At 72.8% G+C, this 46,370-nt stretch carries 41 protein-coding genes and 1 pseudogene; 17 read left to right on the plus strand and 25 right to left on the minus strand.

Going from position 1 to position 46,370, the window contains the following annotated elements:
• Positions 1-106: 106 nt before the first annotated feature.
• Positions 107-1,045 carry a tRNA (adenosine(37)-N6)-dimethylallyltransferase MiaA gene (gene miaA / locus IE118_RS13580; protein WP_189558075.1) on the minus strand — a complete coding sequence of 313 codons (939 nt, stop codon included), beginning with the start codon at positions 1,043-1,045 and terminating at the stop codon, positions 107-109.
• Between the two features lie 323 nt (positions 1,046-1,368).
• Here miaA and IE118_RS34610 point away from each other — a divergent pair, with 323 nt between their 5' ends.
• Together IE118_RS34610 and IE118_RS13590 are read left to right on the plus strand one after the other, a co-directional pair.
• Entirely contained in the window at positions 1,369-1,500 is a 132-nt protein-coding gene (locus tag IE118_RS34610; RefSeq protein WP_308431836.1) for a hypothetical protein, read from the plus strand.
• Between the two features lie 22 nt (positions 1,501-1,522).
• Complete coding sequence (locus tag IE118_RS13590; RefSeq protein WP_189558079.1) at positions 1,523-1,795, plus strand: antitoxin; 273 nt, start codon at positions 1,523-1,525, stop codon at positions 1,793-1,795.
• Between the two features lie 105 nt (positions 1,796-1,900).
• Here IE118_RS13590 and IE118_RS13595 read toward each other — a convergent pair whose 3' ends face one another.
• The 4 genes from IE118_RS13595 to IE118_RS13610 all read right to left on the minus strand — a co-directional run bounded on the left by IE118_RS13595 (position 1,901) and on the right by IE118_RS13610 (position 5,528).
• Complete coding sequence (locus tag IE118_RS13595) at positions 1,901-2,614, minus strand: class III extradiol dioxygenase subunit B-like domain-containing protein (RefSeq protein ID WP_189558081.1); 714 nt, start codon at positions 2,612-2,614, stop codon at positions 1,901-1,903.
• Between the two features lie 57 nt (positions 2,615-2,671).
• A complete protein-coding gene (gene miaB / locus IE118_RS13600; protein WP_189558083.1) occupies positions 2,672-4,198 on the minus strand; it encodes a tRNA (N6-isopentenyl adenosine(37)-C2)-methylthiotransferase MiaB in 1,527 nt (508 codons plus the stop codon).
• A gap of 85 nt (positions 4,199-4,283) precedes the next feature.
• Positions 4,284-5,171, minus strand: a complete 888-nt coding sequence (locus tag IE118_RS13605) for a hypothetical protein (RefSeq protein ID WP_189558085.1) — start codon at positions 5,169-5,171, stop codon at positions 4,284-4,286.
• A gap of 3 nt (positions 5,172-5,174) precedes the next feature.
• Entirely contained in the window at positions 5,175-5,528 is a 354-nt protein-coding gene (locus tag IE118_RS13610) for a hypothetical protein (RefSeq protein WP_189558087.1), read from the minus strand.
• 39 nt (positions 5,529-5,567) lie between these two features.
• On the opposite strand from IE118_RS13610, the gene IE118_RS13615 reads away from it, so the two are divergent.
• The 3 genes from IE118_RS13615 to IE118_RS13625 are packed head-to-tail and all read left to right on the plus strand — an operon-like array spanning position 5,568 to position 9,570.
• Positions 5,568-6,104 carry a hypothetical protein gene (locus tag IE118_RS13615; RefSeq protein WP_189558088.1) on the plus strand — a complete coding sequence of 179 codons (537 nt, stop codon included), beginning with the start codon at positions 5,568-5,570 and terminating at the stop codon, positions 6,102-6,104.
• The gene (locus IE118_RS13620) at positions 6,101-6,460 is read left to right on the plus strand and encodes a hypothetical protein (RefSeq protein ID WP_189558090.1); all 360 of its coding nucleotides are present in this window, start codon (positions 6,101-6,103) and stop codon (positions 6,458-6,460) included. The genes IE118_RS13615 and IE118_RS13620 overlap by 4 nt, the downstream gene beginning before the upstream one ends.
• Positions 6,457-9,570 carry a CHAT domain-containing protein gene (locus IE118_RS13625; protein ID WP_189558092.1) on the plus strand — a complete coding sequence of 1,038 codons (3,114 nt, stop codon included), beginning with the start codon at positions 6,457-6,459 and terminating at the stop codon, positions 9,568-9,570. Before IE118_RS13620 ends, IE118_RS13625 begins: the two co-directional genes overlap by 4 nt.
• A gap of 252 nt (positions 9,571-9,822) precedes the next feature.
• On the opposite strand, the gene IE118_RS13630 is transcribed toward IE118_RS13625, so the two are convergent.
• The gene (locus IE118_RS13630) at positions 9,823-10,230 is read right to left on the minus strand and encodes a pyrophosphohydrolase domain-containing protein (RefSeq protein WP_189558094.1); all 408 of its coding nucleotides are present in this window, start codon (positions 10,228-10,230) and stop codon (positions 9,823-9,825) included.
• 84 nt (positions 10,231-10,314) lie between these two features.
• Here IE118_RS13630 and IE118_RS13635 point away from each other — a divergent pair, with 84 nt between their 5' ends.
• On the plus strand, positions 10,315-11,307 hold the full coding sequence (locus IE118_RS13635; protein WP_189558095.1) for a TAXI family TRAP transporter solute-binding subunit: 993 nt from the start codon (positions 10,315-10,317) through the stop codon (positions 11,305-11,307).
• Here IE118_RS13635 and IE118_RS13640 read toward each other — a convergent pair.
• Complete coding sequence (locus IE118_RS13640) at positions 11,286-12,719, minus strand: sensor histidine kinase (RefSeq protein WP_189558097.1); 1,434 nt, start codon at positions 12,717-12,719, stop codon at positions 11,286-11,288. The two genes, IE118_RS13635 and IE118_RS13640, sit on opposite strands and share 22 nt — an antisense overlap.
• Before the next feature lie 9 nt (positions 12,720-12,728).
• Entirely contained in the window at positions 12,729-13,415 is a 687-nt protein-coding gene (locus tag IE118_RS13645) for a response regulator transcription factor (RefSeq protein WP_189558099.1), read from the minus strand.
• A 285-nt stretch (positions 13,416-13,700) separates the two neighbouring features.
• Between IE118_RS13645 and IE118_RS13650 the strand changes: the two genes are divergently transcribed.
• The 8 genes from IE118_RS13650 (at position 13,701) to IE118_RS13680 (ending at position 20,213) form a co-directional block, all read left to right on the plus strand.
• The gene (locus tag IE118_RS13650; protein WP_189558102.1) at positions 13,701-14,477 is read left to right on the plus strand and encodes an amino acid ABC transporter ATP-binding protein; all 777 of its coding nucleotides are present in this window, start codon (positions 13,701-13,703) and stop codon (positions 14,475-14,477) included.
• Positions 14,478-14,558: 81 nt separating this feature from the next.
• On the plus strand, positions 14,559-15,404 hold the full coding sequence (locus IE118_RS13655) for a glutamate ABC transporter substrate-binding protein (protein WP_189558104.1): 846 nt from the start codon (positions 14,559-14,561) through the stop codon (positions 15,402-15,404).
• A gap of 132 nt (positions 15,405-15,536) precedes the next feature.
• On the plus strand, positions 15,537-16,214 hold the full coding sequence (locus IE118_RS13660; protein ID WP_189558106.1) for an amino acid ABC transporter permease: 678 nt from the start codon (positions 15,537-15,539) through the stop codon (positions 16,212-16,214).
• On the plus strand, positions 16,211-17,119 hold the full coding sequence (locus IE118_RS13665; protein WP_189558108.1) for an amino acid ABC transporter permease: 909 nt from the start codon (positions 16,211-16,213) through the stop codon (positions 17,117-17,119). The genes IE118_RS13660 and IE118_RS13665 overlap by 4 nt, the downstream gene beginning before the upstream one ends.
• Before the next feature lie 292 nt (positions 17,120-17,411).
• A complete protein-coding gene (locus IE118_RS13670; protein ID WP_189558109.1) occupies positions 17,412-19,040 on the plus strand; it encodes an FAD-dependent monooxygenase in 1,629 nt (542 codons plus the stop codon).
• A 94-nt stretch (positions 19,041-19,134) separates the two neighbouring features.
• Complete coding sequence (locus IE118_RS34735; RefSeq protein ID WP_311710492.1) at positions 19,135-19,206, plus strand: putative leader peptide; 72 nt, start codon at positions 19,135-19,137, stop codon at positions 19,204-19,206.
• A 66-nt stretch (positions 19,207-19,272) separates the two neighbouring features.
• Positions 19,273-19,800 (plus strand): cupin domain-containing protein, encoded by a 528-nt coding sequence (locus IE118_RS13675; RefSeq protein ID WP_189558112.1) that lies wholly within the window; start codon positions 19,273-19,275, stop codon positions 19,798-19,800.
• Positions 19,797-20,213, plus strand: a complete 417-nt coding sequence (locus IE118_RS13680; RefSeq protein ID WP_189558114.1) for a rhodanese-like domain-containing protein — start codon at positions 19,797-19,799, stop codon at positions 20,211-20,213. The genes IE118_RS13675 and IE118_RS13680 overlap by 4 nt, the downstream gene beginning before the upstream one ends.
• A 141-nt stretch (positions 20,214-20,354) precedes the next feature.
• Here IE118_RS13680 and recX read toward each other — a convergent pair whose 3' ends face one another.
• The 4 genes from recX to IE118_RS13700 all read right to left on the minus strand — a co-directional run bounded on the left by recX (position 20,355) and on the right by IE118_RS13700 (position 24,012).
• Positions 20,355-21,146 carry a recombination regulator RecX gene (recX, locus tag IE118_RS13685; protein WP_189558115.1) on the minus strand — a complete coding sequence of 264 codons (792 nt, stop codon included), beginning with the start codon at positions 21,144-21,146 and terminating at the stop codon, positions 20,355-20,357.
• A 3-nt stretch (positions 21,147-21,149) separates the two neighbouring features.
• Complete coding sequence (gene recA, locus IE118_RS13690; protein WP_189558117.1) at positions 21,150-22,268, minus strand: recombinase RecA; 1,119 nt, start codon at positions 22,266-22,268, stop codon at positions 21,150-21,152.
• Between the two features lie 227 nt (positions 22,269-22,495).
• Positions 22,496-23,758, minus strand: coding sequence for an AI-2E family transporter (locus tag IE118_RS13695; protein WP_189558118.1), 1,263 nt, complete (start codon positions 23,756-23,758; stop codon positions 22,496-22,498).
• Positions 23,759-23,817: 59 nt separating this feature from the next.
• The gene (locus IE118_RS13700) at positions 23,818-24,012 is read right to left on the minus strand and encodes a DUF3046 domain-containing protein (protein ID WP_189558120.1); all 195 of its coding nucleotides are present in this window, start codon (positions 24,010-24,012) and stop codon (positions 23,818-23,820) included.
• A gap of 78 nt (positions 24,013-24,090) precedes the next feature.
• Here IE118_RS13700 and IE118_RS13705 point away from each other — a divergent pair, with 78 nt between their 5' ends.
• A complete protein-coding gene (locus IE118_RS13705; protein ID WP_189558122.1) occupies positions 24,091-25,071 on the plus strand; it encodes a hypothetical protein in 981 nt (326 codons plus the stop codon).
• A gap of 37 nt (positions 25,072-25,108) precedes the next feature.
• On the opposite strand, the gene IE118_RS13710 is transcribed toward IE118_RS13705, so the two are convergent.
• From IE118_RS13710 to IE118_RS13720, 3 genes and pseudogenes are all read right to left on the minus strand, one after another.
• The gene (locus tag IE118_RS13710) at positions 25,109-25,417 is read right to left on the minus strand and encodes an AzlD domain-containing protein (RefSeq protein WP_189558124.1); all 309 of its coding nucleotides are present in this window, start codon (positions 25,415-25,417) and stop codon (positions 25,109-25,111) included.
• Positions 25,414-26,187 (minus strand): AzlC family ABC transporter permease, encoded by a 774-nt coding sequence (locus IE118_RS13715; RefSeq protein ID WP_373303185.1) that lies wholly within the window; start codon positions 26,185-26,187, stop codon positions 25,414-25,416. The genes IE118_RS13710 and IE118_RS13715 overlap by 4 nt, the downstream gene beginning before the upstream one ends.
• 113 nt (positions 26,188-26,300) lie before the next feature.
• Positions 26,301-27,251 (minus strand): annotated as a pseudogene (locus IE118_RS13720) (AraC family transcriptional regulator); the annotation flags it as partial.
• On the opposite strand from IE118_RS13720, the gene IE118_RS13725 reads away from it, so the two are divergent.
• Positions 27,139-31,980, plus strand: a complete 4,842-nt coding sequence (locus IE118_RS13725; RefSeq protein WP_189558126.1) for an ATP-dependent helicase — start codon at positions 27,139-27,141, stop codon at positions 31,978-31,980. The pseudogene IE118_RS13720 and the gene IE118_RS13725 overlap by 113 nt on opposite strands.
• 164 nt (positions 31,981-32,144) lie before the next feature.
• Complete coding sequence (locus tag IE118_RS13730; RefSeq protein ID WP_189558127.1) at positions 32,145-32,969, plus strand: Fpg/Nei family DNA glycosylase; 825 nt, start codon at positions 32,145-32,147, stop codon at positions 32,967-32,969.
• A 38-nt stretch (positions 32,970-33,007) separates the two neighbouring features.
• On the opposite strand, the gene IE118_RS13735 is transcribed toward IE118_RS13730, so the two are convergent.
• The 10 genes from IE118_RS13735 to IE118_RS13780 all read right to left on the minus strand — a co-directional run.
• Positions 33,008-33,250: a hypothetical protein gene (locus IE118_RS13735; RefSeq protein WP_189558128.1), complete on the minus strand. Its 243-nt coding sequence runs from the start codon at positions 33,248-33,250 to the stop codon at positions 33,008-33,010.
• Between the two features lie 52 nt (positions 33,251-33,302).
• Positions 33,303-33,773, minus strand: coding sequence for a Dps family protein (locus IE118_RS13740; RefSeq protein WP_189558129.1), 471 nt, complete (start codon positions 33,771-33,773; stop codon positions 33,303-33,305).
• 197 nt (positions 33,774-33,970) lie between these two features.
• Positions 33,971-34,351 (minus strand): helix-turn-helix domain-containing protein, encoded by a 381-nt coding sequence (locus IE118_RS13745; protein WP_003993396.1) that lies wholly within the window; start codon positions 34,349-34,351, stop codon positions 33,971-33,973.
• Positions 34,352-34,460: 109 nt separating this feature from the next.
• Positions 34,461-35,006 carry a CinA family protein gene (locus tag IE118_RS13750; protein WP_189558130.1) on the minus strand — a complete coding sequence of 182 codons (546 nt, stop codon included), beginning with the start codon at positions 35,004-35,006 and terminating at the stop codon, positions 34,461-34,463.
• The gene (gene pgsA / locus IE118_RS13755; RefSeq protein ID WP_189558131.1) at positions 35,003-35,881 is read right to left on the minus strand and encodes a CDP-diacylglycerol--glycerol-3-phosphate 3-phosphatidyltransferase; all 879 of its coding nucleotides are present in this window, start codon (positions 35,879-35,881) and stop codon (positions 35,003-35,005) included. The genes IE118_RS13750 and pgsA overlap by 4 nt, the downstream gene beginning before the upstream one ends.
• On the minus strand, positions 35,878-37,353 hold the full coding sequence (gene rimO, locus IE118_RS13760; protein WP_189558132.1) for a 30S ribosomal protein S12 methylthiotransferase RimO: 1,476 nt from the start codon (positions 37,351-37,353) through the stop codon (positions 35,878-35,880). Before rimO ends, pgsA begins: the two co-directional genes overlap by 4 nt.
• A 93-nt stretch (positions 37,354-37,446) precedes the next feature.
• On the minus strand, positions 37,447-38,286 hold the full coding sequence (locus IE118_RS13765; protein WP_189558133.1) for a helix-turn-helix domain-containing protein: 840 nt from the start codon (positions 38,284-38,286) through the stop codon (positions 37,447-37,449).
• 252 nt (positions 38,287-38,538) lie between these two features.
• On the minus strand, positions 38,539-41,277 hold the full coding sequence (locus IE118_RS13770; protein ID WP_189558134.1) for a DNA translocase FtsK: 2,739 nt from the start codon (positions 41,275-41,277) through the stop codon (positions 38,539-38,541).
• Positions 41,278-41,451: 174 nt separating this feature from the next.
• The gene (locus tag IE118_RS13775) at positions 41,452-42,129 is read right to left on the minus strand and encodes a response regulator (RefSeq protein WP_189558135.1); all 678 of its coding nucleotides are present in this window, start codon (positions 42,127-42,129) and stop codon (positions 41,452-41,454) included.
• Between the two features lie 306 nt (positions 42,130-42,435).
• Positions 42,436-46,370, minus strand: a 3,935-nt coding sequence (locus tag IE118_RS13780; protein WP_189558136.1) for a HAMP domain-containing protein, incomplete at its 5' end; no start/stop codon positions are given.

Raw genomic sequence — 46,370 nt, forward strand, 5'->3', positions numbered from 1 at the left:
CCACGCGCCCTCCCAACTAGGACTCCACTTGGTCGATCGAAGCTCGATGATGGCACGGCGTCACAGGCCCCGATGACGGCCTGGGCGTCCCGATGCCATGACGTGATCAGGCTGTAACCGGTCGTTCGACCAATGACAACGCGAGCCGGGGAAGTTCCGCGAGGTCCGCCGCGGCCCCACTCAACCAGTGCACCCGCGGGTCGCGCCTGAACCACGAATCCTGACGGCGCGCGAAGCGCTTGGTGGCACGGACGGTCTCGGAGCGCGCCTCGTCGAGGGTGCACTCCCCGGCGAGTGCCGCGAGCACCTGCTGGTAGCCGAGCGCCCGCGACGCCGTACGCCCCTCGCGCAACCCTTGCGCCTGGAGTGCGCGCACTTCTTCCACGAGGCCCGTCTCCCACATGCGGTCGACGCGGCGGGCGATGCGCTCGTCGAGCTCGGGCCGGGCCACGTCGACGCCGATCTGGAGCGTGTCGTAGACCGAGTCGTGGCCCGGGAGGTTGGCGGTGAAGGGCCGTCCGGTGATCTCGATGACCTCGAGGGCGCGGACGATGCGGCGGCCGTTGCTCGGCAGGATCACCCGCGCGGCCTCCGGGTCCGCGGCGGCGAGGCGCGCGTGCAGCGCGCCCGGGCCGCGCAGCGTGAGCTCCTCCTCCAGGCGGGCCCTGACCTCCGGGTCGGTGCCGGGGAACTCCAGGTTGTCGACGGCCCCGCGGACGTAGAGGCCGGAGCCGCCGACCAGGACGGGCCAGCGCCCGTCGGCGAGCAGCGCGTCGATCCGCTCCCGGGCCAGCCGCTGGTACTCGGCGACCGAGGCGGTGACGGTGACGTCCCAGACGTCCAGCAGGTGGTGCGGGACCCCGCCGCGTTCCTCGGGCGTCAGCTTGGCGGTGCCGATGTCCATCCCCCGGTAGAGCTGCATCGAGTCGGCGTTGACGACCTCACCTCCGAGATGCCGGGCCAGGAAGACGCCCAGATCGGACTTTCCGGCCGCGGTGGGACCGACGACGGCGATGACGCGGGGGGCGGGGGGTGCGCTGCTCACCGATCCAGTCTCCCAAACCTCGCACCCCGCTCTCGAACGGGTTACGTGACGCGGATCCGGCCGGGTCGTTGCCCGTTGCGAGGTTCCTGCCGCCGGATCACGGCGGCGATGCCCCGGGTCACACGAACGGACACACCGGGCCACGCGGGATGTCGCCCGCACGAGTAACGTATGGAGTGGATATGGGCGTTTTTGCACGACTTTTTCAGAGGTCGTCGAAGGCCGGCGGAGAGACACGGGCCGCCGAGGCCCGGGCCGACGCGCCGGCGTCCGGGCCGGCCGCGCAGGACACGGCCGGGACCGCCGAGCCGAAGGGGTCCGACGTGACACCGGAGACCGCCGTGCCGTCGGTGACGGAGGACGGCGGGGCTTCCGGCGCCGAGACCGTCGACATCCCGAAGCAGCAGTCGACCGAGGCCGCCGGCAGCGACGCCGGCGAGGGCGCCCGCACGTAGATCGCCGCGAGGAAGGTACATCATGGGTCTGCTGGACAATCTGAAGGCCAGGATCGGCCCGGCCAAGGACAAGGTCTCCGGGTTCGCGCAGCAGCACGAGGACAGGATCCAGCACGGCCTGGACAAGGCCGCGGAGACCGTCGACAAGCGGACCAAGGGCAAGTACAGCGACCGCATCCAGTCGGGTACGGGCAAGGCCAAGGGCGCCGTGGACCGCTTCACGCACAAGGACGACGCAGGTCCGGGCGGGGAGGGCGGCACGCCGCCGGCCGGATCGCCGCCGCCCGTCTCCTGAGGCCGGGCGGCACACCGGCGGACGGCCGAGGCGCACAGCGGGTGCCCCGGCCGGCCGCCGCCGTCCCGGCGGTTCACGGCCGTGAGCCGGCCTCCGTGGGTCGCCCTAGGACCAGGTGGCCACGATGTAGCCGACTCCGTACGGGGCGTCCTCGTGGAGCAGCGAGCCCTCCAGTGCCGGGTTCCCGGACGCCGCCCCGGCGAGCACCTGCCAGGGGGCCCGGCCGGACACCTTCAGCTCGCGGGCCAGGCCTGTGTCCAGCGCCCGCAGGGCTCCGGTGTCGGCGCGGCCCAGGGCGCGGGCGGCCTCCGCGTCGAAGGGGGCCGCGCGTTCGTCGAGGTAGCCCGGCGCCTTGAGCGTGCGGCAGGCACTGGCGTCGCCCATCACCAGCATCGCCACCCGCTCCGCCCGGCCGGCGACTGCCTCCCCCTCGGCGGCACACCGTTCGGCCGTGAGGGACTCCCCCACGCCGCATCCCTCGACGGGAGCGTCCGCCCAGCCGGTCCTCTCCAGCAGCCAGGCACCGACGGCGAGTCCGGGCGGGAGCTGCCGCCCGGACGGATCCCCGCCCCGCCCCAGCCGTACGTCCAGGCCGACGCCGAAACCGCGGAAGGAACCGGGGGTGCCCTGCGGGTAGCTCTCGGGTCCGGTTCCGGCCGACGGGCCGACCACCACCAGCAGGTCGGGCCGGGCCGCGGCGAGTACCCCGACCGCGTCCGTGCACGCGGTACGCACGGCGTCCAGCTCGGGGGCGGCGCCCGCGGCGACCTCGGGCACGAGCAGCGGCGGGCAGGGGCAGACTGCGGCGGCGACAAGCATGATCAGCAGCCTACTCACCGTGCCCGCGCCGGGCGTGGCGGTTCCGCGGGCGGTGGCTCAGTCGACGGCGCAGCCCCCGGTGACCGCCGGCAGCGGCTCGGGCACGCCCACCTTGGGCAGGCCCAGCAGCACCCCCGCGGGCGGTGCCGCCCGCTGCGTGTTCCGCTTCTCCCAGGCGTCACCCGCGCGGGTGCGGCGCACGTCCAGCACGGCGCCCTCGGCGAGGAGGTGGTGCGGGGCGGCGTAGGTGATCTCGACGGTGACCAGGTCGCCGGGGCGCACCTCCTGCTCCGGCTTGGTGAAGTGGACCAGCCGGTTGTCGGGGGCGCGGCCGGAGAGACGGCGGGTGGCGTCGTCCTTGCGGCCCTCGCCCTCGGCGACCATCAGCTCCAGGGTGCGGCCGACCTGCTTCTTGTTCTCCTCCCAGGAGATCTCCTCCTGGAGGGCGACGAGCCGCTCGTAGCGCTCCTGGACGACCTTCTTGGGGATCTGCCCGTCCATCTCGGCGGCCGGGGTGCCCGGGCGCTTGGAGTACTGGAAGGTGAACGCCTGCGCGAAGCGGGCCTCGCGCACCACGTGCAGGGTCTGCTGGAAGTCCTCCTCGGTCTCGCCGGGGAAGCCCACGATGATGTCGGTGCTGATCGCCGCGTGCGGGATCGCGGCGCGGACCTTGTCGATGATCCCGAGGAAGCGCTCCTGCCGGTAGGAGCGGCGCATCGCCTTCAGGACCGGGTCGGAGCCGGACTGCAGGGGCATGTGGAGCTGCGGCATCACGTTGGGCGTCTCGGCCATGGCGGCGATGACGTCGTCGGTGAAGTCGCGCGGGTGCGGGGAGGTGAAGCGGACGCGTTCCAGGCCGTCGATCGTCCCGCAGGCCCGCAGCAGCTTGCTGAACGCCTCGCGGTCGCCGATGTCGGAGCCGTAGGCGTTGACGTTCTGGCCGAGCAGGGTGATCTCGGAGACGCCCTCGGCGACCAGGGCCTCGATCTCGGCGAGGATGTCGCCGGGCCGGCGGTCCTTCTCCTTGCCGCGCAGCGCGGGGACGATGCAGAAGGTGCAGGTGTTGTTGCAGCCGACGGAGATGGACACCCACGCCGCGTAGGCGCTCTCGCGCCGGGTGGGCAGCGTGGAGGGGAACGCCTCCAGCGACTCGGCGATCTCGACCTGCGCCTCCTCCTGGACGCGGGCGCGCTCCAGCAGGACGGGCAGCTTGCCGATGTTGTGCGTGCCGAAGACGACGTCGACCCAGGGGGCCCGCTTCACGATGGTGTCGCGGTCCTTCTGCGCCAGGCAGCCGCCGACCGCGATCTGCATCCCGGGGCGGCTCGCCTTCTTCGGGGCGAGGTGGCCGAGGTTGCCGTACAGCTTGTTGTCGGCGTTCTCGCGGACGGCGCAGGTGTTGAAGACGACGACGTCGGCCTCGCCGTCGGAACCCTCGGCGGCGCGGACGTAGCCCGCGTCCTCCAGCAGCCCGGACAACCGCTCGGAGTCGTGGACGTTCATCTGGCACCCGTAGGTGCGGATCTCGTAGGTCTTGGAGGGGAGAACGTCCACGGCCGGGCTCCGGTCACTGCTGCTGGTCATGGGTCAAGGGTAGGCGGTCGTGCACGCGGCCCGGGCACGGCCGCCCGCCGCGGGGCAGGTGGTGATCACCGGCCGCGGGCGGGGCTCACGCCCCCTTGCGGAGCCGGGCGGTGATCCGCCGTCCCAGCTCCCGCGTCAGCGGTGCGTCCGCCGTGCCCAGGCCGAGCGCCGCGCCCAGCGCCGCCCCGTGCAGGTCGACCGTGGACTCGGCGAGCTCGGCCAGTTCGCCGGCCCCGGAGCGGCCCCGGCGCCAGGCGGCGGTCAGGGTGCCGGCGCCGGCCACCGCGGCCGGCCACCACAGCAGGCCCAGCAGGACGTAGAGGACTCCCCAGGCCGCGGTGGTGGTCGCACTGTCCAGCGCGGAACGGGCGGCGCGCAGTTCGGCGCGCACCTCCTCCGGCACGGTGAGCCACAGCCGGGGCCAGGCGGAGGTGAGATCGAGGCCGTACTCGAGGTGGACGCGCCGGTCGGTTGCCGCGATGCGGTCACCGATCCAGGTGGGCCGGCACGGCGGCGCCGGCGCGATCCGGTTGCGCCGGGCGGCGAGGGCGTCGATCACCGCCCGGTCCGGTCGGGGGCGTTCGACCTCCTCCGCGTACCGCGCCTGGAGTCGTTGCCAGCGGTCGGCTCTGCGCCGCACCAGCGCGCTGCTCAGCGGGCCGAGCGGGCTCGGCCACCGCCCCAGCCAGACGACGCGGACCGGCACGGCGACGGCCTGGGCGAGCAGGCCGGCCCCGGCGGCGGCCAGCAGTGCTCCCGACACCGCGAGCAGCACCGCCGTACTGCCCGTGCCCCGGACGTCCCGGTTGTACGAGGCGGCCCGGGACAGCAGGAAGTCCACGTCCAGCGCGTGGGTGTGGCGGAGCGTCGCCGCGAGGAGGACCGCGCCGGTGAAGAGCAGGCCGGGCAGGACGAGCGCGGTCAGCCACTTCTCCGCGAGCCGCCTGCCGAGCTCGCTGAGGAACGCCGACATCCGTCAGTCCTCCTCGACGCGGGACAGCCGTACCGCGTCCAGGTCGCACCGGGGGATGTCGACGCCGGGCGCCCGCACCCAGCGCCGGGCGCAGCGGCCGGCCGGGCAGGCGTACACCTCGGCGCCGGTGTGGCCGCCGCCGTCCCAGGGCCACGGCTCGCGGGTGGCGTCGCCGAGGAACAGCAGGCCCAGATCCCTGAGGAGTTCGCTCAGTTCGGGCTCCGGGGTGTCACCGCGGCGGGCCCGTTCGACGAGCCGGTCCACTTCGGCTCCTCGCTCCTCGTCCGCCGCCGCCGTGCGCAGGACGCCGAGCCTGCCGCACAGTCGGGCGATGTCGGCCTGAACGGACGGGGTCATGGCCTGCCTTCCACGATCGGCACCGGATACAGTCGGATTATGCCGCTGCCGCTGGCCCGAACTCCCCAGGAGTCCCTGCTTTACATCGAGTTGCACGCCTGCGAGTGCGGTGAGGCCGCCGTCCGGCACGACAGCCACGGCACCGGACAGGGCGACGGCTACTGGACCAGCCACTACGAGCTGACCTGTCAGGGGTGCGGCGCCGGACGGGAGTTCGTCTTCCGCACGCCGGACTGGCCGCTGAACACCGGCGGGTACGGCGGCCCCGAGCCGTCCGAGATCATCGACGCCGGGCAGTGGCTGATCATCGCCGACCTGGTCGCGCGCTCCGTGCCGGTCACCCCGTCCTCCGTCGCCGAGGAACGGGCGGAGCAGCGGCGGACCCTGCAGGTAGCGGTCGACGCGATGGCGGAGATCCTGAAGTTCGTCCCCGGGCAGGAGCGGGTCGTGCCGGACAGCGCGTTCTGGACCCCGGAGGGCCGGGCGCAACGGGACCGGGAACCGGGCCGGTTCCGCCGCGAGCGGCTGCAGGTCGTGCTGGACACCTACCGGAGCGCCCTGGAGCGGCTGGCATGAGCTTCCCCATCGGTGGCAACTCCGGGATGCGCGACCGGCTGCTGGCCGATCTGCGGGAGCGGCTGCGCCGCTACCGCGAGACCGGCGACGCCCAGGTCGTGCTGAGCCACGAGGCCCGCTGGGAGGCGATCGCCCTCACCGGTCCGCACACCGGGGTGGACGTGGAGGCGTACCTGGCGGCCGCCGAGGTGCGCTGGCTCGCCTACCGGCTCGCCGACAAGGACCGCGACCCGCGCACCCGTGACGCGGACCTGCGCACCGCACTGACGCTGTACGGCGCGGTGCTGCGGGCCCCCGACGGCGACCCGGACCTGGTGCCCGCGCCGGTCCGGCTGCTGCTGGAGCAGGCGGGATGAGCGATGCGGGCACCCGGCCGGACGACGACGACCGTGCGCTGACCCAGGAGGACGTCCATCGCGCGGTCGCGCGCCTGGGCGGGCTCTTCGGGGAACCGCAGTACGCCGACGCGGAGGAGGAGTACGCGGCGATCGTCCGGCACTTCGACGACGCGTGCGAGCAACTGCGCGGGCGCGGCCGGGAGCTGGTCGTCGGCTACGGCGAACTGAGCGACGCCTTCCTGCACCACCCCGCAGCCGAGCTCCTCAGCCGGGCGTTGGGCGAGACGCCGTACCTGCGGCGCCTCGACGCCCGCAGGACGCTCCTCCACCTCGGACGGCAGTGGGTGCGCGACGCCGGCTCCGAGGAGGTCGTGGTCGGCCTGGCCGTCCTGCGTCGCATGCTGCTCGACCAGCCGGACGCCGCGGTGCACGCGGCGGAGATCTTCTCCGGGCTCGTCGTCGACCTGCTGGAGCGGGGGCGCTCGGAGCACGACGTGGAGGTCCTCGGCGAAGGACTGCGGCTGGCCCGGGAGGCGGCCGCCCTCGCACTGGCCACATCGCCGCTGCTCGCCGTGACGCAGCGCCAACGCGGCGAGTGCGCCCACGCGTTGTACCGGCTGACCTGGGACACCGGCCACTTGACGGAGGCCCTCCTCGCACTGCGGACGGCCGTGGAGGCGAGCGCGCGGCGGGCGGCCGGCCCCACACCCGACGAGACGCCGGGGTTCCGGTTCGGGGCGGGGGCGGAGGACCCCCGGTACACGACCGGCCGGCTGCGCGCGGAGCCCCTGGCGCTGCTGGCCCGCTGCACGCTCGACTCGTACGCGCTGACCGGCGGCGAGGACGACCGGCGCGAGGCGGTCGCGCTGCTGCGCGAGGCGGTGGACCTCACCCCGCCCGGCGACCCCGGCCTGCCGCACCGGCACGTCCTGCTGGCACGGGCGCTCACCGCGGACCCCGCCGGGCCCGGTCCCGCGCTGCTGGAGGAGGCGGTCCGGCAGGCCGCCGCCGGCCGGGACGCCGACGGCGGGGCGGAGTGGGGCCGGCTGCTGGAACTGCGGTACCGGCACAGCGGCGACGTGCGGCTGCTGCACCGTGCCGTCGACGCCCTGGAGCCGGGCGAGGGCGTGGCCCGGGACGCACGGCTCGCGCAGGTGCTCACGGCGCTGTACGAGCAGGTGCGGGACAGCACGCTGCTGGAGCGGGCGATCGCCCTGCACCGCAGCGTGCTGGCCGCCACACCGGAAGCCGACCGGAGCAGACCCGGACGGCTGGCGGCCTGCGCGGAGGCCCTGGTGCTGCACGCCGAGCGGCGCTCCGACCCGGCGGCGCTGCGGGAGGCCGTACGGTGCTACCGGGCGGCGCTGCGCCGGCCGCCGGCGCCCCACCGCGAGGCGGCGGCCCTGCGCGTCGGGCTGGCCCTGGCCCTGCACCGGCTGGGTGCGGCCGTGGCGGACGCCGCCGGGGCGCGCGCCGAGGCCGTCCTGCTCGGCCGGGCCGTGGCCGCGGACTTCCCCGTGGGACACCCGGACCGGACCGCCGTCCTCGCGTCGCTCGCGCCGGTGCTGGCGTCCGGGCTGACGTCCCGGGCCCGCAGCAGCGGTGCCGAGCTCGAACGCGGCGTCGAGGTCGCCCGGGAACTCGTCGACCGGCTGCCGGAGGCGGATCCGTCCCGGCCGCTGCGTCTGATGGAACTCGGTGTGGCCCTCGGCGAGCGGTTCGCCCGGGGAGGGGACGAGGCCGACCGGCGGGACGCCTGCGCGGCGTTCGCCCGGGCCGCCCGGTCCCCCGTGCTGCCCGCGGTGACCCGGTGTCTGGCCGCACGGGAAGCAGCCGCGCTCCAGGCCGGTGCCGGGAACTGGACCGGCGCGGCGGAGGCGTACCGGCTCGCGGTCGACCTGCTGCCCGGTGTGGCCGTGCGCGACCTGCGCCGGGACGACCAGGAGTTCCATCTCACCTCGTTCGCCCGGCTGGCCTCCGACGCGGCAGCGGCGGTGCTGCGCGGCGGCGGCTCCGCCGAGGAGGCCGTCGACGTACTGGAGCGCGGGCGGGGCATCCTGCTGAGCCAGGCCATGGAGAGCGACGAGGGCGCGGTGCGGGCCGACACCGGGCCCCCGGCGAGCCCGGTGGTCGCCGTCAACAGCAGCGCGTACGGCTGCACCGCCCTCGTGGTCCTGCCGGACGGTGTCGCGCGCATTCCGCTGCCGGACGTCACCGCCCAGGAGATCACCGACCGCAGCGAGGCGTTCACCCTGGCGGTGGAGCTCGCCGGGGGCGGTCATCACCTTCCGGAGCACCGGGTGGCCGCCGACCGGTTCGTGACGCGCACCCTGGGCTGGCTCTGGGACGTCATCGCCGAGCCGGTCCTGGCCGAGGTCCGTGCGGACCGGCTGTGGTGGCTGCCCACGGGAGCGCTGAGCTTCCTGCCGCTGCACGCCGCCGGCCACCACCACGACGGCAGCGGCCGTACGGTGCTGGACCGCACCGTGTCCTCGTACACGCCGACCCTGCGGATGCTGGCCCGGTCCCGGGCGCGGGCGCGCCGGGTGGCGTTGCCTGCCGAGCCCTTGGTGGTGGCGCTGCCCGAGACGCCCGGGGCCGCACCGCTGCCCGGTGTCACGGCGGAGACCGGGGAACTGCTGCGGCTGCGGCCCGGCGCGCGCGTGCTGCACGGGTCCGCGGCCGGCCGGGACGCCACGCTGGCCGCCCTGCGGTCCGGCGGCTGGACGCACTTCGCCTGCCACGCGGTGAGCGACGCGATCGAGCCGTCCGCCAGCCGTCTGCTCCTCGCCGACGGCGCCCTGTCGGTGCTGGACATCGTGCGGCTGCGCATCGAGAACGCCCAGCTGGCCTACCTGTCTGCCTGCTCCACCGCCCGGGGCGGCGCGCACCTCGCCGACGAGGCGATCCACATCGGGTCGGCCTTCCAGCTCGCCGGGTACCCGCACGTGGTGGCGACGCTGTGGCCGATCGCCGACCAGGCGGCGGCGACCGTCGCCGGCACGGTCTACCGGTCGCTCGCGGACGGCCCGGCCGCCGCCGTCCACACGGCCACCCGGCAGCTGCGCGACGCGTGCAGGGGACGCAGTCCGCTGCTCTGGGCCTCGCACATCCACCTCGGGGCCTAGCCCGCCCCCGGGGGCACCCGCCGGTCGGACTCCGGAGGCCCTCCCTGCGGGCCCGTCAGCCCCGCAGGGCCAGGTGGCAGGCGGTGGCTCACAGCACCGGCGCGCACCCGATGCCCACCACGGCGTCCGCGGCGGATGGGGACGGCCGTGTCGGCGTCATCGGCGGAGCGTACGGCGATCACTGCGCCACCCGGGTGACTTTCCCGGGGAGGGTGCCGCCCTCTCGCCCTCGCCGGGCGGCCGGCCGGCCGGTCAGGCCTCCCGGCCCGGTGCCCAGCCCTGCTCCCGCAGCACCCGCGAGACGTCCGGCGCCTCGTAGTGCTCGCCCTTGAGGACCTTGCCGTCGGCGCGCCGGCTCACCCGGCCGCCGGGTCCCCGCTTGGTCATGTTGGACCGGTGGATCTCGGCGATCACGGCGTCGAGATCGATGCCGTGCACCAGCGCCGTCCCGTACGCGACGTAGACCACGTCGGCCAGCTCGTGCGCCAGCCGGTCGAGCGGCCCGGTCACCGACACCTCGGCGACCTCCCGCGCCTCCTCCGCGAGCAGTTCGCCGCGGTGGGCGGCCAGTTCCGGGGCGACCTCGGCCGGGGTGTCCCGGGCGTCCAGCCCGAAGGCGCGGTGGAACTCACGGACCAGGTCGGCGGGCGATGCACTCATGCGGTGACCCTAGCGGCCGCCGGCGGCCGCCTCCTGTGAGCTCCGCCCTGGTCAGCGGGGACCCGGGCTGGCAGGATCACGCGCATGCACGTGCTGTCCCGGATCGGCAGGCGGCGGGCCCTGCGGGGCGCGGCCGCCGCCCTCGTGGCGCTCGGACTGCTGCTGTGGTGGCTGGCGCCCTGGAACCAGGAGCCCCCCGGCGGGACGGTCACGCTGAGCACGGGCACCCGCGCGGGGGTCTACCAGAAGTACGGCGAGCTGCTGCGCACCTCGCTCGGCAAGCACATGCCCGACCTCGAGGTCCGGCTGAAGACCAGCGACGGCTCCCAGGAGAACGTGCGCCGGGTGGCGACCGGGCAGGCCGACTTCGCGATCGCCGCGGCCGACGCGGTGGAGACGTACCGGCTGAACCACCGGCCGGGGGCGGAGGGGCTGCGCGGGGTGGCGCGCCTGTACGACGACTACGTGCAGCTGGCCGTCCCGGCCGACTCGGACATCCGCGGCGTCGCGGACCTGCGCGGCAAGCGGGTCGCCATAGGGCCGCCCAAGTCGGGGGTCCGGCTCATAGCGAACCGGGTCCTCAAGGCGGCCGGTATCGATCCGGAGACGGACATCGAGCCCTCCTCGGACGGCATCGACAGCGGGCCGGGGCGGCTGGGCCACGGTCTGGACGCCTTCTTCTGGTCGGGCGGGCTGCCCACGGACGGCCTGAAGACGTACGCCGAGCAGGCCGCGCTGCGGTTCGTGCCGATCGACGCCGGCCTGGTGGCGGAGCTGCACGAGCAGGGCGGTGCCACGCGCCACTACCGCGCCACCAACATGCCGGAGTCGGCCTACCCGGGCAGTCAGCTCGGTTCCGCCGTCCCGACGATGGCGGTGTCCAACCTGCTGATCACGCGCACGGACGTGGATCCCCGGCTCACCGAGTGGCTGACCCGCATCGTGCTCGCGAGCCGCGACGGCATCGGCGCGCACGTCCACTCCGCCCAGCTGGTCGACGTGCGCACCGCGATCTACACCGATCCGCTGCTGCTGCACGACGGCGCCCGCCGGTACTACCGGTCCGTCAAGCCCTGAGTCTCCGGCTCACCCGCGGGAGCGTTCCTGGGCACGGTCACGGTCACCCGCAGTCCGTGCGGCTCGTGGCACTCGTACGCGATCGAGCCGCCGCCCGCCGCGAGCAGGGCCCGGGAGATGGACAGGCCGAGTCCCGATCCCTTGACGTTCTGGTGGCGGCCGCTGCGCCAGAACCGGTCGCCGACGCGGGTCAGCTCCTCCTCGGTCAGTCCCGGCCCGTTGTCGGTGACGACGACGGTGGCGGTGTCGCCGTTGGAGGAGACGGTCACCTCGACGGTCTCGCCGCCGGGCGTGAACTTCACCGCGTTGTCGATGACCGCGTCCAGGGCGCTGGACAGCGCGACCGGGTCCACCCAGGCGGTGGTGGGCGGGCAGGTGCCGGTCAGCCGGACGCCCTTGGCGTCGGCGGTGGGCGACCAGGCCGCGACCCGCTCGGCGGTGAGGGCGCCGATGTCGGCGACCTGGAGGTCGGCCTCGCTGTGCTCGGCGAGCGCCAGGTCGAGCAGGTCGTCCAGGACCTGCGCCAGACGCTTGCCCTCGGCCTGCACGGAGGCGATCTCCTCGTTGCCCTCGGGCAGCTCCAGGGCGAGCAGCTCGATGCGCAGCAGTAGGGCGGACAGCGGGTTGCGCAGCTGGTGGGAGGCGTCCGCGACGAAGGCCCGCTGCTGTTCCAGGACGTTCTCGACGTTGTCCGCCATCTCGTTGAACGACCGGGCGAGCCGTCTGAGCTCCGGTGGTCCGCCGGCCGCCGCGACCCTGGACTTCAGCCGCCCGGTGGCGATGTCGTGGGTGGTGGCGTCCAGAACGCGCACGGGCCTGAGCACCCAGCCGGCCAGCCGCAGGGCCGCTCCGACTGCGAGCAGCATCGCGGCGGCCTCACCCGCCGCGATGACCAGCCAGCCGTGCAGGATGCGCGCGCGCATCTGCCCGGTGGGCGAGTCGGTGACCACCACCGCGACGACGTCGCCGTCCCGGATGACCGGGGAGGCCACCACGAGGCTGCGCCGCTGCCAGGGCCACACCTGCTCGGGGTCGTGGCTGCGGCGGCTGAGCAGCGCCTCCTCGAAGGCGTCGCGCACCTCGCCCGTGGGGGGCAGGAACCAGTCGGCCGGCGCCTGCGCCATCGGTGAGTCGTTGCGGTAGAAGACGCCCGCGCGGATGCCGTAGACCCGGTGGTAGCTGCGGAGCTCGCTGCTGAGGGTCTCCCGGCGCTCGTTGATGTTGCCGCCCGCCGGGTCGGCGGGCTCGGTGACGAACTGGGCGAGGGCCGCGAAGCGCGCCGTGTCGTCGATCCGGTCGACGACGACCTTCTGCTGCTGCGCGCCGGCCAGGCTGACGGCCAGCGGGACGCCGAGGGCGAGCAGCACGGCCGCCATCAGGACGATGAGCAGCGGGAGCAGACGCGTGTGCACCCGGCCCCGCTACGCCACGGGCGCGACGAGCCGGTAGCCGACGCCGCGCACGGTCTCGATGAGGGCGGGCATGCGCAGTTTGGAGCGCAGGGACGCGACGTGCACCTCCAGGGTGCGTCCGGTCCCCTCCCAGCTGGTGCGCCACACCTCGCTGATGATCTGTTCCCGGCGGAAGACCACCCCCGGCCGCTGGGCGAGCAGGGCGAGCAGGTCGAACTCCTTGCGGGTGAGCTGGACGACCGCGCCGTTCACACTGACCTGGCGGGTCGGCAGCTCGATGCGGACGGGGCCGAGACGCAGCTCGGTCTCCGTGCTGCCCGTGGCCTCCTCGGACACGCTGCGCCGGCTGACGGCGTGGATCCGGGCGAGCAGCTCCCCGGTGTCGTACGGCTTGACCACGTAGTCGTCGGCGCCGAGGTTGAGGCCGTGGATGCGGGAGCGGACGTCGGAGCGCGCGGTGACCATGATCACCGGGGTGCCCGTGCGCTTGCGGATCTTGCCGCACACCTCGTAGCCGTCCTGGTCGGGCAGCCCCAGGTCGAGCAGGACCACGCCGAAGCCGTTGCCCTCGGGGACGAGCGCCTGGAGGGCCTCCTCGCCGCTGCGCGCGTGGGTGACGTCGAACCCGTGCCGCGCGAGGACCGCCGACAGGGCGGCGGCGACGTGGTTGTCGTCCTCGACAAGAAGCAGTCTCACCAGGGCCCCCTTCGGTTCATCGGCCGTTCGGTCTTTCGGTGTGGACTACGCGTGAAGGCGTGTGTCGCACCTTGCAGTCATGCCGATGGAGGAGGACGGCGTCAAGAGGGTTCCGGTTGCGCTTCCGTACCGTTACCCCGCCGAAATCACCCCTGCTCACAAGTGCTACGACAGGTGTCCGATTGCTATCGGATCGTGATGCTCAGATTCCCCTCAGATGTAATGACGCACGTCTGACGGGTTACTACTGTCCTCCGAAACCGAGGAGGACGGAGCCTGAGAGCGATGACCGAAGTATCGGTGGCCAAGGAAGATGTGGCCGCGACCGGCGATCTGGTCGTCCTGAAGAGCGTCAACAAGCACTTCGGCGCGTTGCACGTACTCCAGGACATCGACCTGACGATCGCCCGTGGCGAAGTCGTCGTGGTCATCGGACCCTCCGGGTCCGGCAAGTCCACCCTGTGCCGCACCATCAACCGACTGGAGACGATCGACTCCGGCTCGATCACCATCGACGGCAAGCCCCTGCCCCACGAGGGCAAGGAGCTCGCCCGGCTGCGGGCCGACGTGGGCATGGTCTTCCAGAGTTTCAACCTCTTCGCGCACAAGACGGTGCTCGAGAACGTGACGCTGGGCCAGGTCAAGGTCCGCAAGAAGGACAAGAAGGCGGCCGAGGAGCGGGCGCGTGCCCTGCTCGACCGGGTCGGCGTGGGCGCGCAGGCAGAGAAGTACCCCGCGCAGCTCTCCGGCGGCCAGCAGCAGCGTGTCGCCATCGCGCGCGCCCTGGCGATGGAACCCAAGGTCATGCTCTTCGACGAGCCGACGTCGGCCCTCGACCCGGAGATGATCAACGAGGTGCTGGAGGTCATGCAGCAGCTCGCCCGGGACGGGATGACGATGATCGTCGTCACCCACGAGATGGGCTTCGCCCGTTCGGCCGCCAATCGGGTGGTGTTCATGGCAGACGGTCGCATCGTCGAACAGGCTTCGCCGGATCAGTTCTTCAGCAACCCGCGCAGCGACCGTGCCAAGGACTTCCTGTCGAAGATCCTTCACCACTGACGGCGCACCCCGCGCCCCGAGGACTCGCGTCACCGGCCCTGGACCGGACCGCGTCATTTCACCAGTCAAAGGATGTGCACCATGAAGCTCCGCAAGGTCACCGCCGCCTCGGCCGCCGTGTTCGCCCTTGCCCTGACCGCCACCGCCTGTGGCGGCGACGACAGCGGTGACGGCGGTTCGTCCTCCTCGGGCGGCGGCGAGAAGATCAAGATCGGCATCAAGTACGACCAGCCCGGTCTCGGCCTGAAGACGCCGGACGGCTCCTTCAGCGGCTTCGACGTGGACGTGGCGACCTACGTCGCCAAGGAGCTCGGCTACGAGCCGAACCAGATCGAGTGGGTCGAGACCAAGAGCGCCGACCGCGAGAACGCCCTCTCCCGCGGGGACGTCAAGCTGATCGCGGCGACGTACTCCATCACCGACGAGCGCAAGCAGAAGGTCGACTTCGCCGGCCCCTACCTGCTGGCCCACCAGGACCTGCTGGTCAAGTCCGACTCGGACATCACCGAGGCCACGGACCTGAACGACAAGAAGCTCTGCTCGGTGACCGGCTCCACCTCCGCGCAGAACGTCAAGAACGACTTCGCGCCGAAGGCCCAGCTGAGCAACCGCGGTGGCTACTCGGAGTGCCTGTCCGCGCTGCAGAACGGCCAGGTGGACGCGCTGACCACCGACGACTCGATCCTCGCCGGTTACGCGGCCCAGGACGAGTACAAGGGCAAGTTCAAGCTGGCCGGCTTGAAGCTGAGCAACGAGAACTACGGCATCGGTGTCAAGAAGGGCGACACCGCGACCGTGGACAAGGTCAACAAGGCGCTCGAGAAGATGGTCAGCGACGGTGCCTGGCAGAAGGCCGTCGAGGAGAACTTCGGCCCGGCGAACTACAAGAACGAGCAGGCCCCGAAGATCGGCCAGATCGTCAAGTAACGCGGGACTCCGCCGACGAAGGATCCCCGCGGCCCACGCGGGGATCCGCCGACGTGCCGCCGCCCCCGGCCTGTCCGGCGGCGGCGCGTCCCGTCCGCCCCTTACGTCACACACCCGGAAGCGCGGGAGATCGTGTTCGACTTTCTTTCAAACTATGACGACCCGTCCCTGCTGGGTGCCTTCTGGGTCACGGTGCAGCTCACCGTCTTCTCGGCCGTCGGGTCCCTGGTCTGGGGCACCCTGCTGGCCGCCATGCGGGTCAGCCCCGTACCGCTGATGCGCGGTTTCGGCACCGCCTACGTGAACCTCGTCCGGAACATCCCGCTGACGGTCATCATCGTCTTCACGTCGCTCGGCCTCGCCGACATCTTCGGCGTGACGATGGGCGCCCGGGACGACTTCGACCTCATGTACTTCCGCCTGGCCGTGCTGGGTCTCGTCGCCTACACCGCCGCCTTCGTGTGCGAGGCGATCCGTTCCGGCATCAATACGGTGCCGGTCGGACAGGCCGAGGCGGCGCGGGCCCTCGGGCTGAACTTCGGCCAGGTCCTCAGGCTCGTCGTGCTGCCGCAGGCGTTCCGCTCGGTGATCGGCCCCCTGGCCAACGTGCTGATCGCGCTGACCAAGAACACGACCGTGGCGGCCACCATCGGTGTGGCGGAGGCCGCGTTCCTGATGAAGGGCATGATCGAGAACGAGGCACAGACGCTGCTCATCGGCGCGGTCTTCGCCTTCGGGTTCGTGGTCCTGACCCTGCCCACCGGCCTGTTCCTCAACTGGCTGAGCAAGCGCCTGGCGGTGAAGCGATGACTTCTGTTCTCTACGACACACCCGGTCCGAAGGCCAAGCGGCGCAACCTGCTGCTCTCGGTGCTCTTCTTCGCCCTGCTCGCCCTGGCGCTGTGGTGGGTGTGGGGCGTGATGGACGACAAAGGCCAGCTGGAGTGGTCGCTGTGGAAGCCCTTCACCACGTCCGAGGCCTGGACGACGTACCTGCTGCCGGGCCTGGCCGACACGCTCAAGGCGGCGAGCCTCGCCATGGTCATCGCGCTCCCGCTGGGCGCGGTCCTCGGCATCGCCCGCATGTCGGACCACCGCTGGGTGCGGGTTCCGGCCGGCGCGGTGGTCGAGTTCTTCCGGGCCATCCCCGTGCTGCTCCTGATGCTGTTCGCCAACGAGTTCTTCGCCCGGTCCACGGGCGTCACCAGTGAGGACCGGCCCCTGTACGCGGTCGTCACCGGTCTGGTGCTCTACAACGCCTCGGTGCTCGCCGAGGTGGTCCGGGCCGGCATCCTCTCCCTCCCCAAGGGACAGTCGGAGGCCGCCCAGGCGATCGGCCTGCGCAAGAGCCAGACGATGGGCAGCATCCTGCTGCCGCAGGCGGTCACGGTGATGCTCCCGGCGATCGTCAGCCAGCTGGTCGTCATCGTGAAGGACACCGCGCTAGGCGGCGTGATGCTCGGCTTCACCGAGCTGCTGAACTCGCGCGCCACGCTGGCGGCCAACTACGCCAACGTCATCCCCAGCTTCATCGTGGTGGCGGTCGTCTTCATCGTCCTCAACTTCCTCCTCACCTCGTTCGCCTCCTGGCTCGAGGGCCGGCTGCGCCGCAGCAAGCGCAGCACGGGTGCGGTGCTCGGGGCGGACGACGTCGACGACCTCAACGTGGGCAAGGTGGGCGGTACCTACGGAACCGGTGCGGGCGGCACCGTCTGAGGCAGCGCTGTCGTACGTCACGGGTGTGGCCCGCCGGGATCCGGCGGGCCACACTCATGCCGGTCGCCGGCCGGTCCCGGTGGTGCCGCGGAGCGGTACGCGCCGGGCTCCTGTGAGGAACTGTCGACCTGTGTGACGGACGCCCGCCCCCTTCATGATCGCCACCGGCCTTCGGTCACTTGACGCAAGCACCGGCAATAGGTTGCATACGTTCTGTGATCGTGCACCCTGCTCCATCTTCCTGTTCCACCACGTTCCTTCGGACGTCACTCCGGGCAGGGGGCGCCGCGCCGTGGACCCGGTGATCGTCGTCGGAGCGGGGCCCGTCGGGCTCACGCTCGCACTGGCGCTGGCACGTCAGGAGGTACCGTGCGTGGTCCTCGACGAGGGACCGGGCAAGGACGAGCCCCGTCCGGCGCGCACGGTCGTGCTGCGCGAGGACACCGCCGCGCTCGTGGAGCGGCTGACCGGCGTACCGCTCGCGCATGCCGGTGTCCGTTGGGCCGGATGGCGGTCCGTACGGCGCAAGCAGGTGATGTACGAGGTCGCCTTCGCCGACACCGATCCCGCTCCACTGCACATCGCCCAGCACGTCCTCACCGACGCCCTGCGCACGGCGCTCGCGGGTGAGCGGCTCGTCAAGGTCGCCGTGGAGAGCCGGCTGGACACCATAGAGCAGGAGCCCTCCGGCGTCACCGCCCGCACCCGGGGCGCCTCGGGCACCTGGTGGCGCGGCAGTTACCTGGTCGGCTGCGACGGGCCGCGTTCGACGGTGCGCAAGCTGCAGGACATCCGCTTCCCCGGCCGCACCGCGGTGGAACGTCATGCCGTGGCCGCCCTGCGCACCGATCTTCCCTGGTACGACGAGGCACTGCTGCACCGGTCGCCGCCGTGGCGCACGTCGGGTCCCTCGGCCGGGGAGGTCACCGCGCGGCCGCTGCCGGACGAGGTGTGGCGGCTGGACTGGCTGCTGCCGCCGGGCAAGGACCTGGTCACGCCGGAGCTGCTGCTGGCCCGGATCCGGGAGACCCTGGCCGGCTGGGGCGGCGGCCCCACCCCGCCGTACGAGCTGCTGGACACCGGTGTGCACGCCGTGCACCACCGGCTGGCCCGGCGCTGGCGGGCCAGCCGGGTGTTCCTCGCCGGGGACGCGGCCCATCTGCTCGGCGCGCTGGGCACGCACGGGCTGGACGAGGGACTGCGCGACGCGGACAACCTCGCCTGGAAACTGGCCCTGGCGTGGCACCACGGTCCCCACGAGGCGCTGCTGGACAGCTACCAGACCGAGCGCCGGGCGATCGTCGCCGCCCGGCTGCGCGCGGCCGACCAGGCGCTGCCCCTGCTGCGGGGCGGTGGAGGGCTGCGTTCCTACGTCCCGGGCTCCGCGCGGGGGCACGACACGCTGCTGACCGACGGCCACCTGGGGCGTGGCGCCCTGGGCGCGCCGGGGACGTACGCGGGGTCCCCGCTCGCACCGGGCCCGCTCGAGGGCGCGGCACCGGTCGGGACGGCGCTCGGGGCCGCGGTGACGGACGTGCGGGTCACGGCCGAGGACGGCACGTTCGTCCGGCTGCGGGACCGGCTCGGCCGGGGTGCGCTGCTGGTGGTGCTGATCGCGCCGGGCACGGGGGTGTGGGAGCGCAGGCACTGGGTGTCGGCGGGCATCATGCCCCGGCTGGCGGCGGCGGTCGCGGCGCTTCCGCACCGTGCGGAACTGCTGGTCGCCGAGAGCTACCCGGGAGCGGCGGCCCACACCGTGCTGCTGGTGCGCCCCGACGGTCACCTGGTGACCGCGCTGAACGGGGTCCGCCCGGCGGACCTGTACACGGCCGCGGAGGCGGTGCTCGGCGGTCCCGCCGCGGCGGAGGAGGGCGGGGACGGCGCGGGCGCGCGGGCCGACGCGGGGGCGCGGTCGCGCTGAAGCCGACCGCGGTCTCCCCATCGTCCACATCGTGACGTCGAGTTGATCCGGTGATCGGGCTCGTGGTGTACTCCGCCTCGTGACCGACACCTGCGTGCACCTGTGGCGGAGGGTCCACATGGACCTCGTCCGCTACGCGGGCTGCGTGTGTCGCCCGTCCTGTTGATTCGCCTCTCCCTTCCCGCGTGCCGTTGCCGCGCGCTTTCGCGAACTCTTCCTCAGGACGGTGCACATGTCTGTCTCCTCCCCTGCTCCGGCTCCCGTCTCCGCTCCCTCCGAGGCGGATCTCCTCGACTTCGTACGGCGGATCGCCGCCGACGCCGAACTGATCGCCGCCCTTCCGCTCGACCCCGAGGGGCGCACCTGGGTGCGGCTCGACGGGCCGGGCGGCAGTGAGGCCTGGCTGATCGGCTGGCCTCCGGGGACCGGTACCGGCTGGCACGACCACGCCGACTCCCTGGGCGCCTTCATGACCGCTGCGGGCGAGCTGAAGGAGAACTCGCTCGCCGCGCGGCTGCCCACCGACGGCTGGCGGACGCTGGAGCTGACCGACGGCGTGGACCGGGAGCGCCGGCTGACGGCCGGGCAGGGCCGCGCGTTCGGGCGGCACCATGTGCACGAGGTGCTCAACGAGTCCCCGGACCGGCACGCGGTCTCGGTGCACGCCTACTTCCCGCCGTTGCCGCGGATCCGCCGCTACAGTCGCAGCGGCCGTGTGCTGCGCCTTGAGCAGGTCGAACGTCCGGAGGACTGGCAGTGAGCGGGACGCACGAACAGCCCGGCGACGCCGTCGGGATCGACGAACTGCTGGAGCGGGTGCGCGCCGGCTACGAGCGCGTCGACGCCCCGGACGCCTACCAGGCGGCCCGGGCCGGTGAGGCGCTGCTGGTGGACATCCGGTACGCCGCGCTGCGGGACCGTGACGGGCTCGTCCCGGGCGCTCTGGTCGTCGAGCGCAACGAGCTGGAGTGGCGTCTGGACCCCCGCGGCAGCCATCGTCTTCCCGAGGCCACCGGCCATGACCTGCGTGTGGTCGTGATCTGCAACGAGGGGTACGCCTCCAGCCTGGCGGCGGAGTCCCTCCACCGGCTGGGGCTGCGTCGCGCCACCGACCTGGTGGGCGGCTTCCAGGCGTGGCGCGCGGCGGGTCTCCCGGTGACGCGGACCTCCTGAACGCCGGCCTGGCCACGCCCGGATGAGCGTCGGTCCGGGCGGCAGGTCGTCGCGGCGAAGGCGGGGGCTCCGGTCCGGTCGGTGGTCTCGGCGCCCCGGCTGCTCAGCGGGGGCTGCGGCGCGGGCGTGCTCTGCGTCGGCTCAGACCCCTTCGTCCCCGAGGAAGTCCGTGTCCTCGCCCTCCTCCTCCAGCGCCTGCCGGACCACGCGGAGGGCGAGGCCCTCGGGGTAGCCCTTGCGGGCGAGCATGCCCGCGAGGCGGCGGATGCGCCGGTCGCGGTCGAGTCCGCGGGTGGCGCGCAGTTTGCGGGCCACCAGATCGCGGGCGGTCTCCTCCTCCTGCTCGGAGTCGAGCCGGGAGACGGCCTCCTCGATCAGCGTGGAGTCGACGCCCTTGGTCCGCAGTTCGCGGGCGAGCGCCCGCCGGGCCAGTCCCCGGCCGTGGTGCCGGGACTCCACCCAGGCGTCCGCGAAGGCGCTGTCGTTGATCAGCCCGACCTCTTCGAACCGGGACAGCACCTCCTCGGCGGCCTCGTCCGGGATCTCGCGCTTGCGCAGCGCGTCGGCGAGCTGCTTCCGGGTGCGCGGGGTCCCGGTGAGCAGGCGCAGGCAGATCGCCCGCGCGCGCTCGACCGGGTCCCCCGGAGGTTCCTCCCGCTCCGCCCTCTCCGAGGAAGAGGCGCCTCCGTCCGCCGCGGCCGCGTCACCGAAGGTCCGGCGCCCGCGTCCGCGTCCACCGCGCGGCCCGCCGTCACGCGAGCCGCCCGCCCGTGCGCCTGTGCCGCGCCGTCTGCCGCCGCGGTCGGCGCCCGTGCCGTCGTCGTACGCCGTGTCACCGGCCACGGCCGGGCCGTCGCCGCCGTCGGTGTCCCTCCCCCGTGGGACACCGGTGGCGTCGAACTCGTACTCGGCCCAGTCGGTTCGTCGGGTCACGGGTCAGCTCTTGGCCGCCGCGGCCTTGGACTTGGTGGCCTTGGCCGCCGGAGCAGGTACCGCGGCCGGCTCGGCCGCAGCGGTGCCCGTGGCGTCCGCGGCCGCGTCGGCGGCGGGCTCCTCGGGCCGTACGCCGACGCCCAGCTTCTCCTTGATCTTCCTCTCGATCTCGTTGGCGAGGTCGGGGTTGTCCTTCAGGAAGTTGCGGGCGTTCTCCTTGCCCTGGCCGAGCTGGTCGCCCTCGTACGTGTACCAGGCGCCGGCCTTGCGGACGAAGCCGTGCTCCACGCCCATGTCGATCAGGCCGCCCTCGCGGCTGATGCCCTGGCCGTAGAGAATGTCGAACTCGGCCTGCTTGAAGGGCGGCGCCACCTTGTTCTTGACGACCTTGCAGCGGGTGCGGTTGCCGACCGCCTCGGTGCCGTCCTTGAGGGTCTCGATGCGGCGGATGTCGATGCGCACCGAGGCGTAGAACTTGAGCGCCCGGCCACCGGTCGTGGTCTCCGGGGAGCCGAACATCACGCCGATCTTCTCGCGGAGCTGGTTGATGAAGATCGCGGTGGTCTTGGACTGGTTGAGCGCGCTGGTGATCTTCCGCAGGGCCTGGCTCATCAGACGGGCCTGCAGACCCACGTGGCTGTCGCCCATCTCGCCCTCGATCTCCGCGCGCGGGACGAGGGCCGCGACGGAGTCGATGACGATGAGGTCGAGGGCGCCGGAGCGGACCAGCATGTCCACGATCTCCAGGGCCTGCTCGCCGTTGTCCGGCTGGGACAGGATCAGGTTGTCGATGTCGACGCCGAGCTTCTTCGCGTACTCGGGGTCGAGGGCGTGTTCCGCGTCCACGAACGCGACCTGGCCGCCGGCCTTCTGCGCGTTCGCCACCGCGTGCAGGGTCAGGGTCGTCTTGCCGGAGGACTCCGGTCCGTAGATCTCCACCACCCGGCCGCGCGGCAGACCGCCCACGCCGAGCGCCACGTCCAGGGCGGTCGACCCGGTCGGGATGACCTCGATGGGCTCGTTCGTCCGGTCACCCATGCGCATGACCGCGCCCTTGCCGAATTGCCGTTCAATCTGTGCGAGCGCGGCGTCGAGCGCCTTCTCGCGGTCGGTTCCTGCCATGGGTTCCACCCGATTTGCTTGAGTCGATCGCTTCACGCCAAAGACGCTAACGCCTGCCACTGACAACGCGCCCCGACGCACGTCCGGCCTGTGGATAACGCGGATGCATTCCGGTACCAACCTGGACAGAACATCCGCCGTCGAGCCTCACCGGCCCTCCCATAAGAATGGATGTTCGATTTTCGTGTCAAGCCGCGCCACGCGGGTGCCCCGCAGGGGCGGCGCCCTCAGGAGGCCCCGGCTTCTCCGTCCCGGGGGCGCGGCACACCGGACCGCCGGGCCCACAGGCGGCGGGCACGCGTGAGCGGTCCCCGCTCCCCGCCGGAGCCGCGGTGCCCGTGCACCCGGGGATCGTCCGTGACGTCGTACCGCTTCACGTAGGCGCCGAGAAACGCCTGGAGGGTGGCGACGGCGGGGATGGCGATGAGCGCGCCGACGGCGCCCAGCAGGGCGGTGCCCGCGACGACCGAGCCGAAGGCGACCGCCGGGTGGATGTCGACGGTCCTGGAGGTCAGCTTGGGCTGGAGCACGTAGTTCTCGAACTGCTGGTAGATCACCACGAAGACCAGCACCCACAGCGCGTACCAGGGGTCGACGGTGAAGGCGATCAGCATGGGCAGCGCGCCCGCGAGATACGTGCCGATGGTGGGGATGAACTGCGACACCAGGCCCACCCACACGGCCAGCACGGGCGCGTAGGGGACCTCGAGGAACTCCAGCAGGACGTAGTGGGCGAAGCCGGAGACCAGCGCCATCAGGCCGCGCGAGTACAGGTAGCCGCCGGTCTTGTTCACGGCGATCTCCCAGGCGCGCAGCACCTCGGCCTGCCGCGCGGGGGGCAGCAGCGAGCAGACGGTGCGCCGCAGCCGGGGGCCGTCGGCGGCGAAGTAGAAGGAGAACAGGCCGATGGTCAGCAGCTGGAAGAGGCCGCCGAGGACCTGGGCGGAGACGTCGAGCACCCCGGTGGCGCTGTTCTGCACGTAGTTGCGCAGCCAGTCGGAGCGCAGCAGCCCCTCCTGGATGTCCACCCGCCGCAGCTCGGTGCGGAAGTGCGCGTTGACCCAGTTGATCACCGAGTCGAGGTACTCGGGGAAGTCCTCGACGATCTTGACGATCTGTCCCGCCAGCATCGACCCGAGCAGCGTGACGAAGCCCGCCGAGGCGACCAGGATGCCCAGGAAGACCAGGAACGTGCCCAGGCCCCGGCGCACCCCGCGCGCCGCCATCCAGCTCACCGCGGGTTCGACGGCGAGCGCCAGGAAGAAGGCTATGAGCACGTTGAGCAGCAGGCCGGTGAGCTGGTGGAAGGCCCAGCTGCCCAGCTGGAACACCGCGATCAGCGCGAGCGCGAGCACCATGGCCCGCGGCAGCCAGCGCGGCATGCGGGCGCCCGGCCGGGCCGTGGGGTCCACCGGAGGCCCTGCGGGCGGAGGCGCGCCGGGCGTGGTGGGTTGCTGGGCCGCCGGCCCGGTCTCGTCAGTGGATGCCACGGCTCAAGTCTCACCCACGCCGGCACCGGCCGTCCGCTCCCGCGCGGTCACTGTGACGATCAGCGCTTTTCCCGGGGGACGTCCATCACCGTGCAGACCACCTGCCAGACGTCCTTGGCGTCCCAGCCGGCCGACAGGGCCTCGCTCACCGTGCGCCCGCCGAGCTCGGACATGACATGGTCGCGCGCGAAGGTCTCGGCGTATCCCGCACCGAAGTGCTCCGCCATCCGCTCCCAGAAAACCGTCAACCGCATGCGCCCAGTATCCCGCCTGCGGGGGTGGTCCCCGGCCGGTGCGCCTGCCGGCGCCGCTTTCCGCCTACGGTCGGTCCCATGGCCGACACCGGAGCCGCCCCGCAGCCCCCGACCTCCCTGACGTCCCCGGCGTCCCCGGCGTCCCCGGCGTCTCCGCCGCACGGTGCGCTCGCACGGGCGGAGCGGTTCGTCCGGCTCACCCCGCGGGTGCTCGACCAGCACCTCTTCGCCCACCACTTCCGCGACGGCGGCACGGCTCCGGTGGTCAGGGCGCTGGACGCCTACCGCAACGAGGACGGCGGGTACGGTCACGGGCTCGACCCCGGGCTGCGCGGTCCGGCCAGCCGGCCGCCGCACGTCGCGCAGGCACTGCGGGTACTGGACGCCGTGGGCCGCTGCGACGGCCGGAGCGCGGAGGACGTGTGCCGCTATCTGACGTCCGTCTCCACGGCGGACGGCGCGCTGCCGGCGCCGCCTCCCGCCCGGCGCGGCCGGCCGGACGGGCCCGCCGGGCCGGCCGCGGGCGATCCGCAGGGGGAGCTGCTGGTCACCGGGCCGGTGGTGGGCCTGCTGCACCGCAACGAGGTGTGGCACGCCTGGCTGTTCCGGGCCACGGACTTCTGCTGGCGGGCCGTGGAGGCGCTGGAGAGGCCCCACCCGTGCGAGATCGAGGCCGCCGTGGCCTTCCTGGACCACGCGCCGGACCGCGCCCGCGCGCGGGCCGCCGCCGACCGGCTGGGCGCCCTGCTGCGCGAGCGGCGGATCGCGCCGCCCGACCCGGACGGCCCGCACCCGTACCCGGTCGCCCCGGGTCACACCCCGGGCGGGCACCACCTCCCGCACGACTACGCGCGGACACCGCGCTCCCTGGCCCGCGCGTGGTTCACGGACGAGGAGATGGCACGCTCCCTGGACCTCCTCGCCGCCGCGCAGCAGGAGGACGGCGGCTGGCCCTTCCACGGGCGCCGGTGGGCCCCGGGCCCGGCACTGGAGGCACGCTCGGCGGCGACCCTGGAGTCCCTGCGGACCCTGGTGGCGTACGGCCGGACCGTCGGCTGAGCGGTACCGGCCCCGCTTCCGGCCGGCCGGGTCCCGCTCACCCGCCCAGCGCCCGCACCCCCGCCGTCACGGCGACGGCCGCCGCGATGACGAGGAGGAACGGGGCGCGCAGCATCAGCGCCACGGCCGCGGCCGCCAGTCCGGCCGCGCGGGCGTCCAGGACCAGGCTCCGGCCGTCGGCGAACGCCTGCTGGGCCGTCAGCGCGGCGAGCAGCGCGACCGGCAGCAACGCGGCCAGCCGCCTGACCAGAGGGCGCTCCAGCACCCCGGCGGGCACCAGCAGCCCCGCGAGTTTCACGGCGTAGCAGCCGAGGACGGTCACGCCGATCGCGATCCAGATGTTCACCGTTCCTCCTCCCGCGGTCCGTCCTGGTGCGTCGCGCTCCGGCGGCCCCGCGCCCACAGCACGGCCGGTGCCGCGAGCGCTGCCACCAGCACCGGAACCCCGGCCGGCAGGACCGGCAGCAGACCGAGTCCGAGGAGCACCGCGAGCCCGGCGACGGCCCGTTCGGTGCCGGTCCGCAGCATCGGGGCGAGCAGCGCCAGGAAGACCGCGGGACCGGCCGCGTCCAGCCCCCACGCGTCGGTGTCCCCGATCGCCTCCGCGCCCAGCGCGCCGAACAGCGTGGTGAGGTTCCACAGGACGTACAGGCTGAGCCCGGTCACCACGAACCCGAGGCGGGCGCCGCGCCGGGTGGGCTGCGCGAGCGACACGGCGGCCGTCTCGTCGATGACCCACTGCGCGGCGAACGGCCGCACCGCCCGGGGCAGCGCCAGCAGCTGCGACAGGCGCAGTCCGTAGAAGGCGTTGCGCACCCCCAGGAAGAACGCGCCCGCGGCGGCGGTGAACGGGCCGCCCCCGGCGGCGAGCGCCCCCACCAGGGCGAACTGGGAGGCACCGGTGAACACCAGCAGGCTCAGCGCACAGGTCTGGAGCAGGGTGAGCCCACTGCCCGCCGAGGTCACGCCGAAGGCGAACCCGGAGAGTCCGACGGCGATCCCGACGCCGAGGGCGTCCCGTACGACGGCGCCGTCCGGCCTTCCTTCCGCACCGTCCGACTTCCCTCCCGCGTCGTCCCGTGGTTCCACGCGTGCTGCTGTCCGTTCCGTTGCCACGTCCCGGACGGTACGAGCAGGCCGCCGCCGGCGTCTTGTACGTTCTTGCGCTCGCGCTGGTAGGCGCCCGGGGGCACGCCGACGATCCGGCTGAAGTGCCGGTTCAGGTGCGGCTGGTCGGTGAAGCCCACCGCGAGGGCCGCCTCCGACGGCGCCGTCCCCGCGTCCAGCAGCCGGCGGGCGTGCCGCACCCGCGCGTCGGTGAGCCAGGTGTGCGGCGGCATCCCGTAGGTGTCGCGGAAGGCGCGCAGCAGGGCGAAGGGGCCGGTACCGAGCTCGGCCGCCAGCCGTTCCAGCGCCGGCGGGTCGGCCATCCGCTCCTCCAGCACGGCACGGGCGCGTGCGGCGAGCCGGGCGCCCGCGGTGCGCACCTCGCGGCGCGGCAGCGTGCCCCCGTTCAGCCGGAGCAGCCGGGTGACCGCGACACGGAGCAGCGTGTCGGCGGCGAGCGCGTTGCCCTCGTCGGTGGCGCGCAGCACCTGGTGCACCAGGTGGACGGTGTACGGGTCGTCGAGGACGGGTGTCACGAACCCGGGTGTGCCGCGCAGCGTGGTGGTCTCGGCGGCGATCGCGGCCACCACCTCCGGCGAGGGGTACACCGCTCCGTACCGCCACCCCTCGGGGACGCCGGCCCGGCCGGTGTGCGGGGTGTCGGGGTTGACCAGCGCGAGGGAACCGGCACCCGCGTACTGGTCCCCGCTGCCGTGGTGGAAGACCTCCACCCCGTCGGCTATGGCGGCGATCACGAAGTGCTCGTGCGTGTGCCGGACGAACGTCTTGCGGATGTAGCGGGCGCGCAGCAGGTCGACACCGGGCAGTTCCTCGTACTGCCAGTGCCGCGCTCGTTCCTTGCGCGATTCCGCCATACGGCCATTGTCACGCGGCCCCGGCACCCGCCCGCCCGCGGCCCGGCCCCGCCCGGTTGTCAGTGGCCGGGTGCACGATGGACGCATGGTCAGCGATCCGCACCGGGCCCTCGACGGCTTCTCCCCCGCAACCCGCGGCTGGTTCACGGGGGCCTTCTCCGCGCCCACCGCCGCGCAGGCCGGTGCGTGGCGGGCCATCGGGGAGGGATCGGACGTGCTGGTGGTCGCCCCCACCGGCTCGGGGAAGACCCTGGCCGCCTTCCTCGCCGCCCTGGACCAGCTGGCCTCCACACCGCCGCCCGCCGATCCACGGAAGCGCTGCCGTGTGCTGTACGTCTCGCCGCTGAAGGCGCTCGCCGTGGACGTGGAGCGCAACCTCCGCAGCCCGCTGACCGGCATCCGCCAGGAGTCCGTGCGCCTGGGGCTGCCCGAGCCGGAGGTGAAGGTCGGCATCCGCTCCGGCGACACCCCTCCGGCGGAGCGGCGGGCCCTGGCGACCCGGCCGCCGGACATCCTGATCACCACTCCGGAGTCGCTGTTCCTGATGCTGACGTCCGCCGCGCGGGACGCGCTGACGGGCGTGGAGACGGTGATCCTGGACGAGGTGCACGCGGTCGCGGGCACCAAGCGCGGCGCGCACCTCGCCCTCTCCCTGGAGCGGCTGGACGAGCTGCTGCCCCGCCCCGCCCGCCGCATCGGCCTCTCGGCGACCGTGCGTCCGGTGGACGAGGTGGCCCGGTTCCTCGCCCCCCGCGGCAAGGTGGAGATCGTTCAGCCGCCGTCGGGCAAGGAGTTCGACCTGTCCGTGGTGCTGCCGGTCGAGGACCTGGGCGAGCTGGGCGGGTCCCCGGTCGCCGACGGCTCGGAGGGGGCCGAGCGCCCGTCGATCTGGCCGCACGTGGAGGAGCGGATCACCGATCTGGTGCAGTCGCACCGCTCGACCATCGTGTTCGCCAATTCCCGCCGCCTCGCCGAGCGCCTGTGCAACCGGCTCAACGAGATCGCCTACGAGCGGGCCACCGGGGAGCCGCTGGACGAGCAGCACTCCCCCGCCGAGCTGATGGGCGGTTCCGGGGCCGCCCAGGGCGCGCCCCCGGTCATCGCGCGGGCCCACCACGGTTCGGTGTCCAAGGAGCAGCGCGCCCTGGTCGAGGAGGACCTGAAGGCGGGCCGGCTGCCCGCGGTCGTCGCCACCTCCAGTCTGGAGCTGGGCATCGACATGGGCGCCGTCGACCTGGTGGTCCAGGTCGAGTCGCCGCCGTCGGTCGCCTCGGGGCTCCAGCGCGTCGGCCGGGCGGGGCACCAGGTGGGCGCGGTCTCCACGGGCGTGGTGTTCCCGAAGTACCGGGGCGACCTGGTGCAGTCGGCCGTGGTCACCGAGCGGATGCGCACGGGGGCCATCGAGGCCCTCCGCGTCCCCGCCAACCCGCTCGACGTCCTGGCCCAGCAGCTCGTCGCGATGACGTCCATGGACACCTGGCAGGTCGACGACCTGCTCGCCCTGGTCCGCCGGGCGGCCCCCTTCGCCTCCCTGCCCGAGTCGGCCTTCACCGGCGTCCTGGACATGCTCGCCGGCCGGTACCCGTCCGACGCCTTCGCCGAGCTGCGCCCGCGCGTGGTGTGGGACCGGGTCACGGGTGAGATCACCGGCCGCCCCGGCGCACAGCGCCTCGCCGTGACCTCAGGGGGCACGATCCCCGACCGGGGCCTGTTCGGGGTGTTCCTGGCGGGTGCCGACCCCAAGAAGGGCGGCGGCCGGGTCGGTGAGCTCGACGAGGAGATGGTCTACGAGTCGCGCGTGGGCGACGTCTTCACCCTCGGCACCAGTTCGTGGCGCATCGAGGACATCACGCGCGACCGGGTCCTGGTCTCCCCCGCGCCGGGCGTGCCGGGCCGGCTGCCGTTCTGGAAGGGCGACCAGCTGGGCCGTCCGCTGGAGCTGGGCCGCGCGGTGGGCGCCTTCCTGCGCGAGGTGGGCTCGCAGTCGAGGGAGGACGCCCGGCTGCGACTCCTCACGGCGGGACTGGACGCCTGGGCCGCGGACAACGTGCTGTCCTACCTCGACGAACAGCGCGAGGCCTGCGGCCATGTCCCCGACGACCGCACCATCGTCGTCGAGCGCTTCCGTGACGAGCTGGGCGACTGGCGGGTCGTCGTGCACTCCCCGTTCGGCGCCCAGGTGCACGCCCCGTGGGCGCTCGCGCTCGGCGCCCGCCTCTCCGAGCGGTACGGCATGGACGCCCAGGTGATGCACGCCGACGACGGGATCGTGCTGCGCCTGCCGGACGCCGACCTGATGAGTCTCGACCTGCTCGACCAGGACCCGGTGAAGGCCGGCAGCGAGTACGACGGCGACCAGGCCCCCGTGGGGGCCGCGGACGTCGTCTTCGACAAGGGCGAGGTCGACCAGGTCGTCACCGACCAGGTGGGCGGTTCGGCGCTGTTCGCGTCCCGGTTCCGCGAGTGCGCCGCCCGCGCGCTGCTGCTGCCGCGCCGCAACCCCGGCCGGCGCACCCCGCTGTGGCAGCAGCGCCAGCGTGCCTCGCAGCTGCTCCAGGTGGCCGGGGAGTTCGGCTCGTTCCCGATCGTCCTGGAGGCGGTGCGCGAATGCCTCCAGGACGTCTTCGACGTGCCCGGGCTGGTCGAGCTGATGGGCGACCTGGAGTCCCGCAAGGTGCGTCTGGTGGAGGTCACCACCCCGGAGCCGTCGCCGTTCGCCCGCTCCCTCCTCTTCGGGTACGTCGCCCAGTTCCTGTACGAGGGCGACTCCCCGCTCGCCGAGCGCCGCGCCGCCGCGCTGTCGCTGGACTCACGGCTGCTCGCCGAGCTGCTCGGCCAGGCCGAGCTGCGCGAACTGCTCGACGCCGAGGTGCTGACCGAGCTGGAGCGGGAACTGCAGTGGCTCACCGAGGACCGGCGCGTCAAGGACGCGGAGGGCGTCGCCGACCTGCTGCGGCTGCTGGGCCCGCTCACCGACGGCGAACTCGCCGAGCGCGGCGCCGATCCGCAGTGGGCGCGGGAGCTCGCCGCCGCGCGGCGCGCCATCCGGGTGCGGGTGGCCGGCGCCGACCACTGGGCGGCGGTCGAGGACGCCGGCCGGCTGCGGGACGCGCTGGGCACGGCGCTGCCGGTGGGTGTGCCGGAGGCGTTCACCGAACCCGTCAAGGACCCCCTCGGAGACCTTCTCGCGCGGTACGCGCGCACGCACGGCCCGTTCACCTCGGCCACGGCGGCGGGCCGCTTCGGCCTGGGCGTGGCGGTCACCGAGGGCGCTCTGCAGCGGCTTTCCGCGGCCGGCCGGGTCGTGCAGGGGGAGTTCCATCCCGCCGGGATCGGACAGGAGTGGTGCGACGCCGCCGTGCTGCGCAGGCTGCGCCGCCGTTCCCTGGCCGCGCTGCGGCACGAGCTGGAACCGGTGCCGCCGGCCTCGCTCGCCCAGTTCCTCCCCCAGTGGCAGCACATCGGCAAGGGCCACTCCCTGCGCGGTGTCGACGGCCTGGTGCGGGCCGTCGAGCAGTTGCAGGGCGCCTCGGTGCCCGCGTCCGCGCTGGAGAAACTGGTCCTGCCGGCACGGGTGGCGAGCTACGCGCCGGCGATGCTGGACGAGCTCACGGCCTCCGGGGAGGTGGTGTGGGCGGGTGCCGGTTCGCTCCCGGGCAAGGACGGCTGGGTCTCCCTGTACCTCGCCGACGCGGCACCGCTGCTGCTGCCGGCCCCGCTCCCGCTGGAGCTCACCGCACTCCACCAGTCCGTCCTGGACTCCCTGACCGGCGGATACGGTCTGTTCTTCCGCCAGATCGCCGACCAGGTCCGGGCCACCACGCACCCGGAGGCCACCGACCCCCAGCTGGCCGACGCCCTGTGGGACCTCGTCTGGTCCGGGCGGCTGACCAACGACACCCTCTCCCCCCTGCGCTCCCTGCTGGGCTCCGGCCGCACGGCGGGCTCCACCGCGCACCGGGCCAAGCGCGCGGTCCCGCGCGGGCGCTACGGCTCGCTCACCGCGGCCGCCCGTACCGCCTCGCGCACGGGGCCGCCGACCGTCGCCGGACGCTGGTCCCTGGTCCCGGACCGGGAGGCCGACCCGACCGTCCGCGCGCACGCGCTGGCGCACACCCTGCTGGACCGGCACGGTGTGGTGACCCGGGGGGCGGTCTCCGCGGAGGGTGTCGAGGGCGGCTTCTCGGCGACGTACCGCGTCCTGGCGGCGTTCGAGGAGACCGGCCAGGCCCGCCGCGGTTATGTGGTGGAGGGCCTGGGCGCCGCCCAGTTCGCGATGGACGGCGCCGTGGACCGCCTGCGCGCGGCGGCCAACGCCCGCGAGCGGGCCGGCGGCATGCCGGCCGCGGACCTGCCCGTCCCGTTCGACGGCGGCCCGGGGCACGACGGCCCGGAGGATTCCGTGTTCCCCCCTCCGTCGCCGGGCGACCACGTCTCCCCGCGCGACCGGGCCGCCCAGGCCCCACCGCCCTGGCAGAACGGCGGTGGTCCGTCGTACGACCCCTTCGCCGGCCGGCGTACCGGGCCGGACCGCTCGGGGCGCGCCGTCGTCCTGGCCGCCGCCGACCCGGCGAACGCCTACGGTGCCGCGCTGGGCTGGCCGGAACCTCCGACCGGAGCCGGGCACAAGCCCGGCCGCAAGGCGGGCTCCCTGGTGGTGCTGGTGGACGGCGAGCTGACGCTCTACATGGAGCGCGGCGGCAAGACACTGCTGGTCTGGCCCGCGGCGGACGCCGGCGAACCGTCCGACGACCCCCGCCTCCCGGCCGCCGCCGAGGCCCTCGCCGGCGCCGCCCGCGCGGGTTCCCTCGGCACGGTCACGGTGGAGCGGATCAACGGATCCCCGGCCCTGACGTCCCCCCTGGGCGCCCTCCTGGAGAACGCCGGTTTCGTGGCCACCCCCCGGGGCCTGCGCCTGCGCGCCTGACCCGGCGTGTACCCGACCGGCGCGCGCCCGAGGACCGCCCGGCACGCCCGACCGGCGGGCGCCCGAGACCGCCCGGCACACCCGCACGGCGGCGGACCCACGGCGGCGGGCGGCGGACCCACGGCGCCCCGCCCCCGTCCGGCGCGGCATGCCACTCTTGACGCATGCCTGAAGGAGACACGGTGTGGCAGGCCGCGCGACGGCTGCACGACGCCCTCGCGGGCCGGGTGCTGACCCGCAGCGACCTCCGGGTGCCCCGGTTCGCCACGGCCGACCTCACCGGCCGCACCGTCCTGGACGTCACCCCGCGCGGCAAGCACCTGCTGACCCGCGTCGAGGGTGGCCTGACCCTGCACTCGCACCTGCGGATGGACGGCTCCTGGCGGGTGTACGCCGACGGGCAGCGCTGGAACGGCGGCCCCGCCCACCAGATCCGCGCGATCCTCGGCACCACCGATCAGACGGCTGTCGGCTACCGGCTGCCCGTCCTGGAACTGCTGCGCACCGCCGACGAGGACCGCGCGGTCGGCCATCTGGGACCCGACCTCCTGGGCCCCGACTGGGACCCCGGCCTCGCTCTGGCCAACCTGACGGAGGACCCGGCCCGCCCGCTCGGCGAGGCGCTCCTCGACCAGCGCAACCTCGCCGGTGTTGGCAATGTCTTCAAGTGCGAACTGTGCTTCCTGCTCGGCGTCACCCCCTGGCTCCCCGTGGGGAAGCTCCCCGCCGACCGAGCCGCCAAGGTCGCGGAACTGGCCAGGAAGCTGCTGGAGTTCAACCGGGAACGCCCGGTCCGCAACACGACGGGCCGCCGCGGCCAGGACCTCTACGTGTACGGCCGCGCCCGCCGCCCGTGCCTGCGCTGCGGCACCCCGATCCGTCTCGCCGACCAGGGCGACGGCTCCCGGGAGCGGCCCACGTACTGGTGCCCCACCTGCCAGCCGGGCCCGGCCCCCGCAGGCGGACGACGGGGCGGCCTCCCCCGCTGACCCCCGCCCGCGCGCGACGGACCGGACGAGCCGTCACGTCACCTGGTGCCGCGCCCGCGCGAGCGCCACGCACGCCGCCAGCGCCCCGCCGCGAGCGCCCCCTGCGCCCGCGCCTTGGGCGTGCAGTGCACCGGCAGCACACTGAGCCCCCACCCGCCGGCCGCGACCGCCCCTTCCAGGGCGCCGCCATCGGGCGCCAGCACCAGCCGCGCCACCGCCCACCACCACAGCGCCCCGAGCCCGACGACGGCCCACCGGCGCGCGCCCCGGCCCGGCGTCACACCTCCCGCACCCGAACCGCGGTCACCGGGGCCCGCGGCTCCCACGGTCGGTTCACCCGTTCTCCGCCTGGAACATCCAGTGCTGCTTCTCCAGGTCCCCGGTGATCGCGATGAGGATGTCCTGGCTCACCGGGTCCGGCTCCTCGGTCGACGTCACCCGCTCACGCATGCGCGCGATCACCGCGCCCAGGGCGTCCACCATCGCGCTCACCGCGGCCGAGTCGTCGACCCAGCCCTCCGGTGTCACTCCGATCCCGCTGCCCACGGCCACCGTCGCGGCACGCCCGTCGGGCGAGACACCCAGAGCCGCGGCCCGCTCGGCGACGGTGTCGGAGTGCGTGCGCGCCAGCGCCACGACCTCGTCGAGCTGGAGGTGCACGGAGCGGAAGCGTGGCCCGACCACGTTCCAGTGGATCTGCTTCGCCACCAGGGCGAGGTCCACCAGATCGACCAGGGCGCCCTGCAGCGCCTCGGACACGGTCTTCAGGTTCTCGTCGGACAACGGGCTCTTCACGACGTACATCCGCACCTCCGTGGCTGACCCCCGCCTCGTCCTTCCACGATGACGGCCGCCCGCCCCACCGGCAAACGCACACGGGGTGCCGCGCGCGGCGGTCCCGGGACGCGAAAAACCCCGGCGGCACCCCTCCGGATCTTCCGGACGGGCCCCTACCGGGGCATCCCACACCCTTCACGCCGCTCGGGCGCTGAACACCGCGCCTACGCGGCGACGACGTCCACCGCCTCGGCGGGCGCCTTGATGGTCACCCGTTCCGGTGGCACACCGGTCACCGAGACGGAACCCAGCATCGGGCGAACCGGCGTGGGTACGGGCTCGCTGGGGGTCGCTGCAGCAGACTGGGCCAGCTCGGCGAGGGCGAGCTCGTCGCTCACTTCCCGCATGAGCTCGGACATCCGTACGTCCAACGCGTCGCAGATGGCGGAGAGCAGTTCGGAGGAAGCCTCCTTCTGCCCCCGCTCCACCTCGGAGAGATAGCCGAGTGAGACTCGGGCGGACGAGGAGACTTCGCGCAGAGTACGGCCCTGGCGCTGGCGCTGCCGACGCAGCACGTCACCCAGCAGGCGACGGAGCAGAATCATCGGTGGCTCCCTCCTCGGACCGCGTAGCCGCATCCTTCACGCCCCACCGTACCGCCTTGCGCCGCGGCCGTGCGGGGAGCGATGTCGTGTTCACTCAGGGCTGCAAACATCAAAACCCCCCGTTCCGTTCCGTATCCTGTGCCCGCTCATTCCCGGTCTGTTCGCCCACAAGCTCCGTCAAAAGCAGTTCCAGTACGCTCCGTACACTCTCCATACGAATTTCCGCACGGTCGCCGTTCAACCGCAGACGCTCCACTTTTCCGCCGCCGGCGGAAGCGGAACCCGCCCGCGCGGGCCCGGCCACCGCCACGAAAACCGTCCCGACGTCCTGGCCGTCCTGCGGGTCCGGACCGGCGACGCCGGTGGTGGCGATGCCCCAGTCGGCGCCCAGCGCCTCCCGGACGCCCGCCGCCATCCGGGCCGCCACCTGCGGATCCACCGCCCCCCGCTCGGCCAGCAGAGTGGCCTCCACACCGAGCAGCCGGTGCTTCAGCTCCGTGGCGTAGGCCGTCACCGAGCCCCGGAAGACCTTGGAGGCCCCCGGTACCGCGGTGATCTCCGCCGCCACCAGACCACCGGTCAACGACTCGGCGACGGCGAGCGTCTCACCGTTCACAGTGAGTAGTCGCACCACGTCGGTGGCCGTGGAACTCACGCTTCCTTCTCCTCCAACGCCGCCTTGCGCTCGGCGATTCCCTGCCTGCGGAGCACAATGGCCTGTTTCACGTAGTCGAGTCCGGTCGCCACGGTCAGCACGACCGCCGCTCCCATCACCCACCACCGCAGCGTCGCCAGCCACCCCGTCAGCGCCAGCACGTACATGCCGACGGCGATGCCCTGGGTGAGGGTCTTCAGCTTGCCCCCGCGGCTGGCCGGGATGACGCCGTAGCGGATGACCCAGAAACGCAGCAGCGTGACGCCGAGTTCCCGGCCGAGGATGACGCCGGTGACCCACCACGGCAGGTCGCCCAGTGCGGAGAGACAGATCAGCGCCGCACCCATGATCGCCTTGTCGGCGATGGGGTCGGCGATCTTCCCGAAGTCGGTGACGAGGTTGTAGGTGCGGGCCAGGTGACCGTCGAACAGGTCGGTGATCATGGCGACGGCGAAGGCCGCCCAGGCGAACGACCGCCACGCCGGGTCGTAGCCGCCCTCGGCGAGCATCAGCATCACGAACGCCGGCACCAGGAGCAGCCGCAGCATGGTCAGCAGGTTGGCGATGTTCCAGACGCTGGCCTGGTTGACGGCCGCCGCCGCGATCTTCGCGCCGCGGGCCGGCTTCGTACCGTCCCCGGCGTCGAGGGCGTCGCCGGGCGCGACGGCCGGAACCGCCACGTCACCCCGTGCCCGGGCCCCGGCCCGGCCACGCCGTGCCGGACCGCCGCCGGAAGAACCCGGAGCCGTACCCCGTGACTCCCGCGCCGCGGCCGTGCGGCCGGGCACCGGTCCCGTCACGCCCGCGGGTGCGGGGCCCACCACCCTCCTCGCACCGGGGGGGCCGCCCGCCGCCGATGCCGGAGCACCCGTCATCTGCCCGCCTCCTCACTCCGCGCGAGCGAACCCTGGAACAGCGGCTCGGCCACCAGGTCGACACCTTCCGTACCGACCACCTTCGCCTCGACCATACGGCCGACGCTCAGTCCCTCGCCGCTCGTGAGCAGCACCTGGCCGTCCGTCTCGGGAGCCTGGTGCGCCGCCCGTCCGTACACGCCCTCCTCCTCGTCCACGGACTCCACCAGCACGTGCACGGTCTCGCCGACGCGCTCCTCGGCGCGCTGCGAGACGAGTTCCTCGGCCATCCGGGAGACGCGGGCCAGCCGCTCGGCGACGACCTCCTCGTCCAGCTTGCGGTCGTACGTCGCCGCCTCGGTGCCCTCCTCGTCGGAGTAGCCGAAGACGCCGATGGCGTCCAGCCGGGCGTGGTTCAGGAACCGCTCCAGCTCCGCGAGGTCGTCCGCCGACTCGCCGGGGAACCCGACGATGAAGTTGGAGCGCACACCGGCCTGGGGCGCCTTGCCTCGGATGGTGTCGAGCAGTTCGAGGAAGCGGTCCGTGTCGCCGAAGCGGCGCATCGCGCGCAGCACGTCGGGCGCGGAGTGCTGGAAGGACAGGTCGAAGTACGGGGCGACCTTCGGGGTGGAGGTCAGCACGTCGATCAGACCGGGCCGCATCTCGGCCGGCTGGAGGTAGCTGACCCGCACCCGCTCCAGACCGTCGACCTCGGCGAGCTCGGGCAGCAGGGACTCCAGCAGCCGGATGTCGCCCAGGTCCTTGCCGTAGGAGGTGTTGTTCTCGGAGACCAGCATGATCTCCTTCACGCCCTGTTCGGCCAGCCACCGCGTCTCGTTCAGCACGTCGCTGGGCCGGCGCGAGATGAAGGAGCCGCGGAAGGACGGGATGGCGCAGAAGGAGCAGCGCCGGTCGCAGCCGGAGGCGAGCTTCACGGAGGCGACCGGGGCGCCGTCCAGCCGGCGGCGCAGGGGTGCCCGGGGTCCGGAGGCCGGGGCCAGACCTTCGGGGAGGTCGGCCGGGGCGTGCCCCGGGAGGGCGACGGAGGCGGCGGAGTCCTGCCGCTCGGCCGGGCTGATCGGCAGGAGCTTGCGCCGGTCGCGCGGGGTGTGGGAGGCGTGGATGCCGCCGTTGAGGATGGTCTGGAGGCGGTCGGAGATGTCGGAGTAGTCGTCGAAGCCGAGCACGCCGTCGGCTTCGGGAAGGGCCTCGGCGAGCTCCTTGCCGTACCGCTCGGCCATGCAGCCCACCGCCACGACGGCCTGCGTTCTCCCGTGTCCCTTGAGGTCGTTGGCCTCCAGGAGGGCGTCGACGGAGTCCTTCTTCGCGGCCTCGACGAAGCCGCAGGTGTTGACGACGGCCACGTCGGCGTCCTCGGCGTCCTGCACGAGCTGCCAGCCGTCCGCCTCCAAACGGCCTGCGAGCTCCTCCGAGTCCACCTCGTTGCGGGCGCAGCCAAGAGTGACGAGTGCGACGGTACGGCGTTCAGGCATGGGCTCAAGACTACTTCGTCCCGTCGGGGCCCCACGTCGACGGGGTTGGCCGATCATGGCCGGCCCCGTCGCCGACGCGCCCCCGGGGACCTTCTATCCGGCCTGCGGGTCGCCCTTGGTGTAGGTCAGGCGCTCGACCGCGCCCGGCTGCCAGTCGTCCTCGATCTTCTTGCCGTTGACGAACAGGTCGATCACACCGGCGTCCCCGAGCACCAGGTTGATCTTCGAGCTGTCCTGGAAGGTCTCGGTGTCGCCCTGCTTGAGCAGCCCGTCGAACAGCAGCCGGCCGTTGTGGTCCTTGGCGGAGATCCAGCTGCGGCCGTCGGCGGCGGTGACCTGGACGGTCACCTTGTCCTGCGGGGCGGCGGCGATGGCGCTGTCCGACGGCGCCGGCTCGGGGGCGACGGGCTTCTCGGACTTGGGTGTGGGAGAGGCGGACTCGCTCGGGCCGGCGCCGTCGGCGACGTTCGCCTTGCCGCCCTCGTCCTCGCCCTTGACCATGGTGAAGCCGACGAAGCCGATCACGACGACGATCGCGGCGACCATGGCCGCGGTCCAGTTGGGTCCGCGCCGCTCCGGGCGGATGCGTTCCGCCTCGAAGAGGGGGGCGGCCGGGGTCGGCGCGGGGCGGCCGCCGCCGTGCTCCTGCTCGTACTGGGCGAGCAGCGGCGCCGGGTCGAGATCCACGGCCCTGGCCAGGGTCCGGATGTGCCCGCGCGCGTACACGTCACCGCCGCACGGAGCGAAGTCGTCCGCCTCGATGGCGTGCACGATGGCGATCCGGACGCGCGTGGCGGTACTGACGTCGTCGACGGTCAGCCCGGCGGCGATACGCGCCTGCTGCAGCGCTCGGCCGACGGACACGGAGGGGCGGTCTTCCTCGGAAACGTCTTCGAACGGACGCTCGTCTTCAGGGGAGTTGCCGATGGACACGGGGGCGCCTTTCGAGCGTGTAGCCGCCTGTGCTGGAAGTTCAGTCTAGGAGGGGTACGAGAGGGTGGGGCAAGCGGGCGGTAGGACTTTGTACTCCATCGGAATGGCCCGATGTTCCGATGGTGGTACTGCAGTGTGTCGCTTCGCTCAACTTGACGTATGCCGGCGGGAAACAGTTGCCCGATGATCCCTAACGGCTGGGTCACGATCGGCCGCCGCGGTGAGGCGGGGCGACGGCCGTTTCCCCTCCGCCTACCCTTCAGACTCCCCCCGGATCAGCGCCAGCACGCCATCCAGCTCATCAGGCTTCACAAGAACGTCACGAGCCTTCGACCCCTCGCTCGGTCCCACGATGTTCCTCGACTCCATGAGGTCCATCAGCCGGCCGGCCTTGGCGAAGCCGACGCGCAGCTTGCGCTGGAGCATGGACGTCGACCCGAACTGGGTCGAGACGACCAGCTCCGCCGCCTGGCACAGCAGGTCCAGGTCGTCGCCGATGTCCTCGTCGATCTCCTTCTTCTGCTTGGACCCGACGGTGACGTCGTCCCGGAAGACGGGCGCCATCTGGTCCTTGCAGTGCTGGACGACGGCCGCGACCTCCTCCTCGGTCACGAACGCGCCCTGCATGCGGGTGGGTTTGTTCGCGCCCATCGGCAGGAACAGCCCGTCGCCCTTGCCGATCAGCTTCTCGGCGCCGGGCTGGTCGAGGATGACCCGCGAGTCCGCGAGCGAGGAGGTGGCGAACGCCAGCCGGGAGGGCACGTTCGCCTTGATCAGACCGGTGACGACGTCGACCGACGGCCGCTGCGTGGCCAGCACCAGGTGGATGCCGGCCGCCCGCGCGAGCTGCGTGATCCGCACGATGGCGTCCTCGACGTCGCGCGGGGCGACCATCATCAGGTCGGCCAGCTCGTCGACGATCACCAGCAGGTAGGGGTACGGCTGGAGTTCCCGCTCGCTGCCCTCGGGCGGCTTGGCCCTGCCCTCGCGCACCGCGCGGTTGAAGTCGTCGATGTGCCGGTAGCCGTAGGCGGCCAGGTCGTCGTAGCGCAGGTCCATCTCGCGGACGACCCACTGGAGCGCCTCGGCGGCCCGCTTGGGGTTGGTGATGATCGGCGTGATCAGGTGCGGGATGCCCTCGTAGGCGGTCAGCTCGACGCGCTTGGGGTCGACCAGGATCATCCGGACGTCCTCCGGGGTCGCCCGCATCATGATCGAGGTGATCAGGCAGTTGATGCAGGACGACTTTCCGGAGCCGGTGGCGCCGGCGACCAGCATGTGCGGCATCTTCGCCAGCGAGTCCATCACGTACCCGCCCTCGACGTCCTTGCCGAAGGCGACCAGCATCGGGTCGTCGTCCTCCGCGGACTCGGCGAGGCGCAGCACGTCACCGAGGTTGACCATCTCCCGGTCGGTGTTGGGGATCTCGATGCCGACCGCGGACTTGCCGGGGATCGGGCTGATGATCCGCACATCCGGGCTGGCCACGGCGTACGCGATGTTCTTGGTCAGCGCGGTGACCCGTTCGACCTTCACGGCCGGGCCGAGTTCCACGACGTAGCGGGTGACCGTCGGGCCGCGGGTGAAGCCGGTGACGGCGGCGTCCACCTTGAACTCGGTGAAGACCTTCCGCAGGGCGTCGACTATGACGTCGTTGGCCGCGCTGCGCGCCTTGCCCGGTCCGCCGCGGGTGAGCAGGTCGAGCGAGGGCAGGGAGTAGGTGATGTCGCCGGCGAGCTGGAGCTGCTCCGCCCGGGCCGGCAGGTCGCGCGGTTCGCGGGGCGGCTCCTTGGTCATGTCCAGCACGCCCGCCGGCGGCCTGTCCTGCTTCGGCTCGGCCGTCTGCGGCTTCTTCGGCTGGGTGCGGGCCGCGGGGACCGGCGTCGGTGTGGTGGGCTCGCGGTCGCCGGTGCTCACACCCTGGGTGAGGTCGGCGACCACGGGCGAGGGCGGCATGCCGTGCAGCACGGCGCCGTCGAGCGCGGCGGCCGCCGCGGCGGCCACGTCGACGGCGTCCATCGGCCGGTTCATGTCGGGCTGCTGCACCGCGGAGCGGCGGGACCGGGAGCGGCGCCGGGTCGGTGCCTCGTGCTCCATGGCGTCGGGGTCGTACTCCTCCGGGGCCGGCCGTCGTCCGCGGCGGCTCGCGGGCAGCGCCTCGCGCCACTGCTCGTCGTAGCGGGCGTCGTCCTCGCCGAACTCCTCGAGTTCGGGTTCGTGGACGAGTCCGAGCCGTACGCCGAGCTGGCGCAGGCGCTGCGGGATGGCGTTCACCGGCGTGGCCGTGACGACCAACAGTCCGAAGACCGTGAGCAGCACCAGCAGCGGCACGGCGAGGACGTCGGTCATGGTGGACGACAGCGGGCTGGCCGCCGCCCAGCCGATGAGGCCGCCCGCGTCCCTTATGGCGTGCACGCCCTCGCTGCGGGCGGGTGATCCGCAACCGATGTGGATCTGGCCGAGCACGCCGATGACGAGCGCGGACAGTCCGATGACGATGCGCCCGTTGGCCTCGGGCTTCTCCGGGTGCCGGATGAACCGTACGGCGACGACGGCGACCAGGATCGGCACGAGCAGGTCGAGCCGGCCGAACGCTCCGGTGACCAGGATCTCCACCAGCTCGCCGACGGGGCCCTTCAGGTCCGCCCAGGTGCCGGCGGCGACGATCAGCGCGATGGCGAGCAGCAGCAGCGCGAGTCCGTCCTTGCGGTGGGCGGGGTCGAGGTTCCTGGCGCCCTGCCCGAGACCTCGGAAGACGGCGCCGACGGCGTGCGCGAGGCCCAGCCACAGGGCGCGCACGAGCCGGTAGACGCCGTTCGTCGGGCTGGGCGCCGGCGCCGGCTTCCTGGCCGCGGCCCGGACGGGTGCCTTCCTGGCGGGAGCCTTCTTCGCCGGGACCTTTTTGGCGGCGGCCTTCCTCGCCGGGGCCTTCGCGGCAGCGGCCGCCTTCTTCGCGGGCGGCTTCTTGGCTGCGGACGGACGTGAGGCCATGGGTGTGAGGTTACCGGGGGAGACGGGCGGGGACACGCGTGGCGGACGCTTCACCCGTTCGTGTCGCCCTCGCCGAGGCGCGAAGCTGACCGAGCGGGGCGCGGACGCACCCCGGTTGACGCTCCTTCAGGGCACGCCCTCGGCGGGAGCCGGGCAAGGCCCCCGCCACGGGGTTCAGTTCTGCGAGGGCACCGAGGACGCGCTGCCGGTCCCCGGCTCCAGGGCGTCCAGCGCCCGCCGCAACCCCGTGAGCTTGCGCTCCAGATGGGCCGCCGTGGCCACCGCGGCCGCGTCGGTCGACTCGTCGTTGAGCTGCTTGGTCAGCGCCTCGGCCTGCTCCTCGACGGCCGCGAGCCGCGCCGAGAGTTCGGCGAGCAGCCCCGCCGACTCATTGGCCTCGTCGGCGTCCTTCTCGCCGCCCTCCAACTGGAGCCGCAGCAGCGACGCCTGCTCCCTCAGCTGGCAGTTCTTCATGTACAGCTCGACGAACACCGAGACCTTGGCGCGCAGCACCCACGGGTCGAACGGCTTGGAGATGTAGTCGACCGCGCCGGCCGCGTACCCCCGGAAGGTGTGGTGCGGTCCGTGGTTGATCGCGGTGAGGAAGATGATCGGGATGTCCCTGGTCCGCTCCCGCCGCTTGATGTGCGCCGCGGTCTCGAAACCGTCCATGCCCGGCATCTGCACGTCCAGCAGGATGACCGCGAAGTCGTCCGTGAGCAGTGCCTTGAGCGCTTCCTCCCCGGACGATGCCCGCACCAGCGTCTGATCCAGCGCCGAGAGGATCGCCTCCAGCGCGAGCAGATTCTCCGGCCGGTCATCGACCAGGAGGATCTTGGCCTTCTGCACCATGGCCCGCCCTCCTCGCCCCGGCTTGGGGCCTCCCCTGTCCGCAGGACCTGGGGTCGTACCTGTGGGTACCGCCCCAGGGGACGACTCCCTTGCGCCGCCCGTCCTTGTGCCGGTCATCGTAGCCGCACCCCGCCCGTCACCACACCCTGTCACCGTGATGTCACTGTGCACGTAGCAGAAACGCGGCAGGAGACCAGAAGGTTCCCCGAATCCCGTACTTCTACACGACTTCGCGTCCACCGCGTCGGCAACGCCGGGTGAACACCGGAGCCTCCCGTCCCGTCGCCCGCCCCGCGGACGACGCCCTCACTCCCCCCTCATCCACTGCTCCATCACCGTCAGCAGGTGATCGGGGTCGACCGGCTTGGTGACGTAGTCGGAGGCCCCCGACTCGATCGCCTTCTCCCGGTCGCCCTTCATCGCCTTCGCCGTGAGCGCGATGATCGGCAGCCCGGCGAACTGCGGCATCCGCCGGATCGCCGTGGTGGTGGCGTACCCGTCCATCTCCGGCATCATGATGTCCATCAGCACGACCGCCACGTCGTCGTGCTGCTCCAGCACCTCGATGCCCTCCCGGCCGTTCTCCGCGTACAGCACGGACAGACCGTGCTGCTCCAGGACGCTGGTCAGCGCGAAGACGTTACGGATGTCGTCGTCGACGATCAGCACCTTCTGCCCGCCGAAGCGGATGCCCCGGCGCGACGGGCGTGGCGCCGGCTCCTGCTGCTCGAGACCCGGCCACTGCTCCGGCTCCACGGCGGGCCGCTGCTCCAGCGTGACCCTGCGGCGGCGCCGGAACAGCGCGGCCGGACCGTTCTGGGAGTCCCGGTACGAGGTCACCTCGGCCGCCGTCGCGGTCTGCGGCGCGGCGGGCTCGGCCGACGCGACCGGGTCCCCGCCCTCCAGCGCCGGCATGGGCTGCGCGTATCCGTTCGGCGGCAGCTCGCTGGGGTGCAGCGGCAGGTACAGCGTGAACGTCGATCCGCGCCCCGGTTCGCTCTGCGCGTGGATCTCGCCGCCGAGCAGCTGGGCGATCTCCCGCGAGATGGACAACCCCAGTCCCGTACCGCCGTACTTGCGGCTGGTGGTGCCGTCGGCCTGCTTGAACGCCTCGAAGATCACCCGCATCTTGCCGGCCGCGATGCCGATGCCCGTGTCGCTCACCGAGAACGCGATCAGGTCCGCGTCCGGGTCGGTCAGCGAACCGGCCTCCAGCAACTGCTCCCGGATGGCCTGCGGGACGTCGTCCCGGGCGGGCCGGATGACCAGCTCGACCGAGCCGGAGTCGGTGAACTTCACCGCGTTGGACAGCAGGTTCCGCAGCACCTGCAACAGCCGCTGCTCGTCGGTGTGCAGGGTGGCCGGCAGCTCCGGAGAGACCCGCACGGACAGGTCCAGGCCCTTCTCCGCGGTCAGCGGCCGGAAGGTGGCCTCCACGTAGTCCACGAGCTGGACGAGCGCGATACGCGTCGGCGAGACGTCCATCTTGCCCGCCTCGACCTTCGACAGGTCGAGGATGTCGTTGATGAGCTGGAGCAGGTCGGACCCGGCGCCGTGGATGGTCTCGGCGAACTCGACCTGCTTCGGCGACAGGTTGGCGTCGGCGTTGTCGGCGAGCAACTTGGCCAGGATCAGCAGCGAGTTGAGCGGCGTTCGCAGCTCGTGTGACATGTTCGCCAGGAACTCGCTCTTGTAGCGCATGGACACCGCGAGCTGTTCCGCGCGCTCCTCCAGGACCTGCCGCGCCTCCTCGATCTCGGTGTTCTTCACCTCGATGTCGCGGTTCTGCCGGGCCAGCAGCTCGGCCTTCTCCTCCAGTTCGGCGTTGGACGCCTGCAGCGCCTTCTGCCGCTGCTCCAACTCCGCCGACCGCTCCCGCAGTTGCTCGGTCAGCTCCTGGGACTGGGCCAGCAGCCGCTCGGTCTTGGTGTTCACCGAGATGGTGTTGACACTCGTGGCGATCATCTCGGCGATCTGGTTGAGGAAGTCCTTCTGGATCGCCGTGAACGGCGTGAACGACGCCAGCTCGATCACCCCGAGCACCTTGCCCTCGAACACCACGGGGAGCACGATCACCTGCGCCGGCGGCGCCTCCCCGAGCCCCGAGGAGATCTTCAGGTAGCCGCTGGGCGCGTTCTCCACCAGGATGGTCCGCTTCTCCATGGCGGCCGTGCCGATGAGCCCCTCACCGGGCTGGAACGACGTCGGCATGGACCCCATGGAGTAGCCGTACGAGCCGAGCATCCGCAGCTCGAACTGGTCGTCGTCGGCGGAGGTGAGGTCCTCGCCGTCGACCAGCGGCATCGCGAGGAAGAACGCGCCGTGCTGCGCCGACACCACCGGCGTCAGCTCGCTCATGATCAGCGAGGCCACGTCGTCCAGGTCGCGGCGGCCCTGCATCAGCGCGGAGATCCTGGCCAGATTGCCCTTCAGCCAGTCCTGCTCCTTGTTGGCGATCGTGGTGTCGCGCAGGTTGGCGATCATCTTGTTGATGTAGTCCTGGAGCTCCTGGATCTCCCCGGAGGCGTCCACGTCGATCTTCAGGTTGAGGTCACCGCGGGTCACCGCGGTCGCCACCCGCGCGATGGCGCGCACCTGCCGGGTGAGATTGCCGGCCATCTCGTTCACGGACTCGGTCAGGTCCCGCCAGGTGCCGTCCACGTCACGCACCCGTGCCTGCCCGCCCAGCTGGCCCTCGGTGCCCACCTCGCGCGCCACCCGGGTGACCTCCTCGGCGAACGAGGACAGCTGGTCCACCATCGTGTTGATGGTCGTCTTCAGCTCGAGGATCTCCCCGCGCGCGTCGATGTCGATCTTCTTCGTCAGGTCGCCCTTGGCGATGGCCGTCGTCACCATGGCGATGTTGCGGACCTGACCGGTCAGGTTCGACGCCATGCCGTTCACCGACTCGGTGAGGTCCTTCCACGTGCCCGCCACACCCGGCACGTGCGCCTGACCGCCGAGGATGCCGTCCGTGCCCACCTCGCGGGCCACCTTGGTGACCTGCTCGGCGAACGCGCTCAGCGTCTTCACCATGATGTTGATGGTGTCGGCGAGCTGCGCCACCTCACCGCGCGCCTCGATGCTGACCTGCCGCGTCAGGTCACCGTTGGCGACGGCCGCGGACACCTGGGAGATGTTCCGCACCTGAGTGGTCAGGTTCTTCGCCATCAGGTTGACGTTGTCGCTGAGGTCCTTCCAGATGCCGGTGACTCCCGGCACGTTCGCCTGACCGCCCAGGATGCCCTCCGTGCCCACCTCACGGGCCACCCGGGTCACCTGCTCGGCGAACGACGACAGCTGGTCCACCATCGTGTTGACGGTCGTGACCAGCTCGAGGATCTCGCCCTTGGCGTCGACGGTGATCTTCTTCGACAGGTCGCCCTTGGCGACGGCGGTGGTGACCTCGGCGATGTTGCGCACCTGGAGCGTCAGGTTGTTCGCCATGCCGTTCACCGACTGGGTGAGGTCCTTCCAGGTGCCGGAGACGCCCTGCACCTCGGCCTGACCGCCGAGGATGCCCTCGGTACCCACCTCGCGCGCCACCCGCGTGACCTCTTCGGCGAACGACGACAGCTGGTCGACCATCGTGTTCAGCGTGTTCTTGAGCTCCAGGATCTCCCCGCGCGCGTCCACGGTGATCTTCTGCGACAGGTCACCGCGCGCCACCGCCGTCGCCACCTGGGCGATGTTGCGGACCTGACCGGTCAGGTTGGAGGCCATGCCGTTCACGGAGTCCGTCAGGTCGCGCCACACACCGGCGACCCCGGGCACCTGCGCCTGGCCGCCCAGCCTGCCCTCGGTACCCACCTCGCGCGCCACCCGCGTCACCTGGTCGGCGAAGGAGGAGAGCTGGTCCACCATCGTGTTGATGGTGTTCTTCAGCTCGAGGATCTCCCCGCGCGCGTCGACGTCGATCTTCTGCGACAGGTCACCGCGCGCGACGGCCGTCGTGACCTGGGCGATGTTGCGCACCTGACCGGTCAGGTTGGACGCCATGGAGTTGACGGAGTCGGTGAGCTCCTTCCAGGTGCCCGACACGCCGTCCACGCGCGCCTGACCGCCCAGCCGGCCCTCGGTGCCCACGTCCCGGGCCATCCGCGTGACCTGGTCGGCGAAGCTCGACAGCTGGTCCACCATCGTGTTGACGGTGTTCTTCAGCTGGAGCATCTCGCCGGAGACGTCCACGGTGACCTTCTGCGACAGGTCACCGTTGGCGACCGCCGTCGTCACCTGGGCGA

It is taken from the genome of Streptomyces pilosus, assembly GCF_014649835.1.
Classification (GTDB): domain Bacteria; phylum Actinomycetota; class Actinomycetes; order Streptomycetales; family Streptomycetaceae; genus Streptomyces; species Streptomyces pilosus.

What these genes read in the sequence shown, in the direction of transcription:
- IE118_RS13590 (WP_189558079.1), top strand. Translation starts at nt 1,523, where the DNA reads ATGGGTCTGCTGGACAATCTGAAGGCCAGGATCGGCCCGGCCAAGGAC.
- IE118_RS13595 (WP_189558081.1), bottom strand. Translation starts at nt 2,614, where the DNA reads ATGCTTGTCGCCGCCGCAGTCTGCCCCTGCCCGCCGCTGCTCGTGCCC.
- miaB (WP_189558083.1), bottom strand. Translation starts at nt 4,198, where the DNA reads ATGACCAGCAGCAGTGACCGGAGCCCGGCCGTGGACGTTCTCCCCTCC.
- IE118_RS13605 (WP_189558085.1), bottom strand. Translation starts at nt 5,171, where the DNA reads ATGTCGGCGTTCCTCAGCGAGCTCGGCAGGCGGCTCGCGGAGAAGTGG.
- IE118_RS13610 (WP_189558087.1), bottom strand. Translation starts at nt 5,528, where the DNA reads ATGACCCCGTCCGTTCAGGCCGACATCGCCCGACTGTGCGGCAGGCTC.
- IE118_RS13615 (WP_189558088.1), top strand. Translation starts at nt 5,568, where the DNA reads ATGCCGCTGCCGCTGGCCCGAACTCCCCAGGAGTCCCTGCTTTACATC.
- IE118_RS13620 (WP_189558090.1), top strand. Translation starts at nt 6,101, where the DNA reads ATGAGCTTCCCCATCGGTGGCAACTCCGGGATGCGCGACCGGCTGCTG.
- IE118_RS13625 (WP_189558092.1), top strand. Translation starts at nt 6,457, where the DNA reads ATGAGCGATGCGGGCACCCGGCCGGACGACGACGACCGTGCGCTGACC.
- IE118_RS13630 (WP_189558094.1), bottom strand. Translation starts at nt 10,230, where the DNA reads ATGAGTGCATCGCCCGCCGACCTGGTCCGTGAGTTCCACCGCGCCTTC.
- IE118_RS13635 (WP_189558095.1), top strand. Translation starts at nt 10,315, where the DNA reads ATGCACGTGCTGTCCCGGATCGGCAGGCGGCGGGCCCTGCGGGGCGCG.
- IE118_RS13650 (WP_189558102.1), top strand. Translation starts at nt 13,701, where the DNA reads ATGACCGAAGTATCGGTGGCCAAGGAAGATGTGGCCGCGACCGGCGAT.
- IE118_RS13655 (WP_189558104.1), top strand. Translation starts at nt 14,559, where the DNA reads ATGAAGCTCCGCAAGGTCACCGCCGCCTCGGCCGCCGTGTTCGCCCTT.
- IE118_RS13665 (WP_189558108.1), top strand. Translation starts at nt 16,211, where the DNA reads ATGACTTCTGTTCTCTACGACACACCCGGTCCGAAGGCCAAGCGGCGC.
- IE118_RS13675 (WP_189558112.1), top strand. Translation starts at nt 19,273, where the DNA reads ATGTCTGTCTCCTCCCCTGCTCCGGCTCCCGTCTCCGCTCCCTCCGAG.
- recA (WP_189558117.1), bottom strand. Translation starts at nt 22,268, where the DNA reads ATGGCAGGAACCGACCGCGAGAAGGCGCTCGACGCCGCGCTCGCACAG.
- IE118_RS13700 (WP_189558120.1), bottom strand. Translation starts at nt 24,012, where the DNA reads ATGCGGTTGACGGTTTTCTGGGAGCGGATGGCGGAGCACTTCGGTGCG.
- IE118_RS13705 (WP_189558122.1), top strand. Translation starts at nt 24,091, where the DNA reads ATGGCCGACACCGGAGCCGCCCCGCAGCCCCCGACCTCCCTGACGTCC.
- IE118_RS13725 (WP_189558126.1), top strand. Translation starts at nt 27,139, where the DNA reads ATGGTCAGCGATCCGCACCGGGCCCTCGACGGCTTCTCCCCCGCAACC.
- IE118_RS13730 (WP_189558127.1), top strand. Translation starts at nt 32,145, where the DNA reads ATGCCTGAAGGAGACACGGTGTGGCAGGCCGCGCGACGGCTGCACGAC.
- IE118_RS13740 (WP_189558129.1), bottom strand. Translation starts at nt 33,773, where the DNA reads ATGTACGTCGTGAAGAGCCCGTTGTCCGACGAGAACCTGAAGACCGTG.
- IE118_RS13745 (WP_003993396.1), bottom strand. Translation starts at nt 34,351, where the DNA reads ATGATTCTGCTCCGTCGCCTGCTGGGTGACGTGCTGCGTCGGCAGCGC.
- pgsA (WP_189558131.1), bottom strand. Translation starts at nt 35,881, where the DNA reads ATGACGGGTGCTCCGGCATCGGCGGCGGGCGGCCCCCCCGGTGCGAGG.
- rimO (WP_189558132.1), bottom strand. Translation starts at nt 37,353, where the DNA reads ATGCCTGAACGCCGTACCGTCGCACTCGTCACTCTTGGCTGCGCCCGC.
- IE118_RS13770 (WP_189558134.1), bottom strand. Translation starts at nt 41,277, where the DNA reads ATGGCCTCACGTCCGTCCGCAGCCAAGAAGCCGCCCGCGAAGAAGGCG.
- IE118_RS13775 (WP_189558135.1), bottom strand. Translation starts at nt 42,129, where the DNA reads ATGGTGCAGAAGGCCAAGATCCTCCTGGTCGATGACCGGCCGGAGAAT.